Raw genomic sequence first — 41,058 nt, forward strand, 5'->3', positions numbered from 1 at the left:
GGCGCGGGCGCGCTCGGCATCGCGGTTCTGAGCCCACTTGCGGCGGGACTGGTTGAACACGGTACGAGCGGAGGAGAAGCGCTTCCACAGCACATCGGCCTGGGCCTTGTCGATACGCACGCTGGTACGCTGATGGGCCTGCCACTCGTCGAACAGAGCGCGGAACTTGTCCGCGGTGGAACGCCAGTTCGTGCTGTCACCCAGGGATGCGGCCAGAGCCTCGGCCTTCTCCACGATGGCGGTGCGCTCCTCGATCGCCTTGGCCACGGCGGCCTTGCGGGCGGCCGCAAGCTCCTCCTTCTTGGCTGCACCGGCGGCCTTGAGCTCCTCGAACTGGGTTCGCAGCGCGGCGATATCGCCCACCACCGGCGGATTCGTGATCTCCTGCTCGAGCAGCTTGAGGGAATCATCGATGTCGTGCGGCTTGACGTTCTGCGACTTCAGACGGGTGGCCAAGAAGTCGAGCTTCGCCTTGAGATCGAGGTACCGGGTGGCGTACAGGCGCAGCGCCGAATCGTTGCCGCCGGCCTCGGTGAACTGACCGATCTCGCGTTCGCCGTCGCCGTCCTTCACATACACGGTGCCATCGTCGGCGACACGCCCGAACGCCTCGGCCTTGGCGAGCTCCTCGTCGGAGTACGAGCTCTTGACCGGAGCCACCTTCGGCGTCTTCTTGGCGAAGGCCGCGGGGGAGGGGGCGTGCGGTTTGGGGGCCGCCGGCTTCGGCGCCGCCTTCGAGGGCGCGGAGGCCTTCGGGGCGTTGGCGGATACGTTCTCGGGTGTGGTTGCAGTCTCGTCCGACATGACCAGCTCCTTGTGTTCTTGCGTGAGAGAGATTGGGAAGAACCGAATGTCACGATTTTTCCACAACTAGACCTATTATATGGACTCGTGGCAAAAGGCGCATCATTATCAGGTTTCCCGGAGTGGCTTCCCGAAGAACGGGTCGTCGAGCAGCAGGCTATCGACACGCTCCGCAGGATTTTCGAACTCAATGGATTCCTCGGCATCGAGACCCGAGCCGTGGAACAGGGCTCCAGCCTCCTGAAGAAAGGCGAGACCAGCAAGGAGATCTACCTGCTGAGCCGACTTCAGGAAGTGGGACAGGAAAACGACACGCCGGTTGAGGACCGACTCGGCCTGCACTTCGACCTCACCGTGCCGCTGAGCCGGTATGTGGTCGAGCATTCCGGCGATGTGGCGTTCCCGTTCAAGCGCTGGCAGATCCAGAAGGTCTGGCGCGGCGAGCGTCCCCAGGAGGGCCGCTTCCGCGAATTCATCCAGGCCGACATCGACGTGGTGGGCAACGGGGACCTCCCCTCCCACTACGAGGTGGAGCTTCCGCTCGTCATGGTGTCCGCACTCGAGGCGCTGCGCGCGTTCGGCCTGCCCAAGGCCACCGTGCACGCCAACAACCGCAAGCTCTCCGAGGGCTTCTACCGCGGTCTCGGCCTCGATGACATCGAAGGCGTGCTTCGCGAGATCGACAAGCTCGACAAGATCGGCGCCGATGAGGTGTCCAAGCTGCTGATCTCCGAGTGCGGTGCTACCGAGGCCCAGGCGAAGGCATGCCTCGAGCTAGCCGAGCTGAGCGCGTCCACCGGCGAGGAGCTGGAACGTGAATTCCGCGCGCTGTGCGCCAAGCACGGCATCGAGGAATCCTCCGACGCATACGCCCTGGCCGCGGAGGGACTCGCCACGCTCGCCATGATCGTGGACGAGGCGGCGCGCATCCGACCGGGTTCCGTGGTGGCCGATCTGAAGATCGCCCGCGGACTGGACTACTACACCGGCTCCGTATACGAGACCTTCCTCGACGGCGCCGCGTCCCTGGGCTCGATCTGCTCCGGCGGACGTTACGACAATCTCGCCACCCAGGGCAAGAAGAAGTATCCGGGCGTGGGCCTGTCCATCGGACTGTCCCGACTGGTCTCCTACATGCTGCACACCGCCGGCGCCCATGCGAACCGTCAGTCGCCGGCCGCCGTGCTCGTGGCCGTATGGAATGAGGAGGAGCGTGGCGAGGCCAACCGCATCGCCGAGGCCCTGCGCTCGCGCGGCATCGCCACCGACGTGGCCCCCACCGCAGCCAAGCTTGGCAAGCAGATCAAGTACGCCGACAAGCTGGGCATCCCGTACGTATGGTTCCCGGGCCGGGAGGGTGCCGGCGACGAGGTGAAGAACATCATCACCGGAGACCAGGAGGCGGCCGACCGCACGTCGTGGCAGCCGGATACTGTGTACTCCCGGCAGACCGTCGAATACGGGGACTGATCCGCATTTGATCCGAACAATTTCCGCGTGACTGTTCATCACGGGGAACCGACAACAAAGGACGGAAGATGAGCCAGACGGCTTACAGAACACATCATGCGACCGAAGTGACCGAAGCCCTGGTGGGCCAGAAGGTCACCCTCGCGGGCTGGGTCGATCGTCGCCGCGACCACGGTGGCGTCGCCTTCATCGACCTGCGCGACAACACCGGCCTGGTGCAGGTCGTGATCTACGACGAGGAGGTGGCCCGCCCGCTGCGCAGCGAGTTCGTCGTGCAGATCACCGGCGAGGTGCGCCTGCGCCCGGAAGGCAACGAGAACGATCATCTCGCCACCGGCAAGATCGAGGTCGTCGTCGAGGACCTCAAGGTGCTCGCCAAGTCCGACGCGCTGCCCTTCCAGGTGTCCACGGCGCTCGAGAACGAGTCCGAGAACAAGCTGCCCGGCGAGGACGTGCGTCTCAAGTACCGTTATCTCGATCTGCGTCGTCCCTCCATGCAGCACAACCTCAAGCTGCGCTCCGACATGGCCAAGGCCGCACGCCACGCGCTCGAGGAGATGGACTTCACCGAGGTCGAGACCCCGACGTTCATCAAGTCCACCCCGGAAGGCGCCCGCGACTTCGTCGTGCCGGCCCGTCTGGTGCCCGGTTCCTGGTACGCGTTGCCGCAGTCCCCGCAGCTGCTCAAGCAGCTGCTCATGGTCTCCGGCGTGGAGCGCTACTATCAGCTTGCCCGCTGCTACCGCGACGAGGACTTCCGCGCCGACCGCCAGCCCGAGTTCACCCAGCTCGACATGGAGATGGCCTTCGTCGATCAGGAAGACGTCATGGCCATGGCCGAGAAGGTCATCGCCGCCATCTGGAAGTCCGCCGGATACGACATCCAGCTGCCGATCGCCCGCATCTCCTGGCAGGACGCCATGGACAAGTACGGCTCCGACAAACCCGATCTGCGTTTCGGCAACCAGATCGTCGAACTGACCGACTACTTCAAGAACACGCCGTTCCGCGTGTTCCAGGCCCCGTACGTGGGCGCCGTCGTCTACCAGGGTGCCGCCGACCTGCCCCGTCGCAAGTTCGACGCCTGGCAGGACTGGGCCCGTCAGCGCGGCGCCAAGGGTCTTGCCTACGTGCAGTTCACCGCCGACGGCACCCTCAAGGGTCCGGTGGCCAAGAACCTCTCCGACGCCGAGCGCGAAGGCCTGCGCGAGGCCGTTGGCGCCCAGCCCGGCGATGCCGTGTTCTTCGCCGCCGGCTCCCGCGAGTCCTCTCAGCTGCTGCTCGGCGCCGTCCGCGTCGAGATCGCCCGCCGTCAGGGCCTGCTCGATCCGAAGAAGTTCGCCTTCACCTGGGTCGTCGACTTCCCGCTGTTCAAGCCCACCGACGATCCGGACGACGACGATGTGGCGGTCGGCCACTCCAAGTGGACCTCCATGCACCACCCCTTCACCATGCCGTCCGCGGACTGGATCGACAAGTTCGATCAGGATCCCGAGCACGCCATGTCCGACTCCTACGACATCGTCTGCAACGGCGAGGAGATGGGCGGCGGCTCCGTTCGTATCCACCGCGACGACATCCAGGACCGTGTCCTCAACGTCCTCGGCATCGATCCCGAGGAGGCCAAGGAGAAGTTCGGCTTCCTCCTCGACGCCTTCAAGTTCGGTGCCCCGCCGCACGCCGGCATCGCTCTCGGCTGGGATCGCACCGTGTCGATCCTCGCCGGCGCCGACTCCATCCGTGACGTCATCGCCTTCCCGAAGGCCGGCGGTGGCCGTGACCCGCTGACCGGTGCCCCGGCCCCGATCTCGGACGAGCAGCGCGCCGAAACCGGCGTCGACTACGATCCCGAGGAAGACGAAGACTGATCGCGGTCGATAACGGTTCATAGACAATGCGAATAGCGCCATCGGCATGTGCCGGTGGCGCTTTCGTTATATTCGGTACCAGTCGTGAATCGGAAAGCCGGGAATGGGGGAACGTATGGCTTTGGAGATACTGGACTGGCATGATGGCCGTCTGCTGGCGAAGCCGGTGTTCGATGCGTTGAACGACCTGATCGCTTCGGGCGTGGACGAGCATCTGGTCATCGGCGTTACCGAGAACACCGACGAGGAGTCGGACACCGACCTGTGGTGCCCGAAATACGGCATCCCCTTCGAGACCACCGGCAACGTCGTGGTCGTCCACACGCACAAGACCCGTAAGGCCCCGCCGCAGTTCGCGGCCGCGTTCGTCACGGCCGACACCCGGGCCGACCTCAACGGACTGGTCAAGCATACGCTCGAGGTCAGCAAGGTGTCCTTCGCGCCCATCGCTGCAGCTGTGGAGGCCACCGGCATGGAATCCGGCGGCATGTCGCCGATCGGACTGCCCGCCGAATGGCCGTTGCTCGTCGACCGCCGCGTTCTTGATATTCCCGAACTCTATCTCGGATCCGGCATCCGCCCCTCCAAACTCGTGATGAACGGCGCGATCTTCAACCACATTCCCGGAGCGCGCATCGTGGACGGACTCGGCAAGCCCCGCCCCGGGCAGGCATAGCGTCGCATCGCTGGTGGAGTCGGAGGGTCGGCGGCCCGCCCGATTCCACCCATCGAGCCGGGTCAATCGATTGAAATAGGCATAGGCTATACTGCCCGTATGTCTGAAGAGAAGATTCTGAACAACACCAAGGACGCCGAGCGCCCGCTTGTGGAACTCACCCACGTCGAAAAGCATTTCGGCGATCTCCATGTCCTCAAGGACATCAATCTGAAAGTCACCAAGGGCGAGGTTCTGGTCGTCGTCGGCCCCTCCGGCTCTGGCAAGTCGACCATGTGTCGCACCATCAACCGTCTGGAGACTATCGATTCCGGTGATATCCGCATCGACGGCAAGCCGCTGCCGCAGGAGGGCAAGGAACTGGCGAACCTGCGTGCCGAAGTGGGCATGGTGTTCCAGTCGTTCAACCTGTTCGCCAACAAGACCATTCTCGAAAATGTGACCTTGGCCCCCATGCGTGTGCGCCACATGGACAAGAAGGAGGCCGAGGATCTGGCCATGGACCTGCTTGCCCGCGTCGGCGTGGACTCCCAGGCCAACAAGATGCCCTCCCAGCTGTCCGGCGGCCAGCAGCAGCGCGTTGCCATCGCCCGTGCACTGGCCATGCAGCCCAAGGTCATGCTGTTCGACGAGCCGACATCGGCCCTTGACCCGGAAATGGTCAACGAGGTGCTTGACGTGATGATCGAACTGGCCCATGAGGGCATGACGATGATCTGCATCACCCACGAGATGGGCTTCGCCCGCCGCGCCGCCGACCGCATCGTGTTCATGGCCGATGGCGAGATCCTCGAGGAGGCGTCGCCGGACGAGTTCTTCGACCATCCGAAGACCGACCGTGCCAAGGACTTCCTGTCGAAGATCCTCACGCACTGAGCATCACGTACCGCATCGATTGACAGACCGCCGTACGTGGATGCGGCGGAGGAAAACGAGTGAAGAAAACACAATGAATGCAATGACCTTCAGCCTGCGACGGCTGGGACGAAAGGCGTTGGCGTGCCTGTGCGCGTTGGCGTGCCTGGTCTCCCTGGCCGCCTGCGGGTCGGACGCGGAAGCGGGCAAGATCCGCATCGGCATCAAGTTCGACCAGCCCGGACTCGGCTTCAAGAAGTCCGGAACCTACGTGGGATTCGACGTTGACGTGGCCAAGTATGTGGCCAGGCAGCTTGGATACTCCGAAGACCAGATCGTGTGGAAGGAGGCGCCGTCCAAGCAGCGTGAGGCCATGCTGCAGAACGGCGATGTGGACATGATCCTCGCCACGTATTCGATCACGGACGCGCGCAAGAACGCCGTCTCGTTCGCCGGTCCGTACTTCGTCGCGGGACAGGACCTGCTTGTCCGCAAGGACGACACCTCCATCAAGGGGCCGGAGGACCTCAACGGCAAGCGCCTGTGCTCGGTGACCGGTTCGACGTCCGCCACCACCGTCAAGGAGAAGTTCGCCAACGAGGTTCAGCTCATGGAGCAGCCCGGATACGCCGAATGCGCCACCGCGCTGTTCTCCGGCATCGTGGACGCGGTGACCACCGACGACATCATCCTCGCCGGCCTCGCCTCGGCGTCGCGCGGCAAGCTCAGGGTGGTCGGCAAGCCGTTCACCCAGGAATACTACGGCGTGGGCATCAAGAAGGGCGACAAGGCGTTCGCCAAGAAGATCAACGCCGCCATCGAGTCCATGATCGAGGACGGCGCCTGGCAGCGTGCGGTCGCGGACAACACCAAGGGTACCGGCTACAAGCCGAACGCCGAATACAACCCGCCGAAACCCACGGAGGGGGAGTGACATGCAAAGCTTCATCAGCCTGTTCAGTGAATACAACATTCCCGCCGCGTTCCTCGTCAACATCGAGCTGACGCTCTGGTCCGCGCTCTTCTCCCTCATCCTCGGCGTCATCCTCGTCATGATGCGCATCTCGCCGATCGGTTCCATGCGCGCCGTGGCCGGCGGCTACGTCGAGTTCTTCAAGAACATGCCGCTGACCATCATCATGGTGTTCATGGTGCTCGGCGCCTATGCGCAGCTCAAGCTCACCTTCTCCGACACGTTCGCCACGAACTTCTTCTGGCTGGCCGTGACCGGTCTGAGCCTGTACACGGCGGCGTTCGTCTGCGAATCGCTGCGATCGGGCATCAACACCGTCCCGATCGGCCAGGCCGAGGCCGCACGCGCACTGGGACTGAGCTTCATGCAGTCCGCCACGCAGATCATCCTGCCGCAGGCGTTCCGCGGTTCCGTCGCGCCGCTCGGTAACACGTTCATCGCTCTGCTGAAGAACTCCACCGTGGCGGCCGCCGCATCCGTGGCCACCGAAACCTCCTCGCTGATGAGCGAGATGATCGAATACCATCCCGACGTGATCGTCTCGATTTTCCTGATCTTCGCGTTCGGATACGTGATCCTGATCATCCCGATCGGCATGCTCACCACGTTCCTGTCCAACAAGCTCGCAGTGAGAAGGTGACCGCCATGAACAACACCTCATCATCCGTCCTGTTCGACCAGCCCGGTCCCAAGGGCCGCCGCCGTATCACGATCATCAACTGGGTGGCGGGCCTGTGCTTCGCCGTGATTCTCCTGCTGATCCTCATGCGCCTGCACAATCCTCCGGACGGCGAGAACCAGCTCAGCTGGGAGCTGTGGAAGCCCGCGCTCGAGAAGGAGGCGTGGACCGACTTCTACCTGCCTGGCCTGTGGATGACCATCAAGGCGTCCGTGCTCGCCGTCGTAGGATCCGTGGCGTTCGGCCTGCTGTTCGGCATCGGTCGACTCCTGCCGAACGTGATCATCCGACTGGTCTCTTCCGTGATCGTCGAATTCTGTCGCGCGGTGCCGGTGCTGCTGCTCATGATCTTTTTCTGGCGCTGGTTCGCGTTCGCCGGCATGGCCGCCCCCTCCTACTGGGCGGTCGTATTGGCCCTGGTGCTCTACAACGGCTCCGTCGTGGCCGAGCTCGTTCGCTCCGGCGTGGGCAACCTACCCGGCGGCCAGCGGGAGGCCGCGCTCGCGCTGGGTCTGACCCGCACCGAATCGCTCATGCAGATCGAGGTGCCGCAGGCGGTGACCGCCATGCTGCCGGCCGCCGTCACCCAGCTCGTCGTCGTGCTCAAGGACACGGCGCTCGGTTCGATCATCATGTACACTGACCTGCTGCAGGAGTCCCGTCGACTCGGATCCATGTACTTCAACATTCTGCAGACCCTGGTCGTGGCCGGCATCGTCTACTTCTTCGCCTGCTGGCTGCTGTCCCGTCTGGCCGAATGGCTGCCCGAGCACATGCAGAAGCGCACCGCCGCCCCCGTGGACACCGAGCCGGTCGCGCCCATCGCGGTGATGGACCCGTCCAATGTCAACCAGATCGCCGTGGCCAAGGAGATGAAGGAGCTGCCGCTCGGCGGCACCCCGCGCAAGTACCACGCCCATCACCGCGGCACGAACGCGTCAATCCACAACTGGCGTCGCACTCGCTACGAGCAGGGGTATGACGAGACCCATCCGGAAAGCCAGGTCGAACCGGCGACCGGCGAAAAGGCGAAAAAGACGCCGAAGAAGACCGAGGCCTCCCACGAGTCCAAGAAGAGCTTCTCCGGCGACCACCACCGGTTCGGCGCCGCGTCGTTCAAGCACGGCAACGACATCGGCAAGGGACACACCGACATCGGCGGCAAACCCAAGATCTGATGCACATCCTCCCCAAAGGGGCTCGCACCGCTTCCGTGGTGCGAGCCCCTTTGTCGTAGCTACAGACCGACGAGCCCGGCATGGGAGACCGACGTGACGAGTCGGATTACGCGGTATCGTGACGACATGCACACTTACGAATCATCGGCCAAGAATCCGGAACGGCAGGCGGCCATGTTCTCGCGAATCGCACGCCACTACGACCTGATCAACGACCTGGCATCTCTGGGCAGGGACCGGATGTGGCGTCGCACGGTGACCGACGAACTCGAACGGGCCTGTCACGGACTCGGCGGCAGGGAAATCCTCGACGTGGCATGCGGAACCGGCACGTCCTCACGCGCGCTCGCCAACCGCGGGGCCATAGTCACGGGCTGCGACATCAGTCCCGGCATGCTCGACGTCGCCCGGCGGAAGGAAGCCGAGGATCGGCGTGCCACGCGGCCTCCCATCCGATACGAATGCTGCGACGCGCAGCGCCTACCATTCGCCGACCGGCAATTCGACGCGGTCACCACATCGTACGGGCTGCGCAACATGCCCGACCCTCGTTCCGCGCTCGCCGATATGCGTCGCGTATGCCGGCCAGGAGCCCCTATCATCGTGCTCGATTTCGATACTCCGAACGATCCGGTCTGGCGGGTGATCTATGAACGGTATCGTGCGATCGTACTGCCGGCATTGGGCGACCTGCTCGGAGGCAACGGCGACGCCTACCGGTATCTCGACGTTTCGATCGATGCATGGAAGGGCAGGGCCGGCGTGGCGGCGATGCTGTGCGAGACCGGATGGCATGACGTGGCGTATCGGACGTTGTCCGGCTCGATCGCATCGATATGCCGTGCACGAGCCTGACCCGTATGGCACGTCGATGGAAGTTCACGTCGTCGTCGCCGACACGTCCGATCGCCGACCACTGACGGCCATCTTGCCTCGATACCGTGATCATGTGGTTTTCGAGAGCAAGCGGAGCGAAGGCCCGTATGTCGGCCGGACGCATGTAACGGGAATCGCGACGATTCTCACGATGGCGGTGCTGCTTACCGGCACGATCGTGTCTCGGCCGGCCTCGGCGGTCGAGGACGAGCGCACGGTCACCATAGCGGACATCACCGATTTCCACGGACATATCGAGCATGGGGAATGGGTCGAATCGGAACTGGAACAGGCGCGGCGGCACAATCCCGGCAACACGGTGTTCGTGTCGGCGGGGGATCTCGTGGGCGGATCCCCATACCCGTCGGCCGTCCAACGGGACCGGCCCACGCTTGACATGGCCGGCGTATGGGGGCTGACCGTCAGCGCCATGGGCAATCATGAGCTGGATCGCGGCGTTGACGACTTCAACGACAGGATCGCCGCGCCCGGCAATGGCATAGACTGGCTTGCCGCCAACGTGACGCGCACGAAACGGTTCTCCAATCTTCACGATTACGCCATACGCACCATCAACGGCACTCGCGTCGCCTTTGTCGGAGCGGTCACCGATCGTCTTTCCTCGGTGCTGTCTGCAAGCGTCATGAAGGATGTGCAACTGAACGACACCGCCGTGCGTAGTATCAATCGCGTGGCCGACCGGCTTTCCGACGGCGACGAATCCAATGGGGAGGCCGACGTCGTGGTGGCGCTCATCCATGATGATGCGGACACCATTGCCAAGGATGGGACCGGGCTGGACGGCAATGTCGATCTCGTCTATGCCGGGCACACGCACGCGAACAAGACTGGACGGCACACCCGTTCCGGTGCGCCCATCATCGAAGCCGGCAGCTACGGCAATGCCGTCGCGGTGCAGGATCTGCTCGTCTCCGGGAGCGGATGTGATTCCCACGTGACCGTACGGAACGCGTTCGATGCCCCATTGCAGAAACGCGCCGATACCGCCATGCGCACGGCATCGGCGAAATCCGATTCGACGATCGACCGACGGGCGGGCGACATCGTGCGTGCCGCGAACGCGTTCGCTCACGCCAATGGCGACGTTCCCGTCGCGAAGGTGGATCAGCCGTACGACAAGACCGGCGAACGGGGACGTGACGCGTTGAACACGATCGTGGCCGATGCGGCCCTTGACGGGGCGCGGCGCATTCGGGGGAGCGCCGATGCCCGAATCGGATTCTCCAATCCCGGTAGTCTGCGTACGCGGGCGCTCGACCTGAACGGTGACGGTACGATCACCGTCCGTGAGGCACGTGACATGATGGCGCTTCAGTTCGACAACGCAACGATCGTCCTTGACGGCGCCCACGTCAAACATCTGATCGCCAGACAGTGGAAACGCGGCCGTGACGGCGTCTGGCATCGTACGGCGTTGGGCGTGTCGTCAAACGTGTCCGCCGACGTATCGTTCTCCGGCCACACCGCGACGGTCAGGGAGCTGCGGATCGATGGCAAGCCCGTCGACGACGACCAGATGATCCTTGTGGCGGGCAACAGCTTCCTGCTCACGGGAGGGGATGGCTTCTTGGACTTCCTTTCCGGCAGTGACTACCGGGACACTGGCGTGTCCTATGCCCAGACCCTCATCGATTTTCTCCGTTCCGGCGGCGCCGACCGCTCCCGGACCGGAAACACATGATGGGATATGCCGTCGCAACAGGGTCGAAGCGACTACAGTGGTCTGCACGAACTCAACGTGGAGGAGGCTGTCATGGGAGACGCCCGGTACATCAACAGCACGCTGAAAAGCGCATCCGATTCCAGTCGCGGACTCGACAAGGCCATCAAACGGCAGAAGTCGTTGCAGGAACGACTGGAGCTGGCCAGCCAGACGTCGGCATTGCTGAGCTCGGTGTGGAGCAAGCATCCGTCGACCCGCCTGCGATTCGGCGAGGGCGTGACGGACCTGTCCGACGTCAAGGGATCGTCCACGCCGGGCTTTCACGCCACAAGCACCGAGGGGGAGCGGTTCATTGCGTTGAGCTCCACCGAGATCGCCCGATACCAGAGTCTGCTGTACGCCAACGGTTCGGCCGACGGCCGTCGTCGGCTGCTCATCGTGTTGCAGGGCATGGACGCCTCCGGCAAGGGCGGCATCGTGCGCCATGTGTTCCGTCAGGTCAACCCGATGGGCATTCACTACCACGGGTTCGGCAAGCCCACCGAAGAGGAGAAGGCGCACGACTTTCTCTGGCGCGTGCGTCGGGAACTTCCCTCAAATGGCTGGATCTCCATTTTTGACCGGTCGCACTACGAGGACGTGGTGATGCCCAACGTGTATCACACCATGGATGAGGATGTGTGGCGTCCCCGCTATGAGGTGATCCGGCGATTCGAGAAGGATCTGGTCGCCGACGGATGCGCGATCATCAAGATCTTCCTCGTCGTCTCCCGTGAAGCACAGCGCAAGCAGTTCCTCGAACGGCTCGACGATCCAACCAAATACTGGAAGTTCGACGAATCCGATCTGGATGCGCGCGACCGCTGGGACGACTACATGGCCGCATGGCAGGAGGTGTTCGAACAGACCGGCACCGCCTACGCGCCTTGGTACATCGTACCGGCCGACAACCGCTGGTACTCCCGGGCCGTGGTCTCCGAACTGCTGCGCGTGACACTGAAAAGCATGGATCTGTCCTGGCCTGCCGCCGACTTCGACATCGACGCGGCCAGGCGGCGACTGTGCAAATAGCATGGCGGACGGATGCGTCGGCCGGCAAACACCGCCGGCCGACGCCACCCGCTAGACTTGATCGGGTGGAACAAGGGACTTTACAGGAATTGATACCGGGGTACGGCGATGACGACCGCAACCTCGACGCCGACGCCATCTACGACCGTTTCTTCTCATGGGTGGAATCACGGGGCATCACCCCATGGCCCCATCAGGAGGAGGCGATCATGTCGCTGCTCGCCGGCGACCACGTGATCCTCTCCACCCCCACCGGATCAGGCAAGTCCCTGGTCGCGCTGGGACTGCACTTCGCCGCCCTGTGCACGGGCCGCCGCTCCTACTACACCGCGCCGATCAAGGCGTTGGTATCCGAGAAGTTCTTCGACCTCGTGGCCACGCTCGGTCGTGACAACGTCGGCATGATCACCGGCGACACGCACATCAACGCCGACGCCCCGGTCATCTGCTGCACCGCCGAGATCCTCGCCAACCAAGCGCTGCGCGAAGGCGAGCGCGCCGATATCGGCTGCGTGGCCATGGACGAATTCCACTACTACGGCGACCCCGAACGCGGATGGGCCTGGCAGGTGCCGCTGCTCACCCTGCCCCACACGCAGTTCCTGCTTATGAGCGCCACGCTCGGCGATGTGACCGGCATCGCCGACACGTTGGAAAAGCACACGCGCGCCGACGTCGCCATCGTCGATGACGCCAAGCGGCCCATCCCGCTCAGCTACGAATACGTCGACACGCTGCTCGCCTCCACCGTAGAACTGACCATGCGTCGCGGCGAATCGCCCGTATACGTCGTCCACTTCTCCCAGGACGCCGCATTGGAGACCGCGCAGGCGCTCTCCAGCGCCGGCGTCACCACCAAGGAGCAGCGCGCCCGCATCGCGGAGGCCATCAAGGGCACCCGGTTCACCACCGCGTTCGGCAAGATCCTGCAGCGACTCCTGCGCACCGGCATCGGTGTGCACCACGCCGGCATGCTGCCCCGCTACCGTCGTCTCGTCGAACAGCTCGCCCAGCAGGGGCTCCTGCCCATCATCTGCGGCACCGACACGCTTGGCGTGGGCATCAACGTGCCCATCCACACCGTGATCCTCACCCAGTTGACCAAGTTCGACGGATCCCGCATGCGCCGGTTGCGCGCCCGCGAATTCCATCAGATCGCAGGCCGTGCCGGGCGCTCAGGATTCGACACTGAAGGCCTCGTCATCGCCGAGGCTCCCGAATACGAGATCGAGAACGCGCGCGCCCTCGCCAAGGCCGGCAACGATCCGAAGAAACTCAAGAAGGTCAAGCGCAAGAAGGCTCCCGAGGGCTTCGTCACCTGGAACAACGCCACCTTCGACAAGCTCATCGATCAGCCGCCGGAAACCCTCACCCCGCACATGCGCATCACCCACTCGATGGTCCTCGCCGAAGTCGAACAGGGCGGTGACGCACGCGCACGGGTCAACGACCTCATCGACGACTCCGCACAGACCCCGCAGCAGAAGGAGAAGCTCCACGACCGCGCCGACGAGATCTTCCAGACCCTCATCGACACGCAGGTCATCGAAAGCGAGACCAATCCCGACGGCACCGTCGACTACTACACCACCGTCGACCTGCCCGAGGACTTCGCCCTCGACCAGCCGCTCTCTCCCTTCCTGCTTGCCGCGCTCGAACTGCTCGACCCCGAAAGCGACACCTACGCCCTCGACGTGATCTCCATGGTCGAGGCCACGCTCGAGGATCCTCGACAGGTTCTGCGAGCACAGGAACGCCAGGCCCGCGACAAGGCGCTCGCCGACATGAAGGCCGATGGCCTCGACTACGACGAACGCATGGACAGGCTTCAGGAGATCACCTATCCGAAGCCGCTCGAGGACATGCTCGACGCGGCGTTCACCCAATACCGCAAGGACGTGCCCTGGGCCAACGACTACTGGCTCAGCCCCAAATCCGTGCTGCGCGACATGATCGAAACCGCGTCCGACTTCACCGGATACATCGCCAGATACGGCATCGCCCGGTCCGAAGGCACGCTGCTGCGCTACCTGTCCGACGCCTACCGCGCACTCGAACGCACCGTACCTCCCGAGAAGTGCGACGACCAGCTTGACGACATCATCGCCTGGCTGCGCGTCATCGTGCGTGGCATCGACTCCAGCCTCGTCGACGAATGGGAGAACGCCGGCAAGACCATCGACGAGACCGCCACGACCGCCGCGCCGCCCACGCGCGACAGCGTGGTCCAGGATCGCCGGGGACTCACCGTCCTCGTGCGCAACGCCCTCTTCCACCGCGTCGAACTCATCGACAAGGAGGACACCCGCACCCTCGCCGCACTCGACGAGAACTGGGGCATGGGACTGCGCGACTGGGAGGACACGCTCGACGACCTCTACGACGAACACGAGTACATCAACGTCGACGCGCAGGCGCGCTCGAAGGACTACTTCATCCTCGACACCAAGCGTGAGATCAGCGAACACACCTGGCACGTCCGACAGATCCTCGACGATTCCGACGGCGATCATGACTGGGCCATCGACGGCATCATCGACCTCGACGCCACCCAGGACAGCGCCGAAGTCGTCTTCGTCGACTACACGGTCGGCCCCATCGAGGAACTGCAATAACCACAACGGGAGAACGGCCGCCCATCGCCCACGGCATAGAACACTCGTTCGAGCCGTGGGCTACACTGGGCCCCATGCCGGAAGATCTTTTCAGCGCCGCCGACGCCACCCAGGAACCCACCCGTCCCCTCGCCGTACGCATGCGCCCCACCAGTCTCGACGATGTCGTCGGACAGCATCGCATCCTCGCCGACGGCTCACCGCTGAGGCGCCTCGCATCCCCGTCGAGCCGGCGCTCCCTCACCGCGCCCAGCTCGATCATCCTCTTCGGCCCTCCCGGCGTCGGCAAGACCACCCTCGCCTACATCGTCGCGCGCCAATCCGACCGCGCCTTCGAAGAACTCTCCGCGGTCACATCGGGCGTCAAGGACATCCGAGCCGTGCTCGCCCGCGCCCATGAACGACTCGTCTCCAGCGGCAGGGAGACCGTGCTCTTCGTCGACGAGGTCCACCGATTCTCCAAGACCCAGCAGGATGCGCTCCTACCCAGTGTCGAGAACCGCGACATCACCTTCATCGCCGCCACCACCGAAAACCCCAGCTTCTCCGTCATCTCCCCGCTGCTGTCACGCTCCGTCGTCGTCAAACTCGATCCACTCGACCGCGACGATCTTGCCGAACTCGTCCGACGAGCCATCACCAGCCCACAGGGGCTCGACGACCGCGTCACCATCACGCCTCCGGCCGTGGACGACATCATCCGCATGGCCGGGGGAGACGCCCGCAAGACCCTCACCATCCTCGAAGCCGCTGCAGGAGCCATCACCCAGCACCAGACGGACGGCAAAGAATCGGGCGGCATCACCAAGCCGACCATCACGCCCGACGTCGTCGCCAACGTCATGGACCGGGCGACCATCCGCTACGACAAAGACGGCGACGACCACTACGACGTCGCCAGCGCCTTCATCAAATCCATGCGCGGCTCCGACGTCGACGCCTCGCTCCACTACCTTGCCCGCATGCTGCGCGCCGGCGAAGACCCGCGATTCATCGCCCGGCGCATCATCATCGCCTCCGCCGAAGAAGTCGGCATGGCCGCCCCCCAGATTCTCCAGACCACCGTCGCCGCAGCCCAGGCCGTGGCCCTCGTCGGCATGCCCGAAGCACGCATCATCCTCTCCGAAGCCGTCATCGCCGTCGCCACCGCACCCAAATCCAACGCCAGCTACAACGCCATCAACGCCGCGCTCGCCGACGTGGACGCCGGATTGTCCGGACCGGTTCCGCTGCATCTGCGCAACGCCCCCACCAAGCTCATGAAACAGTGGGGCAACCACGAGGGCTACCAGTACGCGCACGACGCCCCCGGCGCGATCGCGGCCCAGCAGTACATGCCGGACGAACTCGTGGGACGAGAATACTATCATCCGAATGATCGCGGATATGAGCGGGAGATCGGGCCTCGTCTGCAACGCATCCGCGACATTCTCGACGGCGGCCGCGGCGATGCCCGTGGGAACGAGGATTCGGCATCGAACCATCACGCCGGATGAAATGTGTCACAGACCACATTCATGCAATAAGCGTCCAATATTCGGAATAACCGACATGGGCGCCGCCATTGCGACGACAATATGAAGCGATTCCCTGAGAAGGGGGAGATAATCAACCTTCGCGCCGTTGCCCAGCGTTGACTTGGCACGGCCGGGAGGCTGAACCAGTCACGTACGGCGGACGGCGCAGATATGAGAGGAAAGCGCTTATGTCTACCACAACGGCATCGCTGAGCGGCACAAAGACGGTAAAGAAGGATTCCGTCGCCGAAATCATCGCCGCATCCATGGTCGGCACGGCCATCGAATTCTACGACAACTACTGCTACTCCATCGCCGCCGCAAGCTACTTCGGCACCATCTTCTTCACCACGGTCGCCAAGTCCAACCCCGCACTGGCCACCCTGATGTCCTTCGTCACCTTCGCGGTCTCCTTCCTCGCCCGCCCGTTCGGCTCCATGCTCTTCGGCCACTTCGGCGACAAGATGGGCCGCAAGAAGACCCTCGTGATCGCCCTGCTGACCATGGGCATCTCCACATTCGTCGTCGGCCTGCTGCCCGGCTATGAGCAGATCGGCGCATGGGCTGTCGTCATCCTCTGCCTGTGCCGTGCGTGCCAGGGCGTCGGTCTCGCCGGCGAATGGTCCGGCGCCGCCCTCGTGGCCACCGAAAACGCGCCCGACGACAAGCGTGCCCTCTACGGTTCCTTCCCGAACCTCGGCGCCCCGATCGGCTTCTTCTGCGCCTACGGCATCAACCTGCTGCTCACCACGCATCTGAGCAAGGCCCAGATGATCGCCTACGGCTGGCGCATCCCGTTCCTGCTCTCCGCAGTTCTCGTCATCGTCGGTCTCTACGTGCGCGCCCGCATGAGCGAGACCCCCGTGTTCCGCAAGGCCGCCGAAGAGAAGCGCATCGTGCGTCACCCGCTGCGCTCCCTCGTCCCGTATTGGAAGCAGGTCGTGCTTGGCACCCTCGCCATGGGCATCACCTACACGCTGTTCTACACGCTGGGCACCTGGTCGCTGAGCTACGGCGTCTCCGGACTCGGCTTCAAGCAGTCCGAATACCTCGCCATGCAGATGGTCTCCGTGTTCTTCTTCGCCGCCTTCATCATCGTCGGATGCCTCTGGGCCGACAAGGCCGGCCGCAAGAAGGTGCTGATCGCCACCACGGCGGTCACCGCCATCTTCAGCTTCTTCGCACCTGCGCTCCTGCAGCACAACGTCGCCTCCATCATGGTGTTCCTCTGCCTCGGCTTCGTGCTCATGGGCGGACTGTTCGGCCCCTCCGGCGCCTACCTGCCCGAGCTGTTCCCCACCAACGTGCGCTATTCCGGCGCCGGCCTGTCCTACAACCTCGCCGCCATCTTCGGTGGAGCCTTCGCCCCGTCCCTGGCCACCTGGCTGGTTGAGAAGTACGGCATCATGTCCGTCGGCTGGTACCTCGCCGTCATGTCCGTGATCGCACTGATCGCCCTCTTCCTCATCAAGGAAAGCAAGGACATGGACTACACCCGCTGATCGGTAGGTTCATCCACCGAACAAACGCGTACGAGGCCCGACGACCCATCACGGTCGCCGGGCCTCGTCGTATATACGCCCACCACGCAATACCGCATCCCATCAATTCCCAGCCGAGTACTACGATGGCTGACAGTTTTCCCGATGCCAAGCAAGATAGGAGACACAGACATGGTCGTTCGCTCGCCGAAGATGTCGCAGCGCGCCAAGGAATCGGAGCCGTTCAGGGCCATGGCCTTCGGCGCGCGCGCCGACGAACTGATCGCCCAAGGCCACAACGTCATCAAACTCGGTCTCGGCGAACCCGACTTCGGCGCCCCGGCCGTGGTGCGCCAAGCCATGATCGAACAGATGGATGGCCGCCCATTGCCCTACACGCCATCATTCGGCATCACACCGCTGCGCGGGGCAATCAGCCGCTTCTACAAGCAGCGTCACAACCTCGACGTCGATCCTCGCCGCATCGCCATCACCTGCGGCGGATCCGAAGCGCTCATGCTCGCCATCGCGGCCACCATCGATCCCGGCGACGAAGTCCTCGCCGCCGACCCCTCATACCCCTGCAACCGGGAACTCGTCACCATGTTCGGTGGGACCGTCGTCGACGTCCCCACCGACGCCGCCAGCCGCTATCATCTCAGCCCTGAAACCGTCGCCGGCGCGTGGACCGACCGCACCAAGGCGGTCATGATCACATCCCCATCGAACCCGACCGGAACCTGCATTCCATACCCGGCACTCGCGTCCATCTGCGACTATGCCAAACGTCGTGGTGCCTGGCGCATCATCGACGAAACCTACCTCGACCTCGCCGACACCGAACCGGACGGCTCCTCCATACGATCGGCACTCAGCTGCGATCCCGACGCCATCACCGTCAACAGCTTCTCGAAATACTTCGGCATGACCGGATGGCGACTCGGCTGGATGGTCCTGCCTGAACCACTGCTCAATGCCGTCGACAACCTCGCCATGAATACCCTGCTCTGCGCGCCCACGCCGGTGCAATGGGCCGCACTTGCATGCTTCACTCCGGAGGCCTATGAGGAGTGCGATCGTCGGCGAGACGAATTCCGGGCGCGGCGCACACTGGTCGTCGACGGCCTGCGCCGTATCGGTCTGCCGGTGGAGGTCGAGCCCAACGGGGCCTTCTATGCCTATTTCAGCATCGCATCCACTGGTCTTGACGCTTGGACGTTTTGCAGCCGACTGCTGGAGGAGCGGTATGTGGCCCTCACGCCGGGCCGTGATTTTGCCGTCGCCACCGCGGACACCCACGTTCGGCTTTCCTATGCGGCGTCGCGATCCGCACTTCGGGAAGGATTGGAGCGCGTTGGGGAGTTCGTCGATTCGTTGCGTCGATGATGTATTCGAGATAGGATGAATCCTATATGGTGTATCGTTACACCAATAGTATCGTTACACCAACAGTGGTGTGCCACCAAGGCGCATCGGCGACAACGGACAACACGGGCACGTCGGAGGAGAGGGGCGTGCCGGTACGGAAAGGAACGAATATGACCATCGCAACGACGCGGAATGACGTCATCGTCAACTGTCTTCCGTTGAATGACGACGAACGACAGTCATTCGTCGAAGCGGCGAACGGTACGGAACAGGTGTTCGTCGGAGACCCGGGGGAGCGGAACGCCATGTCGTGGTCGATACGCGTTCCCGATGAACTCCGTGAACGCGCCACCGTCATCATTGGCAATGTGCCGGCCTCGCAGATGGCGCACTATCCGAACCTGAAGTGGTTGCAGACCTGGAGCGCGGGAGTCGACGCCTATCTGGCTCCGGGCATTCTCGACCCGTCGGTCGTGGTGACCAACGCCAGCGGTGCCTATGGGCAAAGCGTGTCCGAGCATCTGTTCGCCATGATGTGGGCGCTGATGAAGAACCTGCCTCAGTACCGTGATCATCAGCAGCGTAGCGAATGGCATGATGCCGGTGCGGTCGTCTCGCCGGCGGACGCCACGGTGCTGGTCATCGGCACCGGTGACATCGGCTCCCATTTCGCCACGATGTGCCGCGGCGTCGGCGCCCATACCATCGGCGTGCGTCGCAATCCGAACAAGGAGGCCGACGGCATCGACTCCATGCACGGCTTCGACGAGCTCGATGACCTGTTGCCTCGTGCCGACGTCGTCGCGCTCATCGTCCCGTCCACGCCTGACACTCATCATCTGCTCGACGGCCATCGTCTTGCATTGCTTAAGGCGGGCGCGATCGTACTGAACGCCGGCAGGGGAGACGCCATTGATCCCGACGCCCTACTCGTCAATCTTGATCGACTGCGCGGAGCCGGGCTGGACGTCACCGAACCGGAGCCGCTGCCGTCCGACAGCCCACTCTGGTCCCATCCGCGCTGTCTCATCACACCGCACGTCGCCGGTGGCAACCATCTGAGTGCCACGGTCGACCGCATCATCGCCATCGCCCGTGACAACATCGCCAACTATACGACGGGATCGTCCCTGCACAACATGGTCAGGCGCTGACAGGGTGGCGGTGCGATAACCCCGCCGCGCAAGACAGGACTGGTCGCTACGGACCGCGAAACCATGCAAAAAGGTCCTTGTGACATCGTTGATTCGACGATGTCACAAGGACCTTTTTGCTTTTCGTATATGAAAGCCGTCAGCGGCTGTGATGATCGATCCTGCGAGCGATCACGTTGCCCAGCGACTGGAAGATCTGCACCAGAATCACGCACAGCACCACGGAGACGATCATCACATCGTCCTGATACCGCTGATATCCGTAGCGAATGGCGATATCACCCAGACCACCGGCGCCCACGGTGCCGGCCATGGCCGAATATCCGAACAGATTGATGAAGGTGATCGTGGCGCCGCGTACCAGTGACGGCAGGCTCTCGAACAGCAGCACCTTGGTGACGATCTGCCAGGTACCGGCACCGAAGCTCTGCGCCGCTTCGATCAGACCATCATCGACCTCGGCCAGTGACTGCTCGACCATACGTCCGACGAACGGCGCCGCGGAAACGATCAGCGGCGGGATCGCGCCCGCCACACCCAGCGACGTGCCTACGAGCAGACGCGTCAGCGGAATCATCGCGACCAGCAGAATAATGAAGGGAATGGAACGGCCGATATTGACGATCCACCCCAGTACCGTGTGCAGCACGCGATTCGGCCTGAGGGCGCCGGGACCGCTGATGGTCAGCAGCACGCCGACCGGCACGCCGATCACATAGGCGACCAGTGTGGAGACGCTCGTCATTACGATGGTGTCCCACGTACCCTGCACCAGCAGTTCGCCATACTCCGCAATGAATTCCTGCACGATCTGACCCATATCACTTCACCCCTTCCGCGGCGGAGGCCGGAGCCTCGTTCGTATCGCGACGATTCTGCGCGCCATCGCTGGCGATCAACGCCTTGAGAATATCGCTATGAGGATCCGCGAACAGGTCCTCGGTCGGCCCCATCTCCACGATGTTGCCGCCGTCGATCATGGCCACACGGTCGCAGATGTTACGGGCCACGGCCAGCGAGTGGGTGATCACGACCATGGTCACGTCAAGCTCGCGGTTGATGCGACGCAGCAGATCAAGAATCTGCACGGTGGTTGTGGTATCCAGTGCGCTGGTGGCCTCGTCGCACAGCATGATCCGCGGATTGTTGGCCAATGCGCGGGCGATGGCCACGCGCTGCTGCTGTCCGCCGGACAGCTGGCTGGGGTAGCGGTCGGCGTACTCCTCAAGACCGACCAGCTTCAGCAGGCGACGTGCGCGCTCCTCGCGCTGGTCCTTGGGAGTGTGGTTGAGTTCCAGCGGGAACGTGACGTTACGCAGCACCGTACGCTGCTGGAAAAGACTGAAGTTCTGGAAGATCATGCCGATCGAGGAGCGCAGCGCGGAAAGCTCCTTGCCGTTCGCGTCGGTGACATCCTTGCCGTCGATGATCACCTTGCCCTTGGTGGGGCGCTCCAGAAGGTTGATGCATCGCACGAGCGTGGACTTTCCGGCACCCGAGGAACCGAGGATGCCGAACACCTCGCCGGGGCGGATGCCGAGATTGATGTCGTGCAGGACCTCATGGGATTCGGTCCCCTCATCGTAGCTTTTGTATAGATGCTCGAGCTGAATCATATCGTCCAATCAAAGCGTGAAGGTCCGACCTTCCACGAGGGAGGGCCGGACCGGAATGATATGGAGACGGTGGCGGTACTAGAAGACCGGCAGCACCGCACCCTTGTAGTTCTTGTTGATGTAGTCGCGCACCTCATCGGAGTTCAGGGCCTTCTTGAGCTCCTTGGTCTTCGCGGTGTTCTCGTTGCCTTCCTTGACCACCAGGATGTTGGCATAGGTCTTGGCGGCCAGACCGTCGGCCTTCTCGCTGGCCAGCGCGTCCTTGCTCGGATCGAACTTCGCCTGGATGGCGTAATTGCCGTTCAGAGCGGCGATATCCACGTCGTTGATCACCGTCGGCACCACGGCGGCCTCGAGCTCCTTGAACTGCAGGTTCTTCGGATTCTCGGTAATGTCCTTCGGAGTGGCGGCGATGTCGTTGGCGTCCTTGAGCTTGATCAGACCGGCGTCCTGCAGCAGCAGGAGGGCACGGGCCTCGTTGGTGGCGTCGTTCGGCACAGCCACGGTGGCGCCGTCCTGCAGGGCGTCAAGGCTCTTGGTCTTGCCCGGGTACAGGCCGAAGGGCTCGAAGTGCACGGCCTCCACCGACACCAGATGCGTACCCTTCTCCTTATTGAAGTCGTCGAGATACGGCTTGTGCTGGAAGTAGTTGGCGTCGACCTCGCCCTCCTCGGTGGCGGTGTTCGGCTGCACGTAGTCGGTGAACTCCTTCACCTCGAGCTTGTAGCCGTCCTTCTCAAGGATCGGCTTGACCGCATTGTTAAGGATCTCGGCATGCGGGGTGGGGCTCGCAGCCACGGTGATGGTCTTGTCGTCGGCCGACGACGAACCGTTCGACGAGCTTCCGCAGCCGCTCAGGGCAAGTGCGGCAATGGTGGTGACGGCGAGCGCGGCGCTGACGATGGCTTTCCTCTTGACCATGATGTGCTCTTCCTTCCTCTCATGGTGTATTTGCAACGGGACCCTACTATAGGGGAGTCCAGGGAGCGGCGCGGCGACGTTCCGATCGGAATTATTTATATGGTGTTCAATGCGCCGTATATGAGACGTATAGGATAGCGGCGAAACCGATGCGGAATCGTCCGATGGGAGTGTCCGTGGTGGCCTGCGCATATGAAAAGGCCCGATGCGCAAGGCATCGGGCCTGAAAACCGAAGCTTCGGCGTTCGACCGTCGAAGCGGTCACCGGAACTACTGGATCTCGATCGTCTCGATCATCACCGGATCAAGCGGCCTATCGCCGGCATCGGTGGGCACGGCTTCGAGCTTGTCGACGACCGCGCGGGATTCGTCATCAGCGACCTCACCGAAAATGGTGTGATGGCCATCGAGCCACGGAGTGGGCACCGTGGTGATGAAGAACTGGGAGCCGTTCGTGCCGTGGATACGGCCATCGGCGCCGCGACGCAGGCCGGCATTGGCCATGGCCAGCAGATACGGCTTATCGAACTTCAGATCGGGAACGATCTCGTCATCGAACATGTAACCGGGGCCGCCGGTGCCGGTGCCGAGCGGGCAGCCGCCCTGAATCATGAAATCCTTGATGATGCGGTGGAAGGTCAGACCGTTGTAGAACGGATCATGGCTGGGTGCTCCGGTCAACGGATCAAGCCATTCCTTGTCGCCCGAGGCCAGGCCAACGAAGTTCTTCACGGTTTCGGGGGCGAGATCGTCGAACAGATCGATGCGGATATCGCCTTCGGAGGTATGCATGATTGCTGTAGTCATGCCCCTAAGTCTGTCATGCATGTGGGACGCCCCGACTGGCCGCGTCGCTATAGGATACGGAACACGGTAAGGCTAGGATATGGATTATGAGTGAGATTCGTTTTGCATTGGCCCAGATCGACACCTGCGTCGGAGACCTCGACGGCAACGCCGCAAAGGTGCTCGAATATTCACGCAAAGCCGCGGCGGAACACGCCGATGTAGTGGTATTCCCCGAAATGACGCTGACCGGATATCCCATCGAGGACCTCGCATTCCGCGCCACCTTCCGCAAGGCGGCATGGGACCGAGCCGACCGTCTTGCCGAACAGCTTGCCGACGAAGGCATGGGCGACCTGTACATCGTGGTCGGCACCGTGGGCACCGAGCGCAGCGCATCCCTGCCGCAGAACCGTCTGGTGGTGCTGCACAAGGGCGTGGTATGGGCCGGCTACGACAAGCACTTCCTGCCGAACTACGGCGTGTTCGACGAATTCCGCATCTTCACGCCCGGCACCCACTCCCTGGTGTTCGAAGTACATGACCGACGCATCGGCGTGGCCATCTGCGAGGACATCTGGCAGGACGGAGGCCCCGTTGCCGAACTGGCCGGAGAAAACATCGACGTACTGCTCACCATCAACGGATCCCCCTACGAAGAAGGCAAGGGACATCTGCGCGTGGACATCGCACAGCGCCGGTCGCACGAGGTCGGAGCCCCGCTGATCTACCTCAACCAGGTGGGCGGCCAGGACGATCTGGTCTTCGACGGCGCCAGCTTCGTCATCGACCGCGACGGCACGCTCCTGGAGCGCTCGCCGCAGTTCGTGGAGGATCTGAGCTTCTGGACCCTGCCCGAGTCCGATGACCATGACGGACTGGTATCCACGATCGCCGACGTGCTCGACCCGGACGAGGAGGTGTACACCGCCTGCGTACTGGGATTGAAGGACTATATGGTCAAGAACGGATTCCATGGCGTGGTGCTCGGCCTGTCCGGCGGCATCGATTCGGCTCTGGTGGCGGCTATGGCCGCCGACGCCTGCGGAGGGGAGAACGTCTGGGGCGTGTCCATGCCGAGTATGTACTCATCGGATGGGTCCAAGGATGATGCGGCCGATCTGGCGCGCAACCTCGGTGCCCACTATGATGTTCAGCCCATCGAGCCGTTGTTCAATGCCTATCAGAGCCAGCTTGCGCTTGATGGCGTCGCCGCGGAGAATCTGCAGGCGCGCATCCGCGGCGTCATCGTCATGGCGTACTCGAACGAAAAGGGGCTGCTGGCGCTGGCCACCGGCAACAAGAGCGAGCTTGCCTGCGGCTACTCCACTATCTATGGCGACGCCGTCGGCGGTTATGCCCCCATCAAGGATCTGCTCAAGACCCGTGTCTGGCAGCTGGCCCGTTGGCGCAACGAGGCCGCGTCCCGGGGCGTGGGCATTGGCGGTTTGCGTCTGGTCGGCAACGAACAGGCCGATCCCGGCATCCAGAAGGACGAGATCATCCCCGTCAACTCCATCATCAAGCCGCCGAGCGCCGAACTGCGTCCCGGACAGAAGGATTCGGACTCCCTGCCCGAGTACGAACTGCTTGACAAGGTGCTTGCCGCGTACATTGAGCATGCGCATGGTCGCGCTGATCTGCTGGAGGATGGGTTTGACGAGCAGACCGTGGACACGGTCATGCGTCTGGTGGATCGCGCCGAGTGGAAGCGCCGCCAGTACCCGCTTGGACCGAAGGTGACGTCCCTGGCATTCGGCCGTGACCGCCGTCTGCCGATTACCAGCCGTTTCCGCGAATAGGCTAGGAAAGGAATGACCATGACAGCCAAGAATGACAAGAAGTGGTATTTCAACACGCGTACGGAGCAGGCGGAGCTCGGGCCCAAGTCCCCGATCTCGGAACGCATGGGACCGTACGACACCGAGGAGGACGCCCTCAACGCATGGAAGATCGTCGAGGAACGTAACCGCAAGTGGGAGGAGCAGGATCGCGGCTGGCGCTGACCGGCCCGTTTCGTGACGACGAACCGTCCAAATCCCCGATGATGTGAGCCGTCTTACAGGATGCTGTGAGACGGCTCACATGCGTTTTGTGAGCTGCCTCATAAAGCCGCCGAAAAGCCTTCTGAAATGTGAGGAACGTCACGCGTAAACGGCTATTTCCCGGCTTGCGGGCCGCATAGAATAGTCAATGACAACGGAGTGATGACGCGACGTTGCAAATCCTCAACAAGGAGCGAATATGACAGCAGTAGATGCCACCAAGGTTTCTGCCGAAGATCTCCAGGCCAAGGCTTGGGACGGCTTCAACGGCGGTAACTGGCAGAACGAAATCGATGTCCGTGACTTCATCCAGAAGAACTTCACCCCCTACGAGGGCGACGAGTCCTTCCTGGCTCCCGCCACCGACAAGACCAAGCATCTGTGGAAGTACCTCGACGACAACTACCTCGCCGTGGAGCGTAAGCAGCGCGTCTACGACGTGGACACCCACACTCCTGCCGGCATTGACGCTTTCCCGGCCGGCTACATCGATAGCCCCGAGGTCGACAACGTGATCGTCGGCCTGCAGACCGATGTTCCCTGCAAGCGTGCCATGATGCCGAACGGCGGTTGGCGTATGGTCGAGCAGGCCATCAAGGAAGCCGGCAAGGAGCCCGATCCGGAGATCAAGAAGATCTTCACCAAGTACCGCAAGACCCACAATGATGGCGTCTTCGGCGTGTACACCAAGCAGATCAAGGTCGCTCGCCACAACAAGATCCTCACCGGTCTGCCGGATGCCTACGGCCGTGGCCGCATCATCGGCGACTACCGTCGTGTTGCTCTGTACGGTGTGAACTACCTGATCGAGCAGAAGAAGAAGGATAAGGATTCCATTCCTTACCGCAACGACTTCACCGAGACCGAGATCGAGCACTGGATCCGCTTCCGTGAAGAGCACGACGAGCAGATCAAGGCCCTCAAGCAGCTGATCAACCTCGGCAACGAGTACGGTCTGGACCTGTCCCGCCCGGCTCAGAACGCTCACGAGGCCGTGCAGTGGACCTACATGGGCTACCTCGCCTCCATCAAGAGCCAGGACGGCGCCGCCATGTCCTTCGGCCGTAACTCCGCCTTCTTCGATTGCTACTTTGAGCGCGATCTGAAGGCCGGCCTCATCACCGAGACCGATGCTCAGGAGATCATCGACAACATCGTGATGAAGCTGCGTATCGTCCGCTTCCTGCGCACCAAGGATTACGACAACATCTTCTCCGGTGATCCTTACTGGGCCACCTGGTCCGACGCCGGCTTCGCCGACGACGGCCGCGCCATGGTCACCAAGACCTCCTTCCGTCTGCTCGCCACCCTGACCCTCGAGCACCTCGGACCTGGTCCGGAGCCGAACATCACCATCTTCTGGGATCCGAAGCTGCCGGAAGGCTACAAGCGCTTCTGCGCCAAGATCTCCATCGACACCTCCGCCATCCAGTACGAGTCCGATAAGGAGATTCGCGGTCACTGGGGCGACGACGCCGCCATCGCCTGCTGCGTGTCCCCGATGCGTGTCGGCAAGCAGATGCAGTTCTTCGCCGCTCGTGTGAACTCCGCCAAGGCTCTGCTGTACGCGATCAACGGCGGCCGCGACGAGATGACCGGCATGCAGGTCATCGACAAGGGCGTCATCGATCCGATCAAGCCCGAAGCCGACGGCACCCTGGATTACGGCAAGGTCAAGGCCAACTACGAGAAGGCTCTCGAGTGGCTGTCCGAGACCTACGTGCAGGCTCTGAACATCATTCACTACATGCACGATAAGTACGCCTACGAGTCCATCGAGATGGCTCTGCACGACAAGGAAGTGTACCGTACCCTTGGTTGCGGTATGTCCGGTCTGTCCATCGCGGCTGACTCCCTGTCCGCAGTGAAGTACGCCAAGGTGTACCCGATCTACAACAAGGACGCCAAGAACCTCGAAGGCCACGAGTACGAGTACGTCGAGGGCGCTGACGACGATCTGGTGGTCGGCTACCGCACCGAGGGCGAGTTCCCGATCTACGGTAACGACGACGATCGTGCCGACGACATCGCCAAGTGGGTTGTGTCCACCGTCATGGGCCAGGTCAAGCGCCTGCCCGTGTACCGTGGCGCCGTTCCGACCCAGTCCATCCTGACGATCACCTCCAACGTGGAGTACGGCAAGAACACCGGTTCCTTCCCGTCCGGCCACAAGAAGGGCACCCCGTACGCTCCGGGCGCCAACCCGGAGAACGGCATGGACTCCCACGGCATGCTGCCGTCCATGTTCTCCGTCGGCAAGATCGACTACAACGATGCTCTCGACGGCATCTCGCTGACCAACACCATCACCCCTGACGGTCTTGGCCGCGACGAGGACGAGCGCATCAACAACCTGGTCGGCATCCTGGACGCCGGCAACGGCCACGGCCTCTACCACGCGAACATCAACGTTCTGCGCAAGGAGACCATGGAGGACGCCGTTGAGCACCCCGAAAAGTACCCGCACCTGACCGTGCGTGTCTCCGGCTACGCTGTGAACTTCGTGAAGCTCACCAAGGAGCAGCAGCTCGACGTCATCTCCCGTACCTTCCACCAGGGAGCCGTCACCGACTGATCGCTAACCCGATCGGCACCGTGTGAACGGTGATATGCCGGGGGCGGGGCACTGAATGTCCCGCCCCCATTTTGTCGTAGAAAGAGGACGCCGATGTCTGAGAACGTGCAGTTCAAAACCACCAATCCGCATATGCTCAAGTCGAACAAGGACTATGCCAGCCAAACGTTGATGGGTGGTCTTTCCGGATTCGAATCGCCGATCGGTCTTGATCGACGCGACCGTATTCACGCATTGAAATCAGGCGACATCGGATTCGTCCACTCCTGGGACATCAACACTTCCGTCGATGGACCAGGCACCCGTATGACCGTCTTCATGAGCGGCTGCCCGCTGCGTTGCCAGTACTGTCAGAACCCGGACACCTGGAAGATGCGCGACGGCAAGCCCGTGTATTTCGACGCCATGGTCAAGAAGATCAGCCGTTATGCCGATCTGTTCAAGGCCACCGGCGGCGGCATCACATTCTCCGGCGGCGAATCCATGATGCAGCCGGCCTTCGTGTCCCGTGTGTTCCGCGCGGCCAAGGAGATGGGCGTGCACACCTGTCTCGACACCTCCGGCTTCCTCGGCGCCAGCTATACCGATGAGCAGCTGGACGACATCGACCTGTGCCTGCTGGATGTCAAATCCGGAGATGAAGCCACTTACAAGAAGGTCACCGGCGGCATCCTGCAGCCGACCATCGATTTTGGACGTCGACTCTCCAAGAGGGGCGTGAAGATCTGGGTGCGTTTCGTGCTGGTCCCTGGCTTGACCGATTCCGAGGAGAATGTCGAGAACGTGGCCAAGATCTGCGCGTCGTTCGGTGACGCGCTCGAGCACGTCGATGTGCTCGGTTTCCATCAGCTGGGTCGTCCCAAGTGGCACGAGCTTCGCATTCCCTACCCGCTTGAGGACGCCAAAGGCCCGTCGGCCAAGCTGCGTGCCCGTGTGGTCGACCAGTTCAAGAGCCACGGACTGACCGTGTACTGATCGCCTGGCCGCGTATCGATCGTGCATGTCGTTTTCGGCATGCGCATTATGAACTTCTGAATCCTCGTCCGTTTTCGCGGGCGAGGATTTTAGGCTCTTCGGGTGTTTGTGTGGGCTGGGATTGCTGGTTATTGGCGTCCGGGGGAGTTTGAGGTTGAGTCCTCCGCATTTGAGAATGACGAGGCCGATGAGGTTGTCGAGGTTGCGGTATCCGTAGCCGATTTTGATGGTGGTCTTGATCTTGTTGTTGACGGCCTCGAGCCTGGCGTTGGATAGTCCGCTGCGGATGGTCTTGAGGATGTCGAAATGGCGTCTGGCGATTTTCTCGCTGAGCGGGACGAATCCCGGAATGCTGGAGAGAAACGCGTCCGCAGCCCATCGGCACAGCAGAGGCGCGGCCGCTTCGGCCAAGTTGGGCCGACCTCGATTGCCGACAGTGGAACCCATGACGACATCACTGTCACCCTCGACGACGATCCCACGCTGAACTTCGTCGATTAATCAGAAGGCCCCGCGCTCGCCGTATGGAGCGTGGGGCCTTCTTCAGGTTTCTATTGGTCAGGCGTGCTGTAAAGCACTGACGCGCTGGGGGCTAACCCCCGTGACGATGGCGACGTCACGAACGGTGAGACCCTCGTTGCGCAGTGCATTGACGGTGCTTCTGGCGAGGCGGGAGGCCTCCTCCTGCGCCTTGCGGGCGGCGTCGCGCTTGGCGAACAGCTCCTCGACCATGCGTGACGTGTCGGCATCCAGCTCGGGCTCGATATTCACCTCATCGACGGGGGAGTCGAGCAGTTTCGCGGCGTCGCGCACCATGTCCTCGACCTGATCGAGGCGTCGCGCCTGAGTGAACAGGCCGGGGATCTCGGGGACCTCGACAGCCCACCAGCCGCCGCTGCGGGTGCAGATGGCGGTGACGGTACCTGTGCTCATTTCGCGTTCCTTTCTATGTATTGGATGATGCCCTTGGCGGTGAGCTCGTTGATTTCGCCATGACGGGGAGCTACGGTCTTGGCCTTGCCGACGACCACCTTGCTATGGTTGCCTCCCTCGGTCCAGACCGGCGTCAGTCCTCTTGCCTTGGCAATCTCACGAATCCGCTTTTTCTAGTTCTTTTCTCTTCATAGTTATAGTCTATGTCTATTTACTTATCAAGTAAATCGATATTGACTAAAATATGACATTTGGCTTCCGGAGAGGATTCTGTCGGCGTTTGCACCGCAGGCAATCTGAGCGTCGCTTTTCTCTAACAGTGCGACATAATGCTTGTTGTATGTATCGTTCTTTTGTTCGGGCTGAATACTCGTCGTCGTTCCATCGGCCTCATACAGTGTGTATTTTCCCCTATAAGGGGCAATGCTCGTTCCTGAAGGGTATTTTTTCCCGGCCAGAATAATGACTTGGGATTCGCCTGGCGCCAACCGGATTTCAGATGTCCCAAGTATATTCATCCCATCTGTTACGTTTTGTGGCGTTAACGAATAGGCATGTTCTCCAGTATTCGGCAACAGAGCCAGATTTCCGCTGTTGGACACCGAGGGGGTGCAGACGATCTCTTGATTGTCGGGGGGAATCGGTCTGGCGGATGGCGATTATAGTGCCCTGAGTTCGTCCGGAGTTGGTGATCACCATGGCGTGATTGGATTGCACGGACGTGACTCCCGTTTCCAAGTCGGTGTCCGATAATTGCTGGTCGCGATTCGTGATATAGGCCAGAGAGAACATCGCACCCTCTTCTCTCCATTTTTCCTCGGCGACTTTTCTATCTTTTTGCTCTTGCACCGCATCTTCCTGCTTGTCTGCAATATCTTGCTGCCATTGCTGGAACGGGAGGATAACCGCGTAAATTGCTGCTACCAGTGATCCCAATGCGATCACGATGCCAATGGTCCCAGACCATCTCTCAACAAAGTTAAGTGCACGAATAATTTCGCATTTGTTCTCGTGCTTCGAAGACTCACTCATATACATTCCTTGGATCATGCAATTATGTAAGACGCGAATACGGCTGAAAAGACCGTATCTCTAATCTACTTGGCCAATGAGGTAGGCAAAAGCCCCGGCGCTCGCAGTGCGCGACCGGGGCTTTTGCCTTACTTGCCGTGGATCTACTTCTTCCAACGGAGTCGGCCGTCGGACGCGGCCGACCCCGAATCCTGCAAAGCAGTATGGGGCGCCGCAAACCTCATGCTGCACAAAAAAGAACTTTCTGGCGCTCACCGTACGTCGTTGTTGTTCTCACCGAGACAGCGAATGAGGCATTTGCTCCCTACCCGGATGGAGGCATGCTCTGAGGCGCCCTACGTAGGGTCGTTTTCGGAGATGACGTCTCCATACAAGTGAGTCCCGGCCGTAAGGAACTCGGCAAGCTCGACATATCTGACGCTGAAGCATATCTAACCATGATCACCGACAGTGGAGTCATGGCAAAAATAGAAATACGCCATCAAAACGATGCTTGGACCGCTGTCACATTCATCCTGGGAATCTAGGAGCCATATATGGGAATCCCCGGCGGTTCATCACGAACGCCGGGGATTCCCATATATTCGAAATCATTAGTCATTAAGGTGCTCGATGGCGTAATTCGCCTCATCCTGAGTGAATTTCTCCCCATAGGGGGACGCCAGCTGGTCTCTAATTGCCTCGGTCGACAGATTCAGATTATCCCTGTAGCTCTTGGCCATCTCCAGGGCATTCGCATTCCAGTCGGCCTGCACGTGATCGACGGCCCATTGTGCAGCATCCGCAGGGAATTGCCCTCCATACGGAGACACGAGCTGGTCATAAATTCCCTGCTTCGACATATGCATCATGGAGGAATACTGACCTGCCTGCACTAATGCGTTCTTGTATTCGGTCGGAGGGTCGGCGGTCAGCTTCAGCTCTGAGGTCTGGCCCTCGTACTCAATAGTAAACACGGTCTCGCCGTTGTAGTTGATCGCGCCAGGATTCTGCACCTTCCACCCGGTCACATTCTCGGAGGATCCGTCATCGTACTTGGCCCGAACGATGATGCCGCCGTTCTGATCATCGATCTGTGTGCCATCCGCTCGAGACCCCGCGTATAGGACATCGATCCCCGTCAACTGCCGAGGCTTCTTCGTCGGGGTCTCTGCCGGGGTGCTCGCGCTCGCCGATGGGGACGATGTTGCGGCCGAATCGGCCGACGAGGATCCGGAATCCTCTGTAGGGGTCAGCAGGACGATGATGAAGAACAGTCCCAGAATGGCCAGTACCCAGAACCACCACAGCTTATAGAACGGCTTCTTCGACTGCTGTTCGCCGGTTTTCCGCTGGCTCAGATCGGCTTTTAGCTGTTCCGCAAAACGGTATATGGACTCGGACTGGTCGCCTGTGAAAAAGATGCACCATGGGCTGGTCGCAGCCTCCTGCGGATTGTTCGGCATAGAGGCAAGACTTCCGTCGGGATTCCATACGAGGAAGACCAGCACGCCTTCGTGCTCGGGGGTGGCGTCGATGATCTGGATATCGGAAACTAGTCGCCAAGGATATTGCCGGGAGACTCCTCCTCGGACGATGGTCAAATTCTCTCCATCGAATGACGCGGAAGCATTATACCCTTCCACTGTCAATGGCGTATTGGTGAAGTTTGGAGATATACCTTCTGTCTTTCCGAGATTCATGATCTCTCCCGTGTCTCTCTGCGCTGAGGGGCGCGTACTACTTCCTGAACCCCTAAACGGGGTTTTGATATCTTATCGAGAGATCTGATGAAACATGCCGGGAATTTTAACCGTCGGGTCCTGCACCTTTGCGTTACGCCGAGGTATGAGATCCTGCGTAATCTTCAACTACTCTAGGATCTATGGCCGGACGCTCGGTATCCGCGATGATTCCGGATAAGGGCATGGACAACACTGAAGCGATCTTTCGTAGTTGCTCGTAGCCGGCCACAGTGTGCAATTCTGGAATCTTGCGGAGAGTACCATGGGGGACTCCTGACTTCTCCGACAATGCTTTCGGCATGAAATCGCGTGTGGCCATAGCGCGTTTGATCGCGATCGAGAGCGCCTTTGACTCAATCGTAGGTATTTTGCTTCCAGCTACCATATGGGACACGGTACTACCGGTTGGCGTATGTAATGTCCCAAAATGGGACACGCTGGAATTTTAAACTTTGTACACAGGGCGTGCCATGTCCTATATGGAACTCAAAAAGGTCTCTTCGGAACATCTCGGCTTGGCGATAAAGGCTGTTGTGAAGATGGGGGGCATTACTCAGGTTGAGCTATCGATCATGGCAGGCATTCCGCGTAACTCTCTTAATCGCAAGATCAATGGCGGTGTGCTCAACTATCGACGGCGTGATTACCGGCCGGGCTACGCACGCCCGGCCCTGCAGTCCTACGCGTACGGGGGAGACAGCTCCTAGCTCGTCCGCCGCATGCAGGAGATCCTTAAAACCGAGGGCATCTACTCGGGCAAGATCGACGGGCTCGCCGGGACCAAGTACATCGACGGTCTGCACTGCTACCTCGGTGTCGCCACCAAACAGATGCAGCCTTGAACCGACTGGTATACGGGACCGGCCGAGCGCTCCAGGTTCGACTCAACCAAGGAAAATTCTAGAAGAAGGGAGAGGACCCCCGATAGATGAAATCCCGCAGCGCGCGGCCGAACCCACGGCCGGCACCACGTCGAATCCCGTTCTGTGGGCCAGGGCCGCCGGGCTCCGCGCGGTCAAGACCGCCGCCCAGGCCGCGCTGGCCGTGATCGGCACCGGAGCCGTCGGCATCCTGACCGTCGACTGGGCCAACATCGGCAGCGTGGCCGTCATGGCCGCCATCGTCAGCCTGCTCACCAGCATCGCCGGCATCCCCGAGGTCGACAACGGCACCAGCCTGCAAAAATGCTGACCAGGTAGCAGCCTGAGTCCTCATCGTCCCCCGCTCCGCAGCTTCGCGGATCGGGGGTATGCTAACCATGGCATGCACCCCCTATAAAATAGGAGTCACAGCAAAATAGAGTGCACTTAGAGTGTACTTGGATTTCAATCCCAAGAAACAGTAGGCTCAGGGGCTAATGTTGGATATATGGCTGAGATATTCACGTTCCCCATCGGCCGGTCATCGCAGACCTCCGATGCTCCGCGTGCAGCCTCCATCGAGGACGATCGCGGGATGTCGACGGTACCCCAAAGCGTGTGGCACGCCGTCGAGTCGGTGCGCGCCATGAGGCAACGTCCCGATATCCGATATTGTGAGATTCCGGTGCCATCGACATTGGCTGATTACGGCATTGGCGTTCAGCTTGATTTCGGCGTCGGGCCCTCCGTTCTCGCCCATGGCTGGATCATGATTCTGTACGCTCAATGGCCACGAAGCGAATGGGGCTCGCAATGGCGATGCGTCGCCTATGCTTCGATGCGAATACCAGGCGACGATCACAACAGTCTCACTCCATCGCTGATGTGGGATTGGCTGGAACGCAGCGTCACCGGAGCCCGTGAGGAAACCCTTGGTGGTACGGTGAGTCTGAATCGGAACACATCCTTTGGCATATTGTCCGACTCGGCGGAGGAACCGCCGCAGTCCGATTGCGAGATTCGCGTTTCCTGGACTCCCGTTGAGGAGCAGGACGGAGGGCTGAACGCCGGAGACCAAGTGGACGTGTGGGCCAGGTTCCTGAAATCCATGACAGCAAACGACGAATTGGAAGAACCGATCAGTGACAGAGAGTAAAGAGCCTCACCTGCTGAAGGAACCCCGCGAAGGGGTGCCTGACGTGATCGATACCCTGAAGGACTTCGACGCGGCCGTCGAACGTTTCGCCAATGCCGAAGGCCCGGTGGCCGCCGATGCGGAGCGCGCGTCGGGGTTCCGATACGGGCACGACGATTGGCTGGTGCAGTTCAAGCGCGAGGGCGCAGGCATAGCGCTATTCGATTGCATGGCGCTGAAGGAGGCCGGAGCGGATTGGTCCGACTTCAATGACGCGGTACGTGGCGAGGACTGGATCATCCATGACTCGCTGCAGGACCTTCCGGGATTCTTCGATCTGGGCATGCGCCCGGATGCGGTCTTCGACACCGAGGTCGCGGCACGCCTGCTTGGCGATACACGATTCGGCCTCGCCGCCGTCACCGCGAAGTATCTCGGCTTGGTCCTGGCCAAGGAGCATTCCGCGGCGGACTGGTCCTATCGTCCGCTTCCTCGTGACTGGCGCAATTATGCGGCGCTGGATGTCGAGGTGCTGATCGAGCTGCGCTCCCGTCTGCTTGCCGAACTGAAGGCACAGGGCAAGGAGGAATGGGCCCGGGAGGAGTTCTCCTATCTTCGACAGGAAGGACTGCAAGCGCGCAAGCCCCATCTGGAACCGTGGCGACGGGTGTCGCACATCACCTCACTGAGTCATGACCCCCGTGCCCTGGCCGTGGTGCGCAGCCTATGGACGGCGCGCGACGATTGGGCGAGGCGTCTGGACATATCCCCGTCCCTGCTGCTGTCCGACGCGGCCATGATCGAAGCCGGGCAGCGCAAGCCCCGGAATCTTCGCTCATTCAATGCCATTCGTTCGTTGAACCAGCGCGTGCGCATGCATACCGGTGGGGAACAGGACAAGATGTTTGAACGGTATGCGCCGCTGCAGCGTCAGGTCAGGCCATCCGTATGGCGTGAAGCGATTCTCGAGGCTCTGGCGCTGCCACAGTCGGAACTGCCGGTCACCACACCACGTCCCGCTCATGAGGAGGGGAATGCGCCTCGCTCCATGAAGTACTGGCGTGAGCATCATCCGGAACGCTTCGCACGACTGCAGGCGGCGAAGGCCGTTCTCGTGCAGATCGGAGAAGACACCAGAACCCCAGTGGAGGTGCTTCTCAAGCCGCAGATTCTCCGCAATCTGTGCTGGGCGGACCCCGTTCCCGATGACGTTGCCGAGTTCCTTACATCGCAGGGTGCCAGGAATTGGCAGGTTTCGCTCATTGCAGAGTCCGTGAGTAGGGTTATGATGTAACGGTTGCCTTGAATGGCTTAACGGAATTTTTTCAACGAATTGGAGCGCAGAGTGAAAATCAGCGTGAGGAATCTCGAACCCACCAAGGTTCGTCTGACCGTGACCGTAGACCCCGAAGAGTTCGAGCCGTATCTCGATGCGGCCCGCAAGGAGATCGCCAAGCAGGTGAACATCCCCGGCTTCCGTAAGGGTCATGTCCCCGGCAAGATCATCGATCAGCGCATCGGTTTCGCTTCCGTCGCCGGCGAGGCGATCAACAACGGCATTGGTGAGCTGTACTCCAAGGCCGCCGAGCAGAAGGAGCTGCGTCCGATGGACCAGCCCAAGCTGGACGTCAAGGAAGTGCCCGCCTCCGCCAAGGACGAGACCCGTCTGAAGTTCACCGCCGAGGTCGAGGTCCGTCCGAAGTTCGATCTGCCCGAGCTGGATGGCATGCGCATCGAGGTCGCCAAGCCGGCCGTGACCGACGAGGACGTGAACGCCCGTCTGGAGAACCTGCGTCAGCGCTTCGGCACCCTGGTCGGCGTCGACCGCCCCGCCACCAAGGGCGACTTCGCCAACATCGACCTCGCCGCTGAAATCGACGGCGAATCCGTCGACTCCCAGGAAGGCGTGAGCTACGAGCTGGGCTCCGGCACCATGCTTGACGGCCTCGACGAGGCTCTCGACGGTCTGTCCGCCGGCGAGGAGACCACCTTCGAAAGCACTCTTGAGGGCGGCGATCACGCCGGCCAGAAGGCTCAGGTCAAGGTCAAGGTCAACTCCGTCAAGGCCGAGGAGCTTCCCGAGCTCAACGACGACTTCGCTCAGGAGGCCTCCGAGTTCGACACGCTCGACGAGCTGAAGGCCGACGTGCGCAAGCAGTGCGAGCGCGACGCCGAAGGCCAGCAGGCCACCGCCGCCCGCGACGCCTTCATCGCCAAGCTGCAGGAGTCCGTCGAGATCCCGGTGCCGAAGGGCATCAAGCAGAATCTCGTCGCCGAGCACCTGAAGTCCATGACCCCGGATCCGGAATCCGCCACCGATGAGCAGAAGAAGGAAGCCGAGGAGTCCGCCGAGAAGGAGCTGCGCGACCAGATCACCCTCGACGCCCTTGCCGAGAAGCTCGACGTGCAGGTCTCCCAGTCCGACGTCATGAACTTCCTTGCCTCTATCGCCCAGCAGTACGGCATGGAGCCCAACCGCTTCATCAGCGCCATCATCCAGAATGGCCAGATCGGTTCCGCCGTGCAGGAAGTCGGCCGCTCCAAGGGCATGCTTGCCGGTATGCGCGCCGTCGTGTTTGTGGATCCGGAAGGCAACGAACTGGATCTGAGCCAGTTCCTCGGTGAGGACGAGGCCGAAGCCGAAGCTCAGGAAAGCGTGGAGGCCGCCTCCGCCGCTGCCGCCGTGGCCGACGAGATCGCCTCCGAGGACAAGGCCGAGAACGCCGAGTGACGCAACTGACGCTTTCATAAGCGACACCGTTAAAGAAGGGTCGGAACCGATGATCATCATCTCGGTCCCGGCCCTTTTGCATAGGATATGTTCCCGCGTTTTCCACGACACTCCTACGCAGTGAGCCGAAATCAACTCGTCCGTCGAATTCAGGCGGTAGTCTGAAAAACATCAGAATCGCAACAAAGGAGACAAGGTGAGCAACACGTTTGCGCCTCTGCCCGTCATGGCCGGAGAGGACATGCCTGCGGGGCCCGTCGATCCGATTTTCAACAGGCTCCTCAAGGACCGCATCATTTGGATGGGCGAGGAAGTCAAGGATGATATGGCCAATCGCATCTGCGCACAGATGCTGATGCTCGCGGCCGAGGATCCGAAGAAGGACATCTGGCTGTACATCAATTCTCCGGGTGGCTCCATTACCGCCGGCATGGCCATCTACGACACCATGCAGCTCATCGAACCGGATGTCGCCACCGTGGCCGTCGGCATGGCCGCCTCAATGGGCCAGTTCCTGCTGTCCAGCGGCACGCCGGGCAAGCGTTTCATCACGTCCCACGCCCGTGTACTGATGCACCAGCCGTCCGGCGGCGTCGGCGGCACGTCCACTGATGTGCGTATCAGCGCCGAACTCATCATGGACATGAAGAAGACGCTGTCCGAACTTACCGCGCAGCAGACCGGCCACACGGTGGAGGAAATCTACCGTGACAACGAATACGATCACTGGTTTACCGCGCAGCAGGCGCTGGAGTACGGTTTTGTCGACAAGATCGTGACCACGCCGGGCACCATGAGCACACAGAAGGGTGAATGATATGGCATCCGAAGAAGCACAGTACATTGCGCGCGCCCAGCGCCTTGCGGGCGGCATGCCGCAGGCCCGTTATATTCTTCCGCAGTTCGAGGAGAAGACCCCGTACGGGTTCAAGCGTCAGGATCCCTACACCAAGCTGTTTGAGGACCGCATCATCTTCATGGGCGTACAGGTCGATGACACCTCCGCCGATGACATCATGGCACAGCTGCTGGTTCTGGAAAGCCAGGATCCGAATCGTGACGTGATGATGTACATCAATTCCCCCGGTGGATCCATGACGGCCATGACCGCCATCTATGACACCATGCAGTACATCAAGCCCGACGTGCAGACCGTCTGCCTTGGACAGGCCGCATCCGCCGCCGCTATCCTGCTTGCCGCCGGTACCCACGGCAAGCGCCTTATGCTGCCGAACGCCCGTGTGCTGATCCATCAGCCGGCCATGGGACAGGACTTCGGCAAGGCGACCGAGATCGAGATTCAGGCACGTGAGATGCTCCGTCTGCGCACCTGGCTCGAGGAGACTCTGGCCAAGCATACGGGACAGGACATCGAAAAGATCCGCAAAGATATCGAAGTCGATACGATCCTCACCGCTCCCCAGGCGAAGGAATACGGCATCGTGGACGAGGTCCTCGAGACCCGTCAGTAGAGCAGTGCCACATCAAGAGGCCGAGGCGTCTTCACCGACGTCCCGGCCTCTTTGCGAACCGGACACGTGACGTTCAAGGGAAGATTCCATGGGACGAGTAGTCAGCTACAGCGAAGACACTCCGCGGTGCACATTCTGCGGCAAAAGTGAACATCAGGTGCATAAACTGGTCACCGGTCCCGGAGTCGCCATCTGCGATGAGTGCATAGAACTCTGCGTCGACATCATTTCCGATGAACGGCGTGACGACGCCGAAATGAATGCGTTGCGTCTCCCATATCCTAGGCAGATATTCGAATATCTCGATCGGTATGTCGTCGGTCAGGAAGAGACCAAACGTACGCTGGCGGTGGCCGTCTACAATCACTACAAACGCGTGAACATGGGACTTCGGGAAAAAGCCGAGGCACTGTCCACTCGACGGGACCGTACGCAGGATCCCTTCGCAGACGTCGAAGTCGCAAAGTCGAACATTCTATTGCTCGGCCCCACCGGCGTAGGCAAGACCTACCTGGCACAGACGCTGGCACGCGTCATGAACGTGCCGTTCATCATCGCCGATGCCACCACGCTGACCGAGGCGGGATACGTCGGCGATGATGTGGAAACCATATTGCAGCGGCTTATCCAGGCCGCCGACGGTGATGTGGAACGGGCCAGCAAGGGGATCATCTATATCGATGAGATCGACAAGATCGCCCGTAAATCGGGGGAAAACACCTCCATCACCCGTGACGTCTCGGGGGAGGGCGTGCAGCAGGCGTTGCTGAAGATCATCGAGGGGACCGTGGCCAACGTGCCGATGGAGGGCACCCGCAAGCATAAGGATCTCGAAACGGTGCGCATAGACACCAATGACATCCTGTTCATCTGCGGCGGTGCCTTCGTCGGGCTCAAGGACATCATCGAGCAGCGTCTCGGCAAGTACGAAAGCGGTTTTAATTCCGCGTGGCGGCAGACACCGGTGCCTGATTCGGAGATTCTGCATCAGGTCAGCGCGGATGATCTGGCCGATTTCGGACTGTTGCCGGAGTTCATCGGCCGTCTGCCCGTAATCAGTGTGCTGGATGATCTGACCGAACAGGATCTGGAACAAATTCTTCAATATCCCGCCAATGCGTTGGTCAAGCAATACCAGAAGCTCTTCGCCATCGACGGGGTGAAGCTCTCATTCACCGACAAGGCCCTGTCCGCCATCGCGCACACCTCGGTATTGCGCGGTACCGGCGCCAGAGGATTGCGGTCGATCATCGAAAAAACGCTGGAGGACATCATGTTCCAGCTTCCCGAATTGCATGATGTGGACGAAGTGATCGTGGACGAGCGTTCCGTGACGGATCATACGATGCCCCGCATTATCACCCGCGACCACGCGATTCGTCGCCAAGCCTGAGCATCCCCTTTCGGCATCCATTCCCTCACCCCAGCCCAATAATCGATAACGCTCCCGTCTTTCGCCTCCCTTCCGAGGGAGGAGCCAGCTGTGCTGGTTGTGCTGGTTGGTGTGCGTGATTCTCCGGCTCCCCTCCGTGGGAGGGGAGCTGTCCGCCGTATGGCGGGCTGAGGGGAGGGCTGTCGTCCGTGTGATGGTTCCGGTCCGTGGTGTGGCGGCTGTGTGGTTGTTTTGGTGTGGGTGTGGCTGGTCGCGTGCCGGTTGGTGGTTGGTTGTTGTGCTGTCTGTTGGTTGTTTTCACCGCTTGTTGTCGCGTTTGCGACACGCCGGTGGATGCTTGTGTTTTCAGTGGTTTTGGGGTTGTTGTGTTGGTTGGGTTTGCGTTATCGGGTGTGGGCGTGTAAGTTATTCACTCGTTGCCCGGCACGGCGGTGCTTCTTCTTCGGGGGTTGTGCTTCTTGCCTGTGTGGTGGTGGTTTGAGAACTCAAGAGCGTGTTTTGTACTACTAAGTTTTGATTGCCAGTCCGGCCATGGCTCCTGTTTTTGGAGTGCCTCGAGAGGGGCTGTGATTGTGGTCGGGTTTTTTGGAA

General features: G+C 61.4%; 38 protein-coding genes and 1 pseudogene (1 of these 39 running past the window's edge). 29 read left to right on the forward strand and 10 right to left on the reverse strand.

Translation table 11 applies throughout. The features are described from left to right. Nucleotides 1–804 carry the 5' portion of a DUF349 domain-containing protein gene (locus D2E23_RS07145; RefSeq protein ID WP_126030265.1) on the reverse strand. It extends 612 nt beyond the left edge of the window, so only the first 804 of its 1,416 coding nucleotides appear in the window; it begins with the start codon at nt 802–804; the stop codon falls past the left edge of the window. An 87-nt stretch (nt 805–891) separates the two neighbouring features. Here D2E23_RS07145 and hisS point away from each other — a divergent pair, with 87 nt between their 5' ends. From hisS to D2E23_RS07220, 15 genes are all read left to right on the forward strand, one after another. Beyond that, the gene (hisS, locus tag D2E23_RS07150; protein WP_126030266.1) at nt 892–2,274 is read left to right on the forward strand and encodes a histidine--tRNA ligase; all 1,383 of its coding nucleotides are present in this window, start codon (nt 892–894) and stop codon (nt 2,272–2,274) included. Nucleotides 2,275–2,342: 68 nt separating this feature from the next. Then, complete coding sequence (gene aspS / locus D2E23_RS07155; RefSeq protein WP_126030267.1) at nt 2,343–4,142, forward strand: aspartate--tRNA ligase; 1,800 nt, start codon at nt 2,343–2,345, stop codon at nt 4,140–4,142. Nucleotides 4,143–4,257: 115 nt separating this feature from the next. Beyond that, nucleotides 4,258–4,818, forward strand: a complete 561-nt coding sequence (locus D2E23_RS07160) for a YbaK/EbsC family protein (RefSeq protein ID WP_206432014.1) — start codon at nt 4,258–4,260, stop codon at nt 4,816–4,818. A 99-nt stretch (nt 4,819–4,917) separates the two neighbouring features. Then, on the forward strand, nt 4,918–5,694 hold the full coding sequence (locus D2E23_RS07165; protein WP_126030268.1) for an amino acid ABC transporter ATP-binding protein: 777 nt from the start codon (nt 4,918–4,920) through the stop codon (nt 5,692–5,694). 82 nt (nt 5,695–5,776) lie between these two features. Further along, entirely contained in the window at nt 5,777–6,607 is an 831-nt protein-coding gene (locus D2E23_RS07170) for a glutamate ABC transporter substrate-binding protein (RefSeq protein WP_126030309.1), read from the forward strand. 1 nt (nt 6,608) lies between these two features. Beyond that, nucleotides 6,609–7,286: an amino acid ABC transporter permease gene (locus D2E23_RS07175; protein ID WP_093961397.1), complete on the forward strand. Its 678-nt coding sequence runs from the start codon at nt 6,609–6,611 to the stop codon at nt 7,284–7,286. A gap of 5 nt (nt 7,287–7,291) precedes the next feature. After that, a complete protein-coding gene (locus D2E23_RS07180; protein ID WP_126030269.1) occupies nt 7,292–8,503 on the forward strand; it encodes an amino acid ABC transporter permease in 1,212 nt (403 codons plus the stop codon). A 93-nt stretch (nt 8,504–8,596) separates the two neighbouring features. Then, nucleotides 8,597–9,358 (forward strand): ubiquinone/menaquinone biosynthesis methyltransferase, encoded by a 762-nt coding sequence (locus D2E23_RS07185; RefSeq protein WP_126030270.1) that lies wholly within the window; start codon nt 8,597–8,599, stop codon nt 9,356–9,358. Nucleotides 9,359–9,530: 172 nt separating this feature from the next. After that, entirely contained in the window at nt 9,531–11,081 is a 1,551-nt protein-coding gene (locus D2E23_RS07190; protein ID WP_164520726.1) for a bifunctional metallophosphatase/5'-nucleotidase, read from the forward strand. A gap of 72 nt (nt 11,082–11,153) precedes the next feature. Continuing rightward, nucleotides 11,154–12,134 (forward strand): PPK2 family polyphosphate kinase, encoded by a 981-nt coding sequence (locus D2E23_RS07195; RefSeq protein ID WP_164520730.1) that lies wholly within the window; start codon nt 11,154–11,156, stop codon nt 12,132–12,134. A gap of 65 nt (nt 12,135–12,199) precedes the next feature. Then, the gene (locus D2E23_RS07200) at nt 12,200–14,749 is read left to right on the forward strand and encodes a DEAD/DEAH box helicase (protein WP_126030273.1); all 2,550 of its coding nucleotides are present in this window, start codon (nt 12,200–12,202) and stop codon (nt 14,747–14,749) included. Between the two features lie 74 nt (nt 14,750–14,823). Continuing rightward, the gene (locus tag D2E23_RS07205) at nt 14,824–16,245 is read left to right on the forward strand and encodes a replication-associated recombination protein A (RefSeq protein WP_126030274.1); all 1,422 of its coding nucleotides are present in this window, start codon (nt 14,824–14,826) and stop codon (nt 16,243–16,245) included. Nucleotides 16,246–16,454: 209 nt separating this feature from the next. Further along, complete coding sequence (locus tag D2E23_RS07210; protein ID WP_126030275.1) at nt 16,455–17,768, forward strand: MFS transporter; 1,314 nt, start codon at nt 16,455–16,457, stop codon at nt 17,766–17,768. Nucleotides 17,769–17,939: 171 nt separating this feature from the next. Further along, entirely contained in the window at nt 17,940–19,133 is a 1,194-nt protein-coding gene (locus D2E23_RS07215; RefSeq protein ID WP_126030276.1) for a pyridoxal phosphate-dependent aminotransferase, read from the forward strand. 152 nt (nt 19,134–19,285) lie between these two features. Next, nucleotides 19,286–20,269 (forward strand): D-2-hydroxyacid dehydrogenase, encoded by a 984-nt coding sequence (locus D2E23_RS07220; RefSeq protein ID WP_126030277.1) that lies wholly within the window; start codon nt 19,286–19,288, stop codon nt 20,267–20,269. A 139-nt stretch (nt 20,270–20,408) separates the two neighbouring features. Here the strand turns inward: D2E23_RS07220 and D2E23_RS07225 are convergent, their stop codons facing one another. From D2E23_RS07225 to D2E23_RS07240, 4 genes are all read right to left on the reverse strand, one after another. Continuing rightward, on the reverse strand, nt 20,409–21,089 hold the full coding sequence (locus tag D2E23_RS07225; RefSeq protein ID WP_126030278.1) for a methionine ABC transporter permease: 681 nt from the start codon (nt 21,087–21,089) through the stop codon (nt 20,409–20,411). A gap of 1 nt (nt 21,090) precedes the next feature. Further along, complete coding sequence (locus D2E23_RS07230; protein ID WP_126030279.1) at nt 21,091–21,885, reverse strand: methionine ABC transporter ATP-binding protein; 795 nt, start codon at nt 21,883–21,885, stop codon at nt 21,091–21,093. Nucleotides 21,886–21,963: 78 nt separating this feature from the next. Beyond that, nucleotides 21,964–22,806 carry a MetQ/NlpA family ABC transporter substrate-binding protein gene (locus tag D2E23_RS07235; protein WP_126030280.1) on the reverse strand — a complete coding sequence of 281 codons (843 nt, stop codon included), beginning with the start codon at nt 22,804–22,806 and terminating at the stop codon, nt 21,964–21,966. 270 nt (nt 22,807–23,076) lie between these two features. Beyond that, nucleotides 23,077–23,613 (reverse strand): peptidylprolyl isomerase, encoded by a 537-nt coding sequence (locus D2E23_RS07240; protein ID WP_126030281.1) that lies wholly within the window; start codon nt 23,611–23,613, stop codon nt 23,077–23,079. A gap of 86 nt (nt 23,614–23,699) precedes the next feature. Between D2E23_RS07240 and D2E23_RS07245 the strand changes: the two genes are divergently transcribed. The 4 genes from D2E23_RS07245 (at nt 23,700) to pflA (ending at nt 29,187) form a co-directional block, all read left to right on the forward strand. Next, entirely contained in the window at nt 23,700–25,394 is a 1,695-nt protein-coding gene (locus D2E23_RS07245) for an NAD+ synthase (protein WP_126030282.1), read from the forward strand. Between the two features lie 18 nt (nt 25,395–25,412). Beyond that, complete coding sequence (locus tag D2E23_RS07250; RefSeq protein ID WP_126030283.1) at nt 25,413–25,598, forward strand: hypothetical protein; 186 nt, start codon at nt 25,413–25,415, stop codon at nt 25,596–25,598. Between the two features lie 238 nt (nt 25,599–25,836). Then, nucleotides 25,837–28,212 (forward strand): formate C-acetyltransferase, encoded by a 2,376-nt coding sequence (gene pflB / locus D2E23_RS07255; RefSeq protein WP_126030284.1) that lies wholly within the window; start codon nt 25,837–25,839, stop codon nt 28,210–28,212. 93 nt (nt 28,213–28,305) lie between these two features. Further along, nucleotides 28,306–29,187, forward strand: coding sequence for a pyruvate formate-lyase-activating protein (gene pflA, locus D2E23_RS07260; protein WP_126030285.1), 882 nt, complete (start codon nt 28,306–28,308; stop codon nt 29,185–29,187). 246 nt (nt 29,188–29,433) lie between these two features. On the opposite strand, the pseudogene D2E23_RS11825 reads toward pflA, so the two are convergent. After that, a pseudogene (locus tag D2E23_RS11825) lies at nt 29,434–29,538 on the reverse strand (hypothetical protein); the annotation flags it as partial. On the opposite strand from D2E23_RS11825, the gene D2E23_RS11830 reads away from it, so the two are divergent. Then, the gene (locus tag D2E23_RS11830) at nt 29,494–29,688 is read left to right on the forward strand and encodes a hypothetical protein (protein ID WP_241227245.1); all 195 of its coding nucleotides are present in this window, start codon (nt 29,494–29,496) and stop codon (nt 29,686–29,688) included. The pseudogene D2E23_RS11825 and the gene D2E23_RS11830 overlap by 45 nt on opposite strands. Nucleotides 29,689–29,745: 57 nt before the next feature. On the opposite strand, the gene D2E23_RS07270 is transcribed toward D2E23_RS11830, so the two are convergent. The 3 genes from D2E23_RS07270 to D2E23_RS07285 form a co-directional block, all read right to left on the reverse strand. Beyond that, entirely contained in the window at nt 29,746–30,120 is a 375-nt protein-coding gene (locus D2E23_RS07270; protein WP_126030286.1) for a type II toxin-antitoxin system HicB family antitoxin, read from the reverse strand. Between the two features lie 495 nt (nt 30,121–30,615). After that, complete coding sequence (locus D2E23_RS07280; protein WP_126030287.1) at nt 30,616–31,152, reverse strand: hypothetical protein; 537 nt, start codon at nt 31,150–31,152, stop codon at nt 30,616–30,618. A gap of 593 nt (nt 31,153–31,745) precedes the next feature. Next, on the reverse strand, nt 31,746–32,834 hold the full coding sequence (locus D2E23_RS07285) for an Ltp family lipoprotein (protein ID WP_206432015.1): 1,089 nt from the start codon (nt 32,832–32,834) through the stop codon (nt 31,746–31,748). A 614-nt stretch (nt 32,835–33,448) separates the two neighbouring features. On the opposite strand from D2E23_RS07285, the gene D2E23_RS11935 reads away from it, so the two are divergent. From D2E23_RS11935 to clpX, 9 genes are all read left to right on the forward strand, one after another. Continuing rightward, entirely contained in the window at nt 33,449–33,583 is a 135-nt protein-coding gene (locus tag D2E23_RS11935) for a hypothetical protein (protein ID WP_276313579.1), read from the forward strand. Between the two features lie 12 nt (nt 33,584–33,595). After that, nucleotides 33,596–33,718, forward strand: a complete 123-nt coding sequence (locus D2E23_RS11940; protein ID WP_276313580.1) for a hypothetical protein — start codon at nt 33,596–33,598, stop codon at nt 33,716–33,718. After that, a complete protein-coding gene (locus D2E23_RS11945; RefSeq protein ID WP_277596486.1) occupies nt 33,690–34,067 on the forward strand; it encodes a holin in 378 nt (125 codons plus the stop codon). Before D2E23_RS11940 ends, D2E23_RS11945 begins: the two co-directional genes overlap by 29 nt. A 177-nt stretch (nt 34,068–34,244) precedes the next feature. Continuing rightward, a complete protein-coding gene (locus D2E23_RS07295; protein ID WP_240541569.1) occupies nt 34,245–34,892 on the forward strand; it encodes a DUF3000 family protein in 648 nt (215 codons plus the stop codon). Beyond that, entirely contained in the window at nt 34,879–36,165 is a 1,287-nt protein-coding gene (locus D2E23_RS07300; protein WP_241227247.1) for an HRDC domain-containing protein, read from the forward strand. Before D2E23_RS07295 ends, D2E23_RS07300 begins: the two co-directional genes overlap by 14 nt. A gap of 51 nt (nt 36,166–36,216) precedes the next feature. After that, the gene (gene tig / locus D2E23_RS07305; protein ID WP_126030290.1) at nt 36,217–37,602 is read left to right on the forward strand and encodes a trigger factor; all 1,386 of its coding nucleotides are present in this window, start codon (nt 36,217–36,219) and stop codon (nt 37,600–37,602) included. 196 nt (nt 37,603–37,798) lie between these two features. Then, a complete protein-coding gene (locus tag D2E23_RS07310) occupies nt 37,799–38,419 on the forward strand; it encodes an ATP-dependent Clp protease proteolytic subunit (protein ID WP_093961423.1) in 621 nt (206 codons plus the stop codon). Between the two features lies 1 nt (nt 38,420). Next, entirely contained in the window at nt 38,421–39,074 is a 654-nt protein-coding gene (locus D2E23_RS07315; RefSeq protein WP_093961424.1) for an ATP-dependent Clp protease proteolytic subunit, read from the forward strand. 88 nt (nt 39,075–39,162) lie between these two features. Then, nucleotides 39,163–40,467: an ATP-dependent Clp protease ATP-binding subunit ClpX gene (gene clpX / locus D2E23_RS07320; RefSeq protein ID WP_126030291.1), complete on the forward strand. Its 1,305-nt coding sequence runs from the start codon at nt 39,163–39,165 to the stop codon at nt 40,465–40,467. A 409-nt stretch (nt 40,468–40,876) separates the two neighbouring features. Here clpX and D2E23_RS11715 read toward each other — a convergent pair. After that, on the reverse strand, nt 40,877–41,058 hold a 182-nt coding region (locus D2E23_RS11715; RefSeq protein WP_206432016.1), incomplete at its 5' end, for a hypothetical protein.

This window comes from Bifidobacterium callimiconis, from assembly GCF_003952005.1.
GTDB classification, from domain to species: domain Bacteria; phylum Actinomycetota; class Actinomycetes; order Actinomycetales; family Bifidobacteriaceae; genus Galliscardovia; species Galliscardovia callimiconis.

Bases quoted from the DNA above. Each gene is read 5' to 3' on its own strand.
- D2E23_RS07180 (WP_126030269.1), top strand. From the start codon at position 7,292: ATGAACAACACCTCATCATCCGTCCTGTTCGACCAGCCCGGTCCCAAG.
- D2E23_RS07195 (WP_164520730.1), top strand. From the start codon at position 11,154: ATGGGAGACGCCCGGTACATCAACAGCACGCTGAAAAGCGCATCCGAT.
- D2E23_RS07160 (WP_206432014.1), top strand. From the start codon at position 4,258: ATGGCTTTGGAGATACTGGACTGGCATGATGGCCGTCTGCTGGCGAAG.
- D2E23_RS07280 (WP_126030287.1), bottom strand. From the start codon at position 31,152: ATGAGTGAGTCTTCGAAGCACGAGAACAAATGCGAAATTATTCGTGCA.
- D2E23_RS07295 (WP_240541569.1), top strand. From the start codon at position 34,245: ATGGCTGAGATATTCACGTTCCCCATCGGCCGGTCATCGCAGACCTCC.
- D2E23_RS07285 (WP_206432015.1), bottom strand. From the start codon at position 32,834: ATGAATCTCGGAAAGACAGAAGGTATATCTCCAAACTTCACCAATACG.
- clpX (WP_126030291.1), top strand. From the start codon at position 39,163: ATGGGACGAGTAGTCAGCTACAGCGAAGACACTCCGCGGTGCACATTC.
- D2E23_RS07240 (WP_126030281.1), bottom strand. From the start codon at position 23,613: ATGACTACAGCAATCATGCATACCTCCGAAGGCGATATCCGCATCGAT.
- D2E23_RS07170 (WP_126030309.1), top strand. From the start codon at position 5,777: ATGACCTTCAGCCTGCGACGGCTGGGACGAAAGGCGTTGGCGTGCCTG.
- D2E23_RS07205 (WP_126030274.1), top strand. From the start codon at position 14,824: ATGCCGGAAGATCTTTTCAGCGCCGCCGACGCCACCCAGGAACCCACC.
- D2E23_RS07165 (WP_126030268.1), top strand. From the start codon at position 4,918: ATGTCTGAAGAGAAGATTCTGAACAACACCAAGGACGCCGAGCGCCCG.
- D2E23_RS07225 (WP_126030278.1), bottom strand. From the start codon at position 21,089: ATGGGTCAGATCGTGCAGGAATTCATTGCGGAGTATGGCGAACTGCTG.
- D2E23_RS11830 (WP_241227245.1), top strand. From the start codon at position 29,494: ATGGCGTCTGGCGATTTTCTCGCTGAGCGGGACGAATCCCGGAATGCT.
- D2E23_RS07210 (WP_126030275.1), top strand. From the start codon at position 16,455: ATGTCTACCACAACGGCATCGCTGAGCGGCACAAAGACGGTAAAGAAG.
- D2E23_RS07175 (WP_093961397.1), top strand. From the start codon at position 6,609: ATGCAAAGCTTCATCAGCCTGTTCAGTGAATACAACATTCCCGCCGCG.
- D2E23_RS07245 (WP_126030282.1), top strand. From the start codon at position 23,700: ATGAGTGAGATTCGTTTTGCATTGGCCCAGATCGACACCTGCGTCGGA.
- D2E23_RS07230 (WP_126030279.1), bottom strand. From the start codon at position 21,885: ATGATTCAGCTCGAGCATCTATACAAAAGCTACGATGAGGGGACCGAA.
- D2E23_RS07215 (WP_126030276.1), top strand. From the start codon at position 17,940: ATGGTCGTTCGCTCGCCGAAGATGTCGCAGCGCGCCAAGGAATCGGAG.
- pflA (WP_126030285.1), top strand. From the start codon at position 28,306: ATGTCTGAGAACGTGCAGTTCAAAACCACCAATCCGCATATGCTCAAG.
- D2E23_RS07270 (WP_126030286.1), bottom strand. From the start codon at position 30,120: ATGAGCACAGGTACCGTCACCGCCATCTGCACCCGCAGCGGCGGCTGG.
- D2E23_RS07250 (WP_126030283.1), top strand. From the start codon at position 25,413: ATGACAGCCAAGAATGACAAGAAGTGGTATTTCAACACGCGTACGGAG.
- D2E23_RS07315 (WP_093961424.1), top strand. From the start codon at position 38,421: ATGGCATCCGAAGAAGCACAGTACATTGCGCGCGCCCAGCGCCTTGCG.
- D2E23_RS11935 (WP_276313579.1), top strand. From the start codon at position 33,449: ATGGCAGGCATTCCGCGTAACTCTCTTAATCGCAAGATCAATGGCGGT.
- D2E23_RS07235 (WP_126030280.1), bottom strand. From the start codon at position 22,806: ATGGTCAAGAGGAAAGCCATCGTCAGCGCCGCGCTCGCCGTCACCACC.
- D2E23_RS07190 (WP_164520726.1), top strand. From the start codon at position 9,531: ATGGCGGTGCTGCTTACCGGCACGATCGTGTCTCGGCCGGCCTCGGCG.
- pflB (WP_126030284.1), top strand. From the start codon at position 25,837: ATGACAGCAGTAGATGCCACCAAGGTTTCTGCCGAAGATCTCCAGGCC.
- aspS (WP_126030267.1), top strand. From the start codon at position 2,343: ATGAGCCAGACGGCTTACAGAACACATCATGCGACCGAAGTGACCGAA.
- D2E23_RS07220 (WP_126030277.1), top strand. From the start codon at position 19,286: ATGACCATCGCAACGACGCGGAATGACGTCATCGTCAACTGTCTTCCG.
- D2E23_RS11940 (WP_276313580.1), top strand. From the start codon at position 33,596: ATGCAGGAGATCCTTAAAACCGAGGGCATCTACTCGGGCAAGATCGAC.